The 57,671-nt window shown below is 37.2% G+C and carries 51 protein-coding genes and 1 tRNA gene (1 of these 52 running past the window's edge); 37 read left to right on the forward strand and 15 right to left on the reverse strand.

The genetic code is table 11. From position 1 onward, the window contains the following. The 7 genes from DCS32_RS10595 to DCS32_RS10625 form a co-directional block, all read left to right on the forward strand. Positions 1–313 carry the end of a polysaccharide lyase family 7 protein gene (locus DCS32_RS10595; RefSeq protein ID WP_108878233.1) on the forward strand. 602 nt of this gene lie to the left of the window's left edge, so only the last 313 of its 915 coding nucleotides appear in the window; its start codon lies off the left edge, out of view; it ends in the stop codon at positions 311–313. A gap of 112 nt (positions 314–425) precedes the next feature. Beyond that, the gene (locus DCS32_RS10600; RefSeq protein ID WP_108878234.1) at positions 426–1,130 is read left to right on the forward strand and encodes a FadR/GntR family transcriptional regulator; all 705 of its coding nucleotides are present in this window, start codon (positions 426–428) and stop codon (positions 1,128–1,130) included. Positions 1,131–1,260: 130 nt separating this feature from the next. Continuing rightward, complete coding sequence (locus DCS32_RS10605) at positions 1,261–2,562, forward strand: MFS transporter (protein WP_108878235.1); 1,302 nt, start codon at positions 1,261–1,263, stop codon at positions 2,560–2,562. 24 nt (positions 2,563–2,586) lie between these two features. Further along, positions 2,587–3,348 (forward strand): SDR family NAD(P)-dependent oxidoreductase, encoded by a 762-nt coding sequence (locus tag DCS32_RS10610; RefSeq protein WP_013749801.1) that lies wholly within the window; start codon positions 2,587–2,589, stop codon positions 3,346–3,348. Positions 3,349–3,367: 19 nt separating this feature from the next. Then, positions 3,368–4,390 (forward strand): sugar kinase, encoded by a 1,023-nt coding sequence (locus tag DCS32_RS10615; protein WP_108878236.1) that lies wholly within the window; start codon positions 3,368–3,370, stop codon positions 4,388–4,390. Between the two features lie 2 nt (positions 4,391–4,392). Then, a complete protein-coding gene (locus DCS32_RS10620; protein WP_108878237.1) occupies positions 4,393–5,064 on the forward strand; it encodes a bifunctional 4-hydroxy-2-oxoglutarate aldolase/2-dehydro-3-deoxy-phosphogluconate aldolase in 672 nt (223 codons plus the stop codon). Between the two features lie 330 nt (positions 5,065–5,394). After that, complete coding sequence (locus tag DCS32_RS10625) at positions 5,395–6,015, forward strand: MarC family protein (protein ID WP_108878238.1); 621 nt, start codon at positions 5,395–5,397, stop codon at positions 6,013–6,015. A 110-nt stretch (positions 6,016–6,125) separates the two neighbouring features. On the opposite strand, the gene DCS32_RS10630 is transcribed toward DCS32_RS10625, so the two are convergent. The 3 genes from DCS32_RS10630 to DCS32_RS10645 all read right to left on the reverse strand — a co-directional run bounded on the left by DCS32_RS10630 (position 6,126) and on the right by DCS32_RS10645 (position 8,992). Next, positions 6,126–7,004: an SdiA-regulated domain-containing protein gene (locus DCS32_RS10630; RefSeq protein ID WP_108878239.1), complete on the reverse strand. Its 879-nt coding sequence runs from the start codon at positions 7,002–7,004 to the stop codon at positions 6,126–6,128. Between the two features lie 69 nt (positions 7,005–7,073). Continuing rightward, on the reverse strand, positions 7,074–7,802 hold the full coding sequence (locus tag DCS32_RS10635) for a phosphatase PAP2 family protein (RefSeq protein WP_108878240.1): 729 nt from the start codon (positions 7,800–7,802) through the stop codon (positions 7,074–7,076). A gap of 140 nt (positions 7,803–7,942) precedes the next feature. After that, the gene (locus DCS32_RS10645; RefSeq protein ID WP_162533631.1) at positions 7,943–8,992 is read right to left on the reverse strand and encodes an aldose epimerase family protein; all 1,050 of its coding nucleotides are present in this window, start codon (positions 8,990–8,992) and stop codon (positions 7,943–7,945) included. A 668-nt stretch (positions 8,993–9,660) separates the two neighbouring features. Between DCS32_RS10645 and DCS32_RS10650 the strand changes: the two genes are divergently transcribed. From DCS32_RS10650 to DCS32_RS10690, 9 genes are all read left to right on the forward strand, one after another. After that, positions 9,661–11,148 carry a xylulokinase gene (locus DCS32_RS10650; protein ID WP_108878243.1) on the forward strand — a complete coding sequence of 496 codons (1,488 nt, stop codon included), beginning with the start codon at positions 9,661–9,663 and terminating at the stop codon, positions 11,146–11,148. After that, the gene (gene xylA, locus DCS32_RS10655) at positions 11,148–12,464 is read left to right on the forward strand and encodes a xylose isomerase (RefSeq protein ID WP_108878244.1); all 1,317 of its coding nucleotides are present in this window, start codon (positions 11,148–11,150) and stop codon (positions 12,462–12,464) included. Before DCS32_RS10650 ends, xylA begins: the two co-directional genes overlap by 1 nt. A gap of 10 nt (positions 12,465–12,474) precedes the next feature. Then, a complete protein-coding gene (xylE, locus tag DCS32_RS10660) occupies positions 12,475–13,896 on the forward strand; it encodes a D-xylose transporter XylE (RefSeq protein ID WP_108878245.1) in 1,422 nt (473 codons plus the stop codon). Positions 13,897–13,956: 60 nt separating this feature from the next. Beyond that, entirely contained in the window at positions 13,957–14,610 is a 654-nt protein-coding gene (fsa, locus tag DCS32_RS10665) for a fructose-6-phosphate aldolase (RefSeq protein WP_108878246.1), read from the forward strand. Positions 14,611–14,710: 100 nt separating this feature from the next. Further along, positions 14,711–14,830 carry a hypothetical protein gene (locus tag DCS32_RS16365; RefSeq protein WP_108879281.1) on the forward strand — a complete coding sequence of 40 codons (120 nt, stop codon included), beginning with the start codon at positions 14,711–14,713 and terminating at the stop codon, positions 14,828–14,830. A gap of 26 nt (positions 14,831–14,856) precedes the next feature. Next, a complete protein-coding gene (locus DCS32_RS16275) occupies positions 14,857–15,033 on the forward strand; it encodes a LacI family transcriptional regulator (RefSeq protein WP_162533632.1) in 177 nt (58 codons plus the stop codon). Positions 15,034–15,196: 163 nt separating this feature from the next. Next, positions 15,197–15,685 carry a substrate-binding domain-containing protein gene (locus DCS32_RS16280; protein ID WP_262497459.1) on the forward strand — a complete coding sequence of 163 codons (489 nt, stop codon included), beginning with the start codon at positions 15,197–15,199 and terminating at the stop codon, positions 15,683–15,685. A 318-nt stretch (positions 15,686–16,003) separates the two neighbouring features. After that, positions 16,004–20,095: a hybrid sensor histidine kinase/response regulator transcription factor gene (locus DCS32_RS10685; protein ID WP_239057519.1), complete on the forward strand. Its 4,092-nt coding sequence runs from the start codon at positions 16,004–16,006 to the stop codon at positions 20,093–20,095. A gap of 310 nt (positions 20,096–20,405) precedes the next feature. Beyond that, positions 20,406–23,033, forward strand: coding sequence for a glycoside hydrolase family 3 C-terminal domain-containing protein (locus DCS32_RS10690; protein ID WP_108878250.1), 2,628 nt, complete (start codon positions 20,406–20,408; stop codon positions 23,031–23,033). A 676-nt stretch (positions 23,034–23,709) separates the two neighbouring features. On the opposite strand, the gene DCS32_RS10695 is transcribed toward DCS32_RS10690, so the two are convergent. Continuing rightward, positions 23,710–23,783 (reverse strand) — tRNA-Met (locus DCS32_RS10695). Positions 23,784–23,967: 184 nt separating this feature from the next. On the opposite strand from DCS32_RS10695, the gene DCS32_RS10700 reads away from it, so the two are divergent. Both DCS32_RS10700 and DCS32_RS10705 read left to right on the forward strand, forming a co-directional pair. Next, positions 23,968–24,354, forward strand: coding sequence for an START-like domain-containing protein (locus DCS32_RS10700; protein WP_108878251.1), 387 nt, complete (start codon positions 23,968–23,970; stop codon positions 24,352–24,354). A 51-nt stretch (positions 24,355–24,405) separates the two neighbouring features. Then, positions 24,406–25,251, forward strand: coding sequence for an aminotransferase class IV (locus tag DCS32_RS10705; protein WP_108878252.1), 846 nt, complete (start codon positions 24,406–24,408; stop codon positions 25,249–25,251). On the opposite strand, the gene DCS32_RS10710 is transcribed toward DCS32_RS10705, so the two are convergent. Then, entirely contained in the window at positions 25,248–25,808 is a 561-nt protein-coding gene (locus tag DCS32_RS10710) for a YqgE/AlgH family protein (RefSeq protein ID WP_108878253.1), read from the reverse strand. The genes DCS32_RS10705 and DCS32_RS10710 overlap by 4 nt on opposite strands. A 285-nt stretch (positions 25,809–26,093) precedes the next feature. On the opposite strand from DCS32_RS10710, the gene menC reads away from it, so the two are divergent. The 6 genes from menC to DCS32_RS10740 all read left to right on the forward strand — a co-directional run bounded on the left by menC (position 26,094) and on the right by DCS32_RS10740 (position 32,036). Continuing rightward, entirely contained in the window at positions 26,094–27,128 is a 1,035-nt protein-coding gene (gene menC / locus DCS32_RS10715) for an o-succinylbenzoate synthase (protein ID WP_108879282.1), read from the forward strand. A 3-nt stretch (positions 27,129–27,131) separates the two neighbouring features. Continuing rightward, positions 27,132–28,070, forward strand: coding sequence for a CPBP family intramembrane glutamic endopeptidase (locus tag DCS32_RS10720; RefSeq protein ID WP_108878254.1), 939 nt, complete (start codon positions 27,132–27,134; stop codon positions 28,068–28,070). 71 nt (positions 28,071–28,141) lie between these two features. Then, positions 28,142–29,236, forward strand: a complete 1,095-nt coding sequence (locus DCS32_RS10725) for an AMP-binding protein (RefSeq protein ID WP_108878255.1) — start codon at positions 28,142–28,144, stop codon at positions 29,234–29,236. A 138-nt stretch (positions 29,237–29,374) separates the two neighbouring features. Continuing rightward, entirely contained in the window at positions 29,375–30,076 is a 702-nt protein-coding gene (locus DCS32_RS10730) for a hypothetical protein (RefSeq protein WP_108878256.1), read from the forward strand. 76 nt (positions 30,077–30,152) lie between these two features. Then, complete coding sequence (locus DCS32_RS10735) at positions 30,153–30,629, forward strand: hypothetical protein (RefSeq protein ID WP_108878257.1); 477 nt, start codon at positions 30,153–30,155, stop codon at positions 30,627–30,629. Positions 30,630–30,725: 96 nt separating this feature from the next. Beyond that, positions 30,726–32,036, forward strand: a complete 1,311-nt coding sequence (locus DCS32_RS10740) for a M24 family metallopeptidase (RefSeq protein WP_108878258.1) — start codon at positions 30,726–30,728, stop codon at positions 32,034–32,036. 36 nt (positions 32,037–32,072) lie between these two features. Here DCS32_RS10740 and xerD read toward each other — a convergent pair whose 3' ends face one another. Then, entirely contained in the window at positions 32,073–32,975 is a 903-nt protein-coding gene (xerD, locus tag DCS32_RS10745) for a site-specific tyrosine recombinase XerD (RefSeq protein WP_108878259.1), read from the reverse strand. Positions 32,976–33,091: 116 nt separating this feature from the next. Between xerD and DCS32_RS10750 the strand changes: the two genes are divergently transcribed. Together DCS32_RS10750 and aroQ are read left to right on the forward strand one after the other, a co-directional pair. Further along, positions 33,092–33,700 (forward strand): porin family protein, encoded by a 609-nt coding sequence (locus DCS32_RS10750; RefSeq protein WP_108878260.1) that lies wholly within the window; start codon positions 33,092–33,094, stop codon positions 33,698–33,700. 110 nt (positions 33,701–33,810) lie between these two features. Then, the gene (gene aroQ / locus DCS32_RS10755) at positions 33,811–34,233 is read left to right on the forward strand and encodes a type II 3-dehydroquinate dehydratase (protein WP_108878261.1); all 423 of its coding nucleotides are present in this window, start codon (positions 33,811–33,813) and stop codon (positions 34,231–34,233) included. Between the two features lie 29 nt (positions 34,234–34,262). Here the strand turns inward: aroQ and DCS32_RS16075 are convergent, their stop codons facing one another. From DCS32_RS16075 to msrB (DCS32_RS10775), 5 genes are all read right to left on the reverse strand, one after another. Further along, positions 34,263–34,430, reverse strand: coding sequence for a hypothetical protein (locus tag DCS32_RS16075; RefSeq protein ID WP_162533633.1), 168 nt, complete (start codon positions 34,428–34,430; stop codon positions 34,263–34,265). A gap of 107 nt (positions 34,431–34,537) precedes the next feature. Further along, a complete protein-coding gene (locus DCS32_RS10760) occupies positions 34,538–35,554 on the reverse strand; it encodes an ectonucleotide pyrophosphatase/phosphodiesterase (protein WP_108878262.1) in 1,017 nt (338 codons plus the stop codon). A gap of 110 nt (positions 35,555–35,664) precedes the next feature. After that, a complete protein-coding gene (lpdA, locus tag DCS32_RS10765) occupies positions 35,665–37,041 on the reverse strand; it encodes a dihydrolipoyl dehydrogenase (RefSeq protein WP_108878263.1) in 1,377 nt (458 codons plus the stop codon). Positions 37,042–37,172: 131 nt separating this feature from the next. After that, on the reverse strand, positions 37,173–37,562 hold the full coding sequence (gene msrB / locus DCS32_RS10770; protein ID WP_108878264.1) for a peptide-methionine (R)-S-oxide reductase MsrB: 390 nt from the start codon (positions 37,560–37,562) through the stop codon (positions 37,173–37,175). A 1-nt stretch (position 37,563) separates the two neighbouring features. After that, on the reverse strand, positions 37,564–38,043 hold the full coding sequence (msrB, locus tag DCS32_RS10775) for a peptide-methionine (R)-S-oxide reductase MsrB (RefSeq protein ID WP_108878265.1): 480 nt from the start codon (positions 38,041–38,043) through the stop codon (positions 37,564–37,566). 298 nt (positions 38,044–38,341) lie between these two features. Between msrB (DCS32_RS10775) and DCS32_RS10780 the strand changes: the two genes are divergently transcribed. From DCS32_RS10780 to DCS32_RS10820, 9 genes are all read left to right on the forward strand, one after another. Further along, positions 38,342–39,769, forward strand: a complete 1,428-nt coding sequence (locus DCS32_RS10780; RefSeq protein WP_108878266.1) for a glycogen synthase — start codon at positions 38,342–38,344, stop codon at positions 39,767–39,769. Positions 39,770–39,794: 25 nt separating this feature from the next. After that, positions 39,795–41,066, forward strand: a complete 1,272-nt coding sequence (locus tag DCS32_RS10785) for a glucose-1-phosphate adenylyltransferase (protein WP_041295587.1) — start codon at positions 39,795–39,797, stop codon at positions 41,064–41,066. Continuing rightward, on the forward strand, positions 41,066–42,979 hold the full coding sequence (gene glgB / locus DCS32_RS10790) for a 1,4-alpha-glucan branching protein GlgB (protein ID WP_108878267.1): 1,914 nt from the start codon (positions 41,066–41,068) through the stop codon (positions 42,977–42,979). The genes DCS32_RS10785 and glgB overlap by 1 nt, the downstream gene beginning before the upstream one ends. A 310-nt stretch (positions 42,980–43,289) precedes the next feature. Beyond that, complete coding sequence (locus tag DCS32_RS10795) at positions 43,290–45,692, forward strand: glycoside hydrolase family 31 protein (protein ID WP_108878268.1); 2,403 nt, start codon at positions 43,290–43,292, stop codon at positions 45,690–45,692. A 39-nt stretch (positions 45,693–45,731) separates the two neighbouring features. Then, a complete protein-coding gene (locus tag DCS32_RS10800) occupies positions 45,732–46,553 on the forward strand; it encodes a M48 family metallopeptidase (RefSeq protein ID WP_204161773.1) in 822 nt (273 codons plus the stop codon). 64 nt (positions 46,554–46,617) lie between these two features. Continuing rightward, positions 46,618–47,934, forward strand: coding sequence for an MFS transporter (locus DCS32_RS10805; protein ID WP_108878270.1), 1,317 nt, complete (start codon positions 46,618–46,620; stop codon positions 47,932–47,934). Positions 47,935–48,046: 112 nt separating this feature from the next. Beyond that, positions 48,047–48,481, forward strand: a complete 435-nt coding sequence (gene mscL, locus DCS32_RS10810; RefSeq protein ID WP_108878271.1) for a large-conductance mechanosensitive channel protein MscL — start codon at positions 48,047–48,049, stop codon at positions 48,479–48,481. Between the two features lie 66 nt (positions 48,482–48,547). Then, positions 48,548–49,606, forward strand: a complete 1,059-nt coding sequence (locus DCS32_RS10815) for a hypothetical protein (RefSeq protein WP_162533634.1) — start codon at positions 48,548–48,550, stop codon at positions 49,604–49,606. 97 nt (positions 49,607–49,703) lie between these two features. Beyond that, the gene (locus DCS32_RS10820; RefSeq protein WP_162533635.1) at positions 49,704–50,540 is read left to right on the forward strand and encodes a GIN domain-containing protein; all 837 of its coding nucleotides are present in this window, start codon (positions 49,704–49,706) and stop codon (positions 50,538–50,540) included. A gap of 82 nt (positions 50,541–50,622) precedes the next feature. Here the strand turns inward: DCS32_RS10820 and DCS32_RS10825 are convergent, their stop codons facing one another. The 4 genes from DCS32_RS10825 to DCS32_RS10840 are packed head-to-tail and all read right to left on the reverse strand — an operon-like array spanning position 50,623 to position 53,517. Beyond that, positions 50,623–51,348 (reverse strand): head GIN domain-containing protein, encoded by a 726-nt coding sequence (locus DCS32_RS10825; RefSeq protein ID WP_108878274.1) that lies wholly within the window; start codon positions 51,346–51,348, stop codon positions 50,623–50,625. Positions 51,349–51,370: 22 nt separating this feature from the next. Continuing rightward, positions 51,371–52,459 carry a hypothetical protein gene (locus DCS32_RS10830; RefSeq protein WP_108878275.1) on the reverse strand — a complete coding sequence of 363 codons (1,089 nt, stop codon included), beginning with the start codon at positions 52,457–52,459 and terminating at the stop codon, positions 51,371–51,373. A 19-nt stretch (positions 52,460–52,478) separates the two neighbouring features. After that, positions 52,479–53,039 (reverse strand): hypothetical protein, encoded by a 561-nt coding sequence (locus DCS32_RS10835; RefSeq protein ID WP_108878276.1) that lies wholly within the window; start codon positions 53,037–53,039, stop codon positions 52,479–52,481. Then, positions 53,008–53,517 (reverse strand): RNA polymerase sigma factor, encoded by a 510-nt coding sequence (locus tag DCS32_RS10840; RefSeq protein ID WP_410492548.1) that lies wholly within the window; start codon positions 53,515–53,517, stop codon positions 53,008–53,010. The genes DCS32_RS10835 and DCS32_RS10840 overlap by 32 nt, the downstream gene beginning before the upstream one ends. Before the next feature lie 383 nt (positions 53,518–53,900). Between DCS32_RS10840 and lon the strand changes: the two genes are divergently transcribed. Both lon and porQ read left to right on the forward strand, forming a co-directional pair. Then, entirely contained in the window at positions 53,901–56,354 is a 2,454-nt protein-coding gene (gene lon / locus DCS32_RS10845; protein WP_108878277.1) for an endopeptidase La, read from the forward strand. A gap of 157 nt (positions 56,355–56,511) precedes the next feature. Further along, positions 56,512–57,528: a type IX secretion system protein PorQ gene (gene porQ, locus DCS32_RS10850; protein WP_108878278.1), complete on the forward strand. Its 1,017-nt coding sequence runs from the start codon at positions 56,512–56,514 to the stop codon at positions 57,526–57,528. Positions 57,529–57,671: the final 143 nt, after the last annotated feature.

Genomic DNA, 57,671 nt, shown 5'->3' on the forward strand with positions numbered 1-57,671 from the left:
AGTAAAAACAAAGAAGTTAAGAACGCTTGACATTGGGCCTGTAGAAATTCTAAAAAAAGAATCGTGGGTTGATGATGAAGGGTTTAATTTTGAACAAAAGGTAGGTTTTAAAAAATTTACAATAGAGGTAGAAGTAGAAGAAGGTAAAATGGTGATTTCTCTTAATGGTCAAGAGTATAAAACCTATGAAGATGTACACATGCAACGATGGGGTGTTTTTGAAAACTACTTTAAGGTTGGAAACTATCTTCAAACAAGAGACGAGAATGCATTTGCAGATGTTAGAGTCTACAATATAGAGGTTGAGCATTAATTAAAATGATAAATCACATTGTTATCTATTATAAATCAATAACTTTCTATAGATTTTAAGTTACTGTTTTAAGAATTAAGAAGAATTATTTTAGGAATTAAATTGTTACGATATGAAACTGGAGACACGTACAAAGACGACAGAAAATAAGGATACAGGTTTAGAGATTATTGGACAAATTAGAGATATAATAAATCTCAAAAATTTGGAACCTGGTGATAAGTTACCTTCTGAGCGTATGCTCTCTGATCGTTTTGAAGTGACTCGCAGTAGTGTGAGAGAAGCTATTCAAAAATTAGAATTTTATGGTATTCTTAAATCGATTCCTCAGAGTGGAACTTTTGTGGCAAACATAGGTGTGATTGCTCTTAATGGGATGATAGATGATATTCTTAAACTTGAAGATCCAGACTTCAAATCGTTAGTCGAAACACGTATTCTATTAGAACTTAAAACTGCCAGACTGGCTGCAATAAGGCGTACAGATAGTGATCTTAAAAAAATGCGACAAGCGCTAGACGCTTACACAGAAAAAGTAATTAATGGTGAAGATGCGGTTCAAGAAGATTTACTCTTTCACCTTGCCATTGCAAAGGCATCTGGTAATAGTACAATGAACAATTTCATGCTGATTATCACTCCAGAAATTATTACAAATTTTGAAAAATATCATGTTTGTGATTCCGGAATGTCACAATCGGCTATAGAAGAGCATGAGAAAATCTACCTCGCAATTGAGCAACAAAAACCTCAAGAAGCAAAAGCAATGATGAAAAAACACTTCAAAGCTCTGTATCAATATTGCTATAATATTTAAGTGATAAAATACGCTTTCGCGAAAGCGTAAAACTCAAGAAAAGACTGAAAAAATTGAACGTCATCTACGCATGGCTAGGGTGATTTTTTGCCTTATTTAAAAGAATTAATTAGATATAAAATTATAGTTTATGAAACTTAAAGGACTAAGATGGTGGGTTGTAGGGCTTATAGCGCTGGCAACTGTTATTAATTATATAGACCGTCAAGCTTTAGTTGTTTTATGGCCTAGTATCGCAGAAGATTTATATCCAGATAAGACTACAACAGAGAGAAAAGAAATCTACGCTTTGATATCGGTAGTTTTTATGTTTTCATATGCTTTTGGACAATCCATTTTTGGGAAAATCTTTGATAAAGTAGGGACCCGATTTGGTTTTGTATTATCAATTGGATTTTGGTCTATCGCTACAGCACTACATGCGCTAGCAAATGGAGTATTGAGTTTCTCAATCTTCAGATCAATATTAGGAGTTTCTGAAGCCGGAAACTGGCCTGGAGCAGCCAAAGGAAATGCCGAATGGTTTCCAGCCACAGAGAGAGCGTTTGCACAAGGATTATTTAATTCTGGAGCGGCTATAGGCGGTATTGTTGCAATTCCCACGATTGCTTTTTTGACTGTTTATTTCAGTTGGCAAATGATATTTGTAATCATAGGACTTATAGGATTGTTATGGTTAATTCCTTGGTTAATATTAGTCAAAGCCCCACCTAAGAGTCACCCGTGGTTAACAGAATTAGAAAAGCAACATATTTTAAAGGGGCAAAAGATAAAAGAAGAGACAGAGGAGGATGAAAAACTAAGGGAGTATAACCCTCCTGTAGGAGAGTTGCTATCTAAAAAGCAAAGTTGGGGAGTTATTATTGCCTCTGCGGCGATAGATCCAATATGGTGGCTATTTGTTTTTTGGATCCCTATATACCTTTCAGAAGTGTATGGTATGGATGTAAAAGCGATAGGTATCTATGGTTGGGTTCCTTATGTAGGAGCGATGTTTGGAGCTTGGTTTGGTGGTTTATTGGCGCAAAATAGATTAAAATCAGGGTGGAATATTAACAAGACTCGTAAGATGGTAATAACACTAGGTTGTGTCATTATGCTTCCTGCGCTTCTTGCCTTATCAAATCCAGGATCACCTATAGCAGCTGTTTTAATAATGGCAGTAGTGCTATTTGGATTTCAAACAGCAATAGGAAATGTACAAACACTACCAAGTGATTTGTACGGTAAAAAGACAGTAGGTACACTTTCAGGCTTTGCAGGAACAGCGGCAAAACTTACAGGAGCAGGACTCGTTGCGCTAGTACCTAAATTAACAGTAGGTGGTAATTATACACCAGCCTTTGTAATAGGCGCAGCATTAGCATTTATAGTAATAGCAAGTGTATGGATATTGATTCCTAAAATTGAACTTCTTAAATCAAATAGATAATAATAAAAAGTAAAAATTAATATTATGAGTAATAAAGGAAAAGTAGCTATCATAACTGGAGCCACAGGAGGAATAGGATTTGCAGTAGCAAAACGATTAGGCCACGATGGATATACCGTTGTAATTAACGGAATTCAAGATGAAGATGGTGCAAAAAGACTTGAGGAGCTTAAGGCAGAAGGTATTACTGCCGAGTATTATGGCTTTGACGTTACTAATGATGAAGCGGTAACAGAAAATATCAAGAAAATAGGGGAGAAGTACGGTAAGATAGATGTACTTGTGAACAACGCTGGAGGACTAGGTGGTCGTTCAAGATTTGAAGAGATGACTACAGAGTTTTACAGATTTGTAATGGCGCTTAACTTAGACTCAGTATTCTTTGCTTCTAGAGCAGCAATACCATTCCTTAAGAAAGGAGATCACCCTACAATCATTAACTATACTTCTAACGCTGGGTGGAATGCTGGCGGACCAGGAGCTGGGATTTATGGTACTTCAAAAGCTGGTGTTCATACAATCACGAGAGCACTAGCAAAGGATCTAGCTGAGTATGGTATCCGTGTGAATGCAGTATCACCAGGAACTATTGATACACCTTTCCACAAGCAAATTAAAGAGACTAAACCAGAAGTGTTTGCTTCATGGGCAAATAACATTATGTTAGGTCGTCTTGGTCAGCCAGATGATGTAGCGGGTGTAGTATCATTCCTTGCGAGTAAAGATGCAGCCTTCTTAACTGCCGAAACAATTCAAGTAGGTGGTGGTCAAGCATTAGGTATTTAATAAAATATATTCTTAGAATATGAGTAAAGTAGTCACTTTTGGTGAGATTATGTTACGGCTCTCTACAGAGCGATTCTTGAGATTTTCTCAAGCCAAAACATTTGGGGTAACCTATGGTGGAGGCGAGTTTAATGTAGCAGTCTCACTTAATAATCTAGGCGTCTCTGCAGATTTTGTTACTAGGCTTCCTAGTAACGAGATAGGCGATACAGCTCTTCAAGAAATTAAGAAAATTGGAGTAGGCGATAAGTATATTAAAAGAGGAGGTGATAGACTAGGGATTTACTTTCTAGAAACAGGAGCCGGAACAAGAGCTAGCAACGTGGTATATGATCGCGCTGGTAGCTCTATGGCTACTATTACAAAAGGATGTTTTGACTGGGAAAAAATATTTGATGGTGCAACTTGGTTTCACTGGAGTGGTATTACTCCAGCAATATCAGAAGCAGCTGCGCTAGAGTGTCTAGAGGCTGTAAAAGTCGCAAGTAAGATGGGACTCACTATATCTACAGATTTAAATTACCGTTCAAAACTTTGGAAATGGGGTAAGGAGCCTAAGGAGGTAATGCCAGAACTTCTTAAGTATAGTAATTTAATACTAGGAGATATAGACACTGCTTTTTTTATGCTAGGTGAGGACAAAGTAGGACCTAACTACCAAGATGAAAAATCACTTCCCGTTTTATATGACAAGCTTTTTAAATTATGTCCTAACCTCAAGCAAGTTGCGACCACATTAAGATACTCCGTAAGTGCATCTCACCAGCGCATAGGAGGATTATTATATGACGGAGAGCAAGTATATAGAGCACATATTCAAGAGGTAACTCCGGTTGTAGACCGTGTAGGGAGTGGAGATGCCTTTATGGGCGGTCTAGCTTTTGGACTCATAGATGACCCTATAAACAAGCAGCGTGCAGTAGATATTGCTGTAGCGTCTTGTTGTTTAAAACACACTATTTATGGTGATTACAACTTGGTCTCTTTACAAGACATAGAACGATTTATGGATGGAGATCAATCAGGAAAAGTTTCAAGATAATTATGGCAAGATTTACAAGATTAGAAGTAGCACAAGCAATGAAAGACACGGGAATTGTTCCTTTGTTTTATAATGAATCTGTTGAGGTAGGCAAGCAATTATTACAAGCTTGTTACAGCGGTGGTGCTCGAGTAATAGAGTTTACCAGCCGTGGTGATAATGCACATAAGGTGTTTGATGAGCTGTGCGCTTTCGCGAAAGCGGAATTACCTGAGTTAATACTTGGCGTAGGTAGTGTTACAGACGCAGCAGCAGCATCTCTTTATTTGCAGTTAGGAGCAAACTTTGTAGTAACTCCTGTATTGCGTGAAGATATCGCCTTGGTCTGTAATAGAAGAAAAGTGCTATGGTCACCAGGCTGCGGATCACTAACAGAAATTGCTCGCGCCGAAGAACTAGGATGTGAGATTGTAAAACTATTTCCAGGAGGTATTTATGGAGCCCAGTTTGTAAAAGCTATAAAAGGACCATGTCCTTGGACGTCAGTGATGCCTACAGGCGGTGTTTCTCCTACTAAAGAAAGCCTAGAAGAATGGTTTAATGCAGGAGTAACCTGCGTAGGCCTAGGTTCAAAACTCATTGCTCTAGATGAGAATGGAGCATGGGATTATAAAAAAATAGAAGAAAAGACAGCGCTGGCTATCGATTTAATAAAAGTTATAAGAAGCAAATAAGAGCATCATAAGGCTCACAATTATTTGAATTAGTTTGTTTATTTACATTTAGTTTGTATTTCAAAGGGTATCGAGAGATACCCTTTGTTTTTTGTGACTTATTTAAATCTTGTAATAAATTGTTGAAATGTGATTATCTGTTTGTTGAAATATAGTTGGAGACACATAGAATAATGATGTTTTGAGTTATTTACTCATCATATTTTCTTCTAACAAAAATTCATATATTCATCATGCTTTAAAAACAATTTTTAAATATACATCTTTGTTGTGATGAAATATTACGGGAAATCGTAATCTATATTAGAACCAGACATAACCCCACCATTTATGGATAACTTAATTACGTTTGCAGTTACTGTATTTACAGGCTTTTTTGCTATAACAAATCCTATCTCAAACATGACTATCTTTTTGTCACTCACAGAGGGAGCAGATAAAAAGACAAAGCAAAATATCAATAAAAGAGCGAATATAGTTGCGTTTATTATTGTTGCTGGTTTTGTGCTGTTAGGTAAGTTTATCTTTGAGTTATTCCAAATAACAATACCTGCTTTTAAGATATTTGGTGGTATTCTAGTGTTTCTTATTGGTTTTGATATGTTACAGTCTAAAAAAGTTAATGTAAAGCACTTAAAAGAAGTAGACATAGATGAAAATATTGCAATCTCGCCCTTAGCTATCCCAATTATTGCAGGTCCAGGTACAATTGTAACTGCAATGAACTCCGTATCAGATGCAACTTACATGGAGATAGGGGTAGTGATTTTGATTTTTGCCATCATGTGTATGTTGATGTACATAACATTCAGCGCCAGCAATCTTATTGTTAAGGTTTTAGGTAACAATGTAATCTCTGTAATAGGTAAAATTATGGGTTTAATAATAGGTATTATAGGTACAGGGATGATTATAGAAGGAGTGAAAATTTCCTTTGATTTGATGCCATAAGTTGTAAAGGCAGTGTCAAGGAACGATATATAAATGCTTTGACTATAAATTTATGGTGAGTATATCATACTTCTTTTAAGAGTGTATTGTTTTAATTACCAAGAGTTTTTTTAATTAAAATCAACTTCTACAATAGTCGCTTCATCTTTTCTAGCTTCATTAGAGATAAAAAGCCTCCCGTCAGGACTAAAAGTAATTCCCTCTGGCTGAGCAAAGTTGTCTTTATCTAGTTTGTATACTTTTTTAATTGTACCATCGCTATCTAGTATCGCTATCTTTGGGTTTTTACCCTCAAGCACATAATAATCGCCAGTTGCAGGGTGTATTGCCACGTCAGACGGGTTAAAAGTATGATACACTTTCTTCTTTTGATAATCTTTAAAAGCCTTATCATCCATGTTTATGCGTATAGCGGGTTTTGCATCCATAGTCTTAGAATCTAGCGGAATGTAATACAGCCCTTTAAAGCCATCCTTACGATCACGATCTTTTGGCGTTATAACGAGGCTATTTCTTTTAGCATCTAGTGTGAGTGTTTCTATGTTATTACTAGCGGTAAATGCTGTTTGAAAAGTAGTTGTTTTAGGTTCGCTTTCGCGAAAGCGTAATATTTCATAAATCAATCCATCACTTCGCATTACATAAGCATCATTACCGTTAACAGTAACGCCTTCATAGTCTCCACTTCCAGCAAACGTTATTTCTTGAATGACTTTTTCTTTTTTAAGATCATATATAAAAATAATGCCATCCTCATCTTCTACACAAGCTATGGTGTTCTCAGAAATCCACGAGATACCACTTACCTCATTTAGAATTTTTGGCATTTTCCAGGTTTTAACAATTGTATAATCCTCCTCAGATTTTTTTTGAATCGTGGTTTTGTCTTTTTCATCGCTCTGATTGTTATAACTATTTGCACAACTTATAGTGAGAATGATTGCGAGAGTGACAATAAATAGGTGAGGTATATATTTTCTAGAGTTCATTAGATTTCTTTTTAAAGATACTGTGAGTGTGTTTCTTTTTAAGCTTTCGCGAAAGCTTAAAACATATATTTAAGTAGCTGGGTCACGTTTAAAAATCTGAATTAAATCAAAAACAATCACACAAAATACTACCCAGACAAAGCCTGCAATAAAGCCACCTGCAATATCTGAGGGGTAATGCACGCCTAAGTATATACGACTGAGACCGATACTTAAAATCAAGATTAAGCATATAGTGATAAATAGGATTTTATAAAACCTCTTAATTGGAAACTTGCTAATTAAGAATAATAGTGTCCCGTAAAATGCCATGGCCATCATGGCGTGCCCGCTTGGGTAACTCAGAGTTTCTACCGTAACGAGGTGCTCTACATCTGGTCGGGCTCTATTGATTATTTGTTTTAAGAGGAGATTAGAGCTTAATGCAAGCACCATCACAAATGCTAGCTGAGCTACATATCTCCATTTTTTAAACGTAAAGTAAAATATAATCGTACATAATATGAATGTAATTACATAGCCTAGTGCGTCACCTAAATCTGTCACAAAAACAAAATAGCTTGTAAGATAAGGCGTCCTGAAGCTAGCTACATAATTAGAGATTGCCGTATCAGAATCAGCCAGATAGGTGCTTTTTAAAGTTTCTGTAAGTGATATAAATAATTTGATACCGCCTATAAACAGTGCTAAGGCTATAGTTGTTGTGATAATATAAGCCCACCTACCATCATATTTTTGAAATACCTTGATTAATAAACTTTTAATCCAATAAATAAGTGATGCTAGTTTTTGTTTCATGCTTTACAATTACCATTCTCTACAAATTTAAGTATCAAATATTAGTAAAGTCTAAAGAAGAATATAATGTTATGTGCAAAGTTTCATTTCAAAATATATTATTTGAGACAGAAAATACTGCTATAAAGCACTTAGATTTTTTAAACGATACCAAAAGCATATATACACTTTGATGAGTAAACAGAGCCAGCCTCTAAAATACTAGATGGAAAATCAGCTCTATTGGGGCTATCTGGAAAGTGCTGAGTCTCAAGACAAAAACCACCTCTGTCAATGTAGGTTTCATTATATTTTCCAACAGGAGTAGAGGATATGTGATTACCACTATAAAACTGCAATCCAGGCTCATCTGTAGTAACTGTCATCGTAATCCCTGAGGATGGACTGCTCACTTCTGCAACAACTCTCATTTCTTCCCCATCAAGAATAAAATTGTGATCATAGCCACCAGCTAGTGCCACTTGTAGATGTGTAGCATTAATGTCTTGTCCTATTTTTTTAAAATTTCTAAAGTCGAACGGAGTATTAGAAACCGCTTCTATATGGTCTGTAGGGATACATTCTTTGTCTATAGGGAGGTATGACCTTCCGTGTATTTGGAGCAAGTGATTGTCTATAGGCTCAGTTTTATCTAAGTTAAGATTAAAGTAAGAGTGATGAGTGAGGTTAACGTGGGTTGTGGCATCTGTCATTGCCTTATAAGATATATCTAAAGCATTATCCTCTGTGATTTTAAATATAACAGAAACAGTTAGATTTCCTGGGAATCCACCTTCAAGATGTGGTGATAGGTATGATAGCGTTAGTGTGTTTGTAGTATGTGCAACAAGATCCCATATTACAGCATGAAATGCATCACTTCCAGCATGTAGATTATGATGGCCATCATTTTTTTCTAATTTAAAAACCTTATTGTCAATGGTGAATTGACTATTTGAGATGCGATTTCCATAACGACCAATAGTTCTTCCAAAATACGGATTTGTCATTTTACGATAATCAGATAATCGCTCATATCCTAAAACCACATCGTTTTCTTTGCCCAAAGCATTCTTTACCCACAAACTAACGAGTGTTGCTCCATAATTTGTAATCTGGGCGGTCATCCCGTTTGAGTTCTGTATCGTAAATAAGCTTGACTTTTTTGACCCAAATGATTCTTCAAAATTTGTAGCTGAAAATAACTGCATAGTTGTCTTTAAAATTTTAATAAACATAAGAAATCCTGCGGTCTATTGTGGCTATAAATACACAGATACAACATTTGTAATAGGATATGTTTTTTTTAAAGCAGTATCAAAATAGACAATTACATGATTTGTGGTTAGGATATAGCATTTCTTACTATAATCAATATAAATAATTTATCATCTTAGACTCTAGTTTAAAGTTTACTTTTCAATAAGAAATCTCATTATGATTTATCTAAGTCACTCATTGTTGTAACAATTTTGATGGTCGTAAAGTGCTAGTTCATTACAATATGGTAAGGGGTTACTAGAAATCAAAATATCTTAATTAAGGCTTGATTATAGAGCTGTGAATTGTTGTTTTTACTGCTATTCGCATCATTTGTTCTATAAGATGCTCGATTTGTTCTAAGCTCAATTTAGGTCTAAGACTATTTTTAGCTTCTTGTTAAACATACATTATCCATGCATTTCTTATTGTAGCAAAAATGCAATTGAGTATGACCACATTTAGCATTTTAGAATACATAAAAAGTAGCTACAACTCTTCTTTAATATGATGAGGTAACTGGTGAGTTTGAGTATGCATTCATAAAAAATCGTGCGTATGATATCCTTACTGATGATAGGACATAGATAAAATTTATTAAAATTTAAAATAACATATATTGTATACTATAGGATATGACATCGGGAGTTCGTCGGTAAAAGTTGCCATAGTTGAGGCTGTGACGGGCAAAAAACTGGCTTCATTGCATGAGCCACCAGGCGAAATGGAAATTATCGCCATACAAAGAGATTGGGCAGAACAAGATCCAGAACAATGGTGGGATTATATTTGTAAAGCGACAAAACGTATTCTTCAGGAAGCAAATATAGATGCCACTAAAATTACTGCCATCGGTATTTCATACCAGATGCACGGTTTAGTACTAGTAGATAAAGAGGGTAATAGCCTTCGCAATTCTATCATATGGTGTGATAGTAGAGCTGTAGCAATAGGAGACAAGGCATATCAAGATTTAGGTCATGAGTTTTGCGCCACAGAGTTACTTAATGCACCGGGAAATTTTACTGCATCTAAGTTAAAATGGGTTAAAGATAACCAGCCACATATTTATGAACAGATTCATAAATATATGTTGCCAGGAGACTACATAGCCTATAAACTAACAGGAGAACTAGTAACCACAAAAAATGGTTTAGCCGAAGGTACTCTATGGAATTATAAAACAAATAAAGTCGCTACAGAGCTTCTAGATTATTACGGTATTGATCACAGTCTTACTCCAGATGTTGTAGATAATTTTACAGATCAAGGTAAAGTGCACACTGCTGCGGCTAAGGCTACAGGTTTACCTAAGGGAATCTCTGTGACCTACAGATCTGGTGACCAACCTAACAATGCATTGTCACTTAACATTTTTAGACCTGGAGAAGTTGCCGCTACCGGCGGAACTTCAGGGGTGATTTATGCAGTAACAGATCAAAGTGATTTTAAAGAAATACGTAAAGTAAATCATTTTGCTCACGTAAATTATACAAAAGAGCATCCCACTGTAGGGAGATTACTCAATATTAATGGTGCGGGTATCCAGTATCGCTGGTTACGCAATAATAGTGTTGAGAATTCATACGAGAACATGAATCGTAAGGCTTCAAAATTACCTATAGGGTCAGATGGAGTTCTTGTGATCCCTTTTGGTAACGGTGCAGAACGTATGCTGGATAATAAAAATGTGGGTACGCACTTTTGTAATCTCAATCTGAACCAGCATAGCAATGCTCATTTATATAGGGCTGCACTGGAGGGTATTGCTTTCTCGTTTGTTTATGGGATGGATATACTTAAGAAAGATCAAACCGAAATCAACGTTATAAGAGCAGGAAATGATAACCTATTCCGTTCTGAAATATTTGCAAATACGGTAGCAACTCTAATAGGTCAAGAAATAGAGATTTATAATACTACGGGTGCCGTAGGTGCAGCAAGAGCCGCCGGACTTACAGATGGTGATTTTGATCGTTTTGGAGAAAGTATTACAAAGAATGATCACGTGATGACCTATATCCCTATTAAAAATAAAGAGCCCTACAAAGCGGCATATAATAACTGGAAAACAGAATTAGAATTCACAGTACAAAAACATAACTAATGGGAACAAAAACTTATTTTAACAACATAGAAAAAATCAAATTTGAAGGCAAAGATTCAGATAATCCGCTTGCGTTTAAATATTACAACCCAGATCAAGTAGTGGCAGGTAAAACTATGCGTGAGCATTTTAGATTTTCAATTGCTTACTGGCATACCTTCTGTGGGCAAGGCGCAGATCCTTTTGGTCCTGGAACACAAAACTTCCCTTGGGATGCACCAAAAGATCCTATGGATGCCGCTTTCGCGAAAGCGGATGCAGCATTTGAATTTATTACAAAAATGGGATTTGACTATTTCTGTTTTCATGATTTTGATCTTGTAGCAGAGGGAGCAACCTTTGCCGAAAGTGAAAAAAGAATTCACGGTATTACAGACTATATCAAACAGAAGCAAGCAGATACTGGTATCAAATTATTATGGGGAACGGCAAACTGCTTTTCTAACCCTAGATATATGAATGGCGCTGTGAGTAATCCAGATTTTAATGTCCTTGCAAGAGCAGGTGGACAGATAAAACTAGCACTAGATGCTACCATGAAATTAGACGGAGAGAACTATGTGTTCTGGGGTGGTCGTGAAGGATATATGTCCTTGCTCAACACAGATTTAAAACGTGAGCAAGATCATCTAGGTCGTTTCTTTGGAATGGCTAGAGATTATGCACGTAGCCAAGGTTTTAAAGGAAATTTCTTTATCGAGCCAAAGCCTATGGAACCTATGAAGCATCAGTATGACTTTGACGCTGCTACTGCAATAGGCTTTTTACATGAGTACGGTCTTGAGAAAGATTTTAAAATGAATATAGAGGTGAACCACGCTACACTTGCGCAACACACCTTCCAGCACGAGCTTGCGGTATCTGCAAAAGCGGGAATGCTAGGTAGTATTGATGCAAACCGTGGTGATTATCAAAATGGATGGGATACAGACCAGTTTCCTAATAATATTCAAGAAACTACAGAAGCGATGCTTGTATTCTTACAATCTGGCGGAATGCAAGGCGGTGGTGTAAACTTTGATGCAAAAGTGCGCAGAAACTCTACAGATATGGAAGATGTTTTTCACGCACACATAGGTGGTGCAGATACGTTTGCCCGTGCTTTAATCACAGCAGATAAAATTCTTACGTCTTCACCTTATAAAAAGATGGTTGCAGACAGATATAGCTCATTTGATGGAGGTAAAGGGAAGGATTTTGAAAACGGAAAGCTAGACCTTACTGATTTATACAAAATAGCTCAAGAAAACGGAGAGTTACCATTAATTAGTGGTAAGCAAGAGCTTTTTGAGAACATCATTAATCAATACATATAACCTTAATTAGATGTCAAACGATCAAAAATCAGGCTATTTACTCAGACTTACTGTAGTTGCAACGCTAGGAGGACTCCTTTTTGGGTATGATACAGGTGTTATTTCTGGAACCGTAGGTTCTCTAGATAGCTTCTTTGTAATACCTAAAGGGCTTAGTGAGACAGCGGCAAGTGCCTTCAAAGGATTTATAGTGTCCAGTGCCCTTATAGGCTGTATTATAGGTGGAGTCTTGAGTGGTTTTGTAAGCCGCTGGCTAGGAAGAAGGAATGGATTAATTCTTGCCGCTATACTTTTCTTGATATCTGCCATAGGCTCGGCGATGCCAGAGTTGTTTTTTGAGAGTATAGGTCAAGGTGATCATACATTTAGTACTGTTTTTATTGTTTACAGAATTATTGGTGGTATGGGAGTTGGACTTGCGTCTATGATGTCACCATTATACATTGCAGAGATTGCGCCTGCAAATATTAGAGGGAAGCTTGTTTCTTACAATCAGCTGGCTATTGTTGCTGGATTTATGGTAGTTTATTTTGTAAACTACTTTATCTCAAAAACTGGAGGGTCTGACGAGTGGCTTAATACGGTAGGATGGCGTTATATGTTTGCTAGTGAAATTATACCTGCAGGGCTCTTTTTTATATTTTTATTAGGAGTTCCAGATACACCACGCTCATTAATGCTACGTAACAAGCCCCAAGAGGCACTTAACGTACTTGAAAAAGTGAATGGGAAAGTGGCTGGGCAGCATATTTTAGATCAGATCAAAGGGTCGCTCACGCAGCACTCAGGTAAATTACTTTCCTTTGGATGGCTAGTGATTATCGTGGGGGTCTTACTTTCCATATTCCAGCAATTTGTAGGGATTAATGTGGTTTTATATTATGCTCCCGAAATATTTAAAAAGATAGATCCTAATACAGACGGTGCGCTCTTACTCACGATTATCGTAGGTATTGTAAACTTCTTATTTACCATCGTTGCCGTAAAAACGGTAGATAAATATGGGCGTAAACCTTTAATGATAATTGGTGCGTTAGGAATGGCTGTTGCTATGTTCTCATTAGGTTTTGTCTTTTTTACCGGCGCTACTGGCTATCTCGCACTTGCATGTATGATGGTTTATGTAGCGAGTTTTGCCGTGAGTTGGGGTCCTGTTACATGGGTGTTGCTCTCAGAAATTTTTCCTAATAAAATTAGAGGTCGTGCAATGTCTATCGCTGTAGCGGCACAATGGATAGCAAACTACCTAGTATCGCTTACCTTTCCTATGATGGATGATAACACCTACCTCACAGAACAGTTTAATCATGGTTTTGCGTATTGGGTTTACGGAGGTATGAGCATACTAGCTATGCTTTTTGTTTGGAAATTTATACCAGAGACCAAAGGAAAAACGCTCGAAGAGATGGAAGACGTTTGGATTAAGAAGTAATTGAGATAGGTTACGCTTTCGCGAAAGCAATACACACATAAATATTAAAGAAAATAGAAAATGAAATTTTTTATAGATACTGCAAACCTTGATCAGATAAAAGAAGCTCAAGCACTGGGTGTGCTTGATGGGGTAACTACAAATCCGTCACTTATGGCTAAGGAAAACATACGTGGAAAGGAGAATATACTACAACATTACAGAGATATTTGTGAGCTAGTAGATGGTGACGTAAGTGCCGAAGTTATTGCGACAGATTTTGAAAATATGGTAAAGGAGGGAGAGGAACTCGCTGCGTTACATCCTCAGATAGTTGTAAAATTACCCATGATAGCAAGCGGTGTAAAGGCTTGTAAATATTTTAGTGATAAGGGAATTAGAACTAATGTAACCTTGGTGTTTTCGGCAGGGCAGGCATTACTTGCCGCAAAGGCAGGCGCTACTTATGTATCACCATTTATAGGACGTTTGGATGACATTGCTACAGATGGACTCAATTTGATTTCAGAAATCAAATTGATTTACGATAATTATGGGTTTGAGACAGAAATTCTAGCCGCATCAGTAAGACATACAATGCACGTTATTAATTGTGCAAAACTAGGTGCAGATGTGATGACAGGACCTTTAAGTGCCATTGAAGGATTGCTTAATCACCCACTTACTACATCTGGACTCGAGAAATTTCTTGCAGATTACAACAAGGGGAATTAATTCTTGTAAGCCAGATTAAGTGAACTAACATTGATAGAATTAGACAGGAAATGGCACAAAGAATTACACTAAAAATGATTGCTGAAAATCTGGTGTATCCATAAGTACTGTTTCTAAAGCTTTAAATAATAGCGTAGAGATAAGTAAGGACACAAAAATTGAGATTCAAAAGTATGCGAGTTTTGTAAGTATAAGCCAAATAGTATTGCGAGAAGTTTAAGGAACAGTCAGACCAAAACAATAGGTGTGGTTGTCCCTATTATTCAAAATAATTTTTTTTCTAAAGCTTTTGCGGGTATTGAGGAAGTGTGTAGTGCAAACGACTACACACTTATTTCTTGTATATCTGACGATTCTTATGAAAAAGAAGTGAAGACTATTGAGTTGCTTAAAAATGGAGCTTTAGATGGTATTATCTTGTAAATAGCAGAGGAGACAGAAGTTAGAAAGGACTATAGGCATTTAAAAAATGTTGCAGACGAGGAGATACCGCTCGTATTATTTGATCGAGTGGTAGATAATGTGTCTTGTGATAAAATAAATTGTAGATGACTTTGATGCAGCTTATAATGCCACTAGAAAACTAATACAACCTGGATGTAAACATGTTGCCGTAGTATCAAAACTAGATGCGTTATCTGTAGGTAAATTGAGGGCGGCTGGATATAAAAGTACTATTAAAGATTATAATCCGGATCAACCCGAAATGATTTTTAGTATCGGTAAAAGTGAAGACATTACAGAATGCCTTATAGAGGTGCTTAGTACGCATCGTATCGATGCGCTTTTATGCTTAGAAGAAACAGCAACTCTCAATGCAGTACAGCTTTTAAAAACATTAGGAAAAAGAATTCCTGAAGATGTTCCTGTCATAAGCTTTACAAATAATGACTTGCAGAAATTTCTAACACCTGCGGTCACAACAGTGAGTCAGCATGCAAAAAAAATAGGAATGAGAGCAGCGACGATGCTTATAAAAAGACTAGAAAAGAAACACTTTGGAAATCACCAAACAAAAGTGATTTGCACCTCCCTCATTGAGAGAGATTCTACGCGTGCTTTTAAGTCGTTTTAAAATAGAAAACCTATGAACCTGAGTTATATTTTTTTCTGTTTATTTCTGGGAGTACGCTTGTAGTAGTTCTTTTATAAGAACATATTACTGCTGCAATCACATCAAATTACCCATAACGCGCATCTAGGATGATCAAGTTTTTAGATAAGAAAAACTGGAAATCATAATCACCCTTCTTCACTGCGACAGGTAGAGGTGCTTGAGATTAATTTATTCTTAGAAAAGACAGTACCTTTAGGACACAATAATTTTTAATTATTTATGATTTTCAGAAAATTACTTTCACTGATTACGATATTTTTTTGTCTTCAGTCATTGTTGCCTCAAGCACAGAATGGTACAAAATCTTTAAATTTTGTAAGTATAAAGGATGGAATATCTAAAGTAGGAATCTCGTCTATTATACAAGACGATTACGGTTTTATCTGGATAGGAACTAGCGGCAGCGGATTATATAAATTTGATGGTGTAACATATACTTCATATAAATATGAAGTGAATGCCCCAGCCTCTTTATCTAGTAATCTTATTTATAGCATGTATCTAGATACTGCAAATATATTATGGGTAGGTACAGAAGATGGTCTTAATCGCTATAATAGATCTTTAGATAGATTTGAGAAAGTCTCTCTAGGTAGTGAAGTGCTAGAGAGTATATCTATATTGAGTATAGGAAACTCTAAAGACAATGAGCTGTTGTTAGGAACAGAGGCGGGGCTGGTAGTACTCAAAACAAAAACTTTAGAAAGCAAATATATAAATGGTTATAATGGCAGTAATACTATTATACAATCTAGTCTTAAACCACAAAGTGAATCACATCACACATTTTTAGGAACCTTAAAAGGATTACGTGTTTATAATGAACATACTAATCAAGTGTTATTGCCTTCTAGTGAATTAGAAAATACTGAGGTTTTTCAAAGTCAAATTCAGACGCTTGTCTTTGACAATGAAGATAATTTATGGTTAGGGACTATATCTAAAGGAATTTATAAACTTACGTTGAAAAATGGAACGACAGTAAGTAAGGTGGAGCATTTCCCGCTTTCGCGAAAGCGTATACTTTCTGCAATCACTTTACCAGACAATTCTTTATTGTTTGGTACTGAGAACGATGGTTTATTTCATTTGAGAAGTGACGGAACGCTCATTAAACATTATCTATCTGATCGTATGGATGATAATAGTATTTTATCAAACTCCATATGGTCACTTTTTCTGGATGATAATGATAGAGTATGGATGGGATATTACAATAATGGCGTAGCTGTAAGTGATAGCTTATATGATAAGTTTGATAATATTGAGAGCCTGTCTAATAATAACAATTCGCTTACTGTAGGCTCTGTCACTGGTATTGCAAAAGGTGTTCAAGGTAATATCTGGGTAGTTATGGATGGCGGTGGTCTTGATATCTATGATCCCAGTTCGAATAAAGTTACGCACGTAAACGGACAAAACACAAATCTGTATGCAGGATTAGATAGTGACTATCTCCAAACAATTTTTATAGATAGCAAAGAGAATGTGTGGATAGGGAGCTGGGATAATGGTATCTACTTCTTAAAGAAAGGTTCTCAAATATTTGAAAATTTTAATAGAGTAACTACGGATGGAGCCCTTATCTCTGATGCTATTTTGAGCTTTGCCGAAGATAAAAATGGAACAATCTTTATAGGTACTTTTTATGGAGGGTTGCATACTCTTGATCCAGTCACTAAGACAATTGTACATCAAGATGATGAAGCTTTTAAAAGTTTGGGCATTGAGATTAGTGATGTGCGTAAGGTGCTAGTAGACCGTGATTCTGCGATATGGTTGGGATCTACAGATGGGCTCTTTAAAATTGACCAAACTGTAAACGAAGAGTGGCGTGCGATTTCATTAGTAGACCGAATGGAAAAGCTAGGCGAAAATAGAAAGAGTGCGCGCCATATATTATCCCTATATCAAAGCTCAAATGGTGATATGTGGATAGGAACTAGAGGTGCTGGGGTGTGTCATTATAGCATAAGTGATGATTCTTTTAGATGGCTAAACACTAACAGCGGATTGAGTAATGATAACGTAGTAAGTATTATTGAGGGTGATGACGGCAGTATGTGGTTTGCAGGTAATTCTGGAATTACAAAATATAATGTATTAAAAAACACGTTTATAGAGTACACCAGTAGTGATGGTTTACTCTCTGACGATTTTAATTTTAATGCAGTCTTAAAGGATGGTGATGGTACATTATATTTTGGTAATTATAGGGGAGTTGACTTTTTTAACCCAGCCGAAATTGTAATAAATAACAACGTTCCTTCTTTATATTTTACAGGATTAAAAATCTATAATGAAGAGGTAGATCCTTCACAAGAAGATGCCCCTATTAAAAAATCAATCGCCGAGACTAGTGAAATTATATTTAATCACAAGCAATCTGTATTTACTATTGAGTATGCTGGAGTAAGTTTTACACGTCCTGAAAAAAATCAATATGCCTATTATCTTGAGGGGCTAGAAACAACTTGGAATTATGTAGGAAATGCAAGAAGTGCTACTTATACCAATCTAGATAATGGCGATTATACTTTTAAAGTAAAGGTTGCTAACAATGACGGTGTTTGGAATGAAAATATTCTAGAGTTAAAAATTAAAATTCTTCCTCCCTGGTGGAAGACTAATCTAGCGATTGTATGTTATGTCTTGTTATTCTTACTAGGCCTTTACATTATAAGTAAGATTTCAAAGCAACGCTTACGCGAAAAAGAGGCAATCTCAAACGAGCGTGCTCAACGTGAACAAGAAGACATATTACACGAGAAAAAGCTACAGTTTTTTACAAACATCTCACATGAGTTTAGAACTCCACTTACTTTAATGATTAGTCCGCTGAAGGATATTCTCAATGACACAACACTCAATTTACCACAACGTATAAAGGAAAAGCATCATATCATTTATAAAAATACCGATCGATTATTTAGGCTTATTAATGAATTAATGGACCTGCGTAAGCTCGAATTGAACAAATTACGAATACGAGCAAAGAAGATTAATGCACTTAGTTTTACCCAAGATATTATCTCATATTTTAAAGAGGAAGCATTTAATCGTAATATATATCTTTCGGTGGACGCCGCAATCCCAGATGTGAAGTTATATGCAGATGAAGGCATGCTCGAAAAAGTTATTTTCAATATCATGTCAAATGCTATAAAAGTAACCCCAGACGGCGGAGCAATAAATGTAGAGGTAAAATTAAACGAGGCTGGTGAGATAATGCCGTTAATTAATCCCGATAAAAAAAGTGCAGTAGTCGAAATCATCATTAGCGATACTGGACCAGGACTTAAAAAGAAACAACTCAAACGTATATTTAATCGTTTTTACCAAGTAGAAAATCTTAATAAAACTTATTATGGTGGGACAGGTATAGGTCTCGAGGTTGTAAAGGACTTGGTGCAGCTCCATCGAGGTGAAATTAGGGTAGATAGTAAGTATGGGGAAGGAACAACTTTTAGAATATTATTGCCCTCTGGTAAAAAGCATTTTAAAAAGAAAGAATTAATATCAATAGAAACAGATCTCGAGATACAAAAAGAAAAAACTCCACAAACATTCATAACAAATATCCCAGAAGAAATTGATGTTGTACCTACACATAGATCGCACACCCTATTGATAGTGGAGGACAACGCAGAGCTTAGGAAATACTTGCGTAGCGAACTTAAAGGAACATATAAGATTTTACAGGCGGCTAACGGGGTTGAAGGACTTAATGTTGCAAAAGAAGCGAATCCAGATATTATTATTACTGATGTGATAATGCCAGAAATGGATGGTTTTGAATTCTGTAAGCAAATTAAAAATGACATACGCACAAGCCACATTCCCTTGTTAATGCTCACTGCCAAAGCTCGCATAGACGATCGTATAGAGGGAATAGGGTATGGCGCAGATGCTTATATGGTAAAGCCTTTTGATTTTAGACTACTCAAATTACGTTTAGAGCAGCTTATAAAGAGTAGACAATTGATATTTGATAAATATTTTGGAGCCATAAGTGGATCAGATGAGAATGCTAGTGCAACATCTATTGATAAAGTTTTTATACAGAAGGTGCTAACTTATGTAAATAATAACATGAGTGATTCTAATTTAAGTGTCGAGTCATTAGCATCAGAACTTAGCCTTAGCCGGAGTCAGCTCTACCGTAAGGTTAAATCACTCACGGGGCAAACAGTTAATGAATTTGTGCGTAAGCTTAGATTAGAGCGAGCTAAACAGATATTGCTAACTGAAAATGCAAACGTAAGTGAAGTCTGTTATAAAGTTGGCTTTTCCTCACCTTCATACTTTACGAAGTGTTTTAAAGCGCATTTTGGAATTTTACCTACGGAGGCTCAGCCTAGAGATTGATTAACATATAATCTTCTACTTGCATTAAGAAATACTTTATAATAGCATTTGTTAAAATATTCTTTACAATCAAATCTCTTCGCTAGATACATTTCTCCCTTAACAATTGGCTAGTTTCGGTCATGTAAGAGAAATGAAGCAAGATATAGTTCAAATGTTGCATTTGAGGCATATAAGTACTTAATCGCAACATAAATGGCATGTACTGCTTTATGTCTTCTAACCAGTGTGCTGATAAAGAGATTAAATTTGGGAGTGTTGAGAATAAAATTCTTGCATTAATAAATAGTTTAATTTTTACAGTAGCCGAATGAATAGAATACTTACTATATCAATTTTAGCAATATGTATTGCATTGCTCTCGAGTTGTGAAGAAAAGGCAATCTCTTATGAGTTTGCATTTCAAAACCAGAAACTTCCACGAGAAGATCGTGTCAAAGATTTGATTAGTCAAATGACTTTAGAAGAGAAAGTTTCTCAAATGCGTTATGATGCTCCGGCTATCGAGAGACTAGGAGTGCCTGAATATAACTGGTGGAATGAATGCTTGCACGGTGTTGCGAGAGCTGGACTAGCAACAGTATTTCCACAAGGAATTGGAATGGGTGCTACTTGGGATTCGGACTTAATTCACGACATGGGTGTTGCTGTATCTGATGAAGCTCGAGCAAAACACCATCAGTTTGTAAATGAAGGTAAAAGAGGTATTTATCAAGGATTAACTTTCTGGACTCCTAACATTAATATATTTAGAGATCCTCGATGGGGGCGTGGTCAAGAAACTTATGGAGAAGATCCTTATTTAACTAGTCGTATGGGTGTAAATTATATTACGGGACTACAAGGTGATGATCCAGATTACTTAAAAGTGGTTGCCACAGCAAAGCATTTTGCGGTACATAGTGGTCCAGAGAAATCTAGGCATGAGGATAATTATCACACTTCAGATAAGGATTTATACGAAACTTATTTACCTGCCTTTGAGGCAGCAGTTAAAGAAGCAAAGGTTCACTCAGTGATGTGTGCTTATAATAGGTATCGAGATGAAGCTTGTTGCGGTAGTAATTTACTACTTAATAGAATTTTACGAGACGATTGGGGATTTAAAGGATATGTCGTTTCAGATTGTTGGGCAATCAATGATTTCTGGGAACCTGGCAAACACGGTCTGGCAGAAACTCCAGCCGCCGCAGGAGCACTAGCAGTAGATAGAGGTACAGATCTAAATTGTGGGAGCGTATATGATCCTTCTCTTACGGAGGCTGTTCTCAAAAAGATGATAGATGAATCTAAGTTAGATGTTGCACTAACAAGATTGTTTTCTGCGCGTTTTAAATTGGGAATGTTTGATGATAATGTTAAGTGGGCAGATATACCTTACGACGTAGTGGCAAGTGAAGCTCATTATGAATTGTCTAAAAAGGTTGCCAGAGAGTCAATGGTTTTACTCAAAAATGAAAACAACCTCTTGCCACTGAGTAAGGATATAAAATCTATTGCCGTTATAGGTCCTAACGCAAATTCAAAGCAAGCATTACTTGGTAATTACCACGGTACACCTGCAAACTATTATACACCGCTAAAATCTATACAAGAAAAGCTCCCAAATGCTCAAATAAATTACTCACTAGGAAGCGATGTAGCAGAGGGATGGCCTATTCTTGATATAATTCCAGCTTCTGCATTATCACATTCTGGTAAACCTGGTTTAAAGGGAGAATATTTTGCTAATCGTTCATGGAAAGGTGAACCTACATTTACTAGAGTAGACAAAAATGTCAATTTCATTTGGATGCCAGAAAAGCCAATTGATAGTTTAGGTACTGATACCTTTTCGGTACGCTGGTCTGGTGAGCTTACAGCTCCAGAGAGTGGTAACTATAGAATTGGAGTAAAAGCGAGTAGCGCTGCCAAATTATATGTAAATGACTCTCTACAGTTTGAGTTTATGGATGACCACGAGCCTAAAACTAAATATTTTGATGTAGCACTTGATAAAGGAGAAGTAAGCAAAGTACGTATTGAATATTTCAATTATCATGCAGATCCTCAAGCTCATTTTGTATGGGCAAAAATGAATCAGGATCTAATTACTCCAGCCTTAGAGGCAGCAAGAAAGTCTGAAGTTGTTATTCTATGTTTAGGTCTCTCACCAGATATTGAGGGAGAAGAGATGCCGGTATTACTAGAAGGATTCGATAAGGGTGACCGTTCAGAAATTACACTCCCTAAAACACAAATAGAACTTATGAAAAAAGTTCAAGCACTTGGTAAACCAACCGTTGTTGTTTTGATGAATGGAAGTGCTCTTGCAGTTAATTGGGCTGCAGATAAAGTGCCTGCTATACTTGAAGCTTGGTATCCAGGTGAGTTTGGTGGCCAAGCCATTGCAGATGTTTTATTTGGGGATTATAACCCTGGAGGTAAATTACCTGTTACTTTTTATAAGAGTGTTAATGATTTGCCAGATTTTAAGTCTTATGACATGGAGGGGAGAACTTATAAGTATTTTAAAGGAGAGCCACTATTCCCTTTTGGTCACGGACTAAGCTACACAACTTTCAAATATGACAACTTTACTCTAAATGAACAAATAGGAGTAAAAGCACCATTCAAATTTTCTGTTGATGTTCATAATACAGGAGATTTAGATGGAGATGAAGTTGTTCAAGTATATGTTAAACACCTAGGAGTGGAAGGGATGAATCCTAATCGTAGTCTTGTTGCTTTTAAGCGTATTTCATTAGCAGCAGGATCGTCTAAAACGGTTTCATTTGAAGTCGCTCCTGAGACCTATGCACGAATAAACGATGATGGCCAGAAAGTTTTTGAGCCACAAGATATAGTTGTTGAGGTAGGTGGAAAGCAACCGGGATTTGAGGGAAATGCAAATGCGCCTACCACAGAGGTTTTGGTGAAGAATATATCGATTAAGTAATATTTGATTGCTTTAAATTTTTATAAAAAAGCATTTTTAGATATCATACATATGCAGTAGGCTCTTTAAGTGTACGTTAGTTTCACTCTAAGTAAAGCTCAAATTAATGTTGCCAAGATGTTATATTCTTACTGACGCATAGTCATAGTGCACGTAACCACCTAGAACGATTTTAATCTTTCAAGATTTTAAAAATTGTATTAGGTGGTTACGTGTATTATAAAAATTAGCTTGATGTAATAAGTTAGCTCTACCTCAATTAGCGGTAATTGCGTCCCGGCTTTTGGTTCTTATTTATTATTACTTTTCAAGCATCCAATAGACTATAGATAATACGATATATAGAAAAGCGCAACTGAAACTGAAAGTATAATTTTTAGTAAAATTAGGTAAAAACGTTACCAAGAACTCGATTAGAGATAAACTATTAATTAAAAGTCATTGAACTTCATTTTTATTTACACAGAAATATAATGTGAGTTTTTGAGTCTTAACAGTGACGATTGCTAATGGTAGAAGTACTAATTCAGCTCATAAGTTATTTACAGCGTTAATCTACTTAGAATAGAGTGGTGAGCCTTATGTCAAGCTGTTTTTTCTGTTGGGTTTGTATTGCTGTATTTTAGAAACAAATAAAAAAAAGGCTTTACATTTCTGTAAAGCCTTTATAATTATGTAGCGAGAGGGGGGCACGATCCCCCGACCTCCGAGTTATGAATCCGACGCTCTAACCAGCTGAGCTACCTCGCCATAATTTAAAATTGCTATTAATGATAAAAGCAATTCTGTATGCCCGCATAAGCAATGTGCCTAAGCGGGTGCAAATATAAAATATATTTGTGGTTGTGCAAACCTCTTTCTTAAATAAAATCAATTTAATTACTTTGTTCTACTAATTACTTTCAATATATTGTCGTTCTATTAATACCTTTCTATGAGCGATAAAATAAAATATGAGATTGAGTTTGTTGTAAGAGCTTCTCCTTCTTTATTATACCAATATATAGCTACTCCATCAGGAATGAGTGAGTGGTTTGCAGATAATGTAAATTTAAGAGGTGACCACTATACTTTTATTTGGGACGGAAGTGAGGAAAAAGCAAAGCTTCTTACTAAAAAGAACGGTGACCGTATAAAATTCCAGTGGGAGGCAGACGAGGGAGAGGAGTATTATTTTGAATTACGCCTTCAAGTAGACGAGATCACAAAAGATGTATCTATCATGGTAACAGATTTTGCAGAGGAAGATGAGATTGATGAGGGTAAAATGTTTTGGGAAAACCAAATTTCAGAGTTGAAACAAGTAATAGGCTCATCATAACTAAAGCCTAATTAATATCTTTGCACCGCCTCCCTAAGAGGCGGTTTTTTTATGGTAAATCACAACGGAACATTATTCTCACCAGAGGATGCGCAACTCAATCCATTTAATAGAGGTCTGCTTTATGGCGATGGACTTTTCGAAACAATTAAAGCAGTAAATGGGAAGCTCCTTTTCTGGGAAGACCACTACTTTAGACTTATGGCTTCTATGCGTATACTTCGCATGGAAATCCCAATGGAGTTTACACCAGAATTTCTTGAGGAAGAACTCTTAAAGACATTGACGGCGTCAGGTTTAATTGATCAAACAGCTCGTATTCGTATTACAGTGTATAGATCTGGCGGTGGCACCTACTTGCCAGAGGAGCGCGGTGTGGGTTATTACGCTTTCGCGAAAGCGCACCCTAATCCTTTTTATCTCCTCAACGAAGAACCTTACGAGGTGGAGTTGTATAAAGATCATTATATAAATGCAGATTTAATATCTACACTTAAAACAACTAATAAGATTGTGCACGTTACAGGAAGTATCTATGCTCAAGAGAATGGATATGATAATTGTCTGCTTGTCAATAATGAGAAAAATATAGCCGAAGCATTGCAAGGTAATTTATTCCTTGTAAAAGGAACTCACATAAAAACGCCACCACTGGCTGATGGTTGCTTGCGTGGAGTTATAAGAAAACAACTCATTAGTATTATAGGGTTGATGGATGAATATACTTTTGAGGAAGCTTCTATATCACCGTTTGAGTTGCAAAAGGCAGATGAGCTTTTTATCACAAACACCATTATGGGAATACAGCCTATAACAAAATATAGAAAAAAGGAATTTACAATAGAGACTGCCGCAGCATTACTTAAAAAGCTTAATGTAAAAGTACGTCTAGGTTAATTATATTGAGGATTTTCTGGAGCATTAGACCATAAGGCATAATCACCGCCTATCTCAATAATTTTATCTCTCCATAGGGCTGTGTGATTATCTTTGAGTAGCTCGTCGTGTTGATCATTTTCAAGAATAACCCAGCTGTTTTGAATAATCTCTTGGTTGAGCTGGTTGCTCTCCCAGCCGCTATAGCCTAGAAAAAATTTAATTTTCTCACAGCATATCTCTTTATTCATGATTAGGTCTAGCGCTCTCTCAAAATTACCACCCCAGTAAATACCTGATGCTATCTCTAGGCTGCCTTCTATGAGGTCTGGAGCAGTGTGTATGAAATAGAGATTCTCTTGTTCTACAGGACCGCCATTATATATAGGCATCTCACATTCTTCTATTCCTTCAATTAAATCTGATAGTGTGACATCCAGCGGTTTATTGAGAATAAACCCTACAGAGCCTTCATCATTATGATCTGCAAGAAGTATTACAGACCTAGTGAATGATGTATCACCTAGAATAGATGGTTCGGCTACTAATAAATGTCCCTTTGTAGGATATGCAATCATAATAGTGACGTTTATATATATAAAATTAGGTTTTTTTTATATCACAAAAAATAAATTTCGAATATTTTTCACTAGTAAAAATTTAACTTAAGTATCTGTAAATAAGAGGCTTATTAATTTTGTGGTTTAGCATCTATGTAAAAAAACATAGATGTAAGGCAATAAATAGAGGATGAAGCGCTTACTTTTTGAGGAAAATACGGGAAACTTGAGATCTTTAGAATATCTTTCTGTTAGTAAAGTATGCATATGATTAAGTACTTTTACGAGACTAATACAATCCTATTGAAAGCACATTATAAAAAACATATATTAGAGTTTAAGAGGCCTAGTGGTACTTCTAGAGGTGTCTTGCGCACTAAAGAGACATGGTATATCATTATTCAAGATGCTGGTAAAACGGGCATAGGTGAATGTGGTATTCTTAGGGGACTTAGTTATGATGATGTGCCAGACTATGAGCAAAAATTGCAGTGGGTATGCGCTCACATTTCAAAAGGGCTTCAGGTGCTTTGGGATGAGCTAATGGAATATCCAAGTATACAGGCAGGTGTCGAGATGGCATTTTTATCGCTTGCATCTAGCGATCCCTTTGTTCTATTTCCATCTTCTTTTACAAAAGGAACATCTGCTATAGATATTAACGGACTGGTGTGGATGGGTGATGAGGAATTTATGAGAACCCAAGTAGCCGAGAAACTTGAGCAAGGTTTTGATTGTATAAAAATGAAAATAGGTGCTATTGACTTTAAAGACGAAATGGCGATTCTTTCCTCTATAAGAAAGAATTACAACAAAGAGCAACTCACCTTGCGGGTAGATGCAAATGGTGGTTTTGCTTTCGCGAAAGCTAAAGAAGTCCTAGCTCAACTAGCCGAACTAGATATTCACTCGATAGAACAACCCATTGCTACAAAACAGTGGGAGGAAATGGCATCATTATGTGCCAGTACACCTACACCAATTGCGCTAGATGAAGAACTTATAGGATTGACGGATCTCGCTTCAAAACGTGAGCTACTAGAAACTATAAAACCGCAATATATTATTTTAAAGCCTAGTTTTATAGGAGGTTTTAAAGGAAGCCAAGAGTGGATTGACGTAGCAGATTCATTAGGAATCGCATGGTGGGTTACCTCTGCATTAGAAAGTAATGTTGGTCTTAATGCTATCGCACAATGGACGTATAAAATAGAAGCAAAAGGACCTCAAGGACTAGGTACGGGGAGCCTTTTTACAAATAACATACCTTCGCCACTAGAAGTAGTGAATGGAACTTTAAGAACGGATAATAATAAGCACTGGGATTTTAAATTATAACATATGTATATAGAGCAGGCGTACAAGAGTTTACATGAAGGATGGAGATATATAATAGGTTTCTTGATTATATTTATTTTAGGCTGGCAAATTTTAGGACTAATTCCCTTAATGGTAGGCTCATGGATGAGGGCTGGTGATATAAATATTTTTCTAGAAGCAGGAGAAGCAAATTTCTTTCCGCTTTTTGAGGGAGAAAGTAATCTCTATTTAATACTTGCACTTTGTACTTTTTTAGGAGGTTTACTTGGTCTCGTTGTTGTGGTGAAATATATCCACAAACAGCTATTTACGAAGTTAGTAACCGCTAGAAAAAAAATAGATTGGTCTCGTTTTTTCTTTGCCTTTGCTATTTGGGGTGTTTTTTCTGTAGTATCCACACTAGTAGCATACTATTTTGCTCCAGAAGACCTTGTGTGGAATTTTAATCTCATGCCTTTTCTCGGGCTTCTAGCCATCACATTAATTTTATTGCCCTTACAAACTTCTTTTGAGGAATTTCTTTTTAGAGGATATTTAATGCAGGGAATAGGAGTCGCTGCTGGTAATAAGCTTGTACCTCTTATTATTACATCACTCATTTTTGGACTCATGCACGCGCTTAATCCTGAAATAGAGAAGCTAGGATATAGCATACTATCGGTCTATATAGGTTTAGGTTTCTTTCTAGGGATTATAACGCTTATGGATGATGGAATGGAACTTGCTCTAGGGTTTCATGCGGCAAATAATATGTTTATTGCACTGCTCGTAACTTCAGACTGGAGTGCTTTACAAACTAATTCTATCTTTAGAGATGTTGCAGAGCCATCGGCTATAGGACAGATTGTTCCTATCTTTATAATACTGCCTATTCTCATGTTTATTTTTGCTAGAAAATATAAATGGTCCAATTGGAAAGAGAAACTCACAGGAAGTGTAAAGCCCCCTGCTGCCGCTTAAATAGTCGAACAGACTTACATTTTACATTTGCTTAATATTAATCTTACAAGGAACCCGTATATTTAAATGATATGACGGAGCTTGCTGAAAAATATACGCGCTTACACCCTAAATTTAAACTTAACGGTGCTTCATTTACCATTGCTTCATTAAAGGAGCAAGCGCATACCTTTATTAAAGAAGGAGAACCTTATGAGGAATCTGTAGGTGAGTTTATTATAGAGTGGCTAGATGCTAAGAAGTATGTGACGGTACGTACCTCTGGATCTACGGGAACACCTAAGCTTATTAAGATAAAGAAGGAACATATGATCAATAGTGCAAAAGCAACTGCAAAGCACTTTGATGTATTTGAAAAAACAACAGCATTGCTTTGTCTTCCTGCGCATTACATTGCTGGGAAAATGATGCTTGTAAGAGCCATGACATTGGGATGGCGTATTGATATGGCGCAGCCAAAATCCAATCCGCTGGATGCTGTTTACAGAACGTATGACTTTTGTGCAATGACGCCTTTTCAGCTTGATAATTCGTTATCGCGATTACACTTACTTTCTAAACTCATTGTAGGAGGAGGAGCAATATCACCAGCACTTTCATTAAGATTACAAGGACTTAAAACTAAGGTTTATGAAACCTATGGAATGACAGAAACTGTCACTCACATTGCAGCGAGAAGAGTAAACCCTAAAAAAAACAAAGTAGGAATTATCCCTTTTAAAGTACTGGATAAAGTTACAGTGGATACAGATAGCAGGGACTGTCTTGTAATAAAAGCTCCTAAGGTGAGCACGGATCCCGTGATTACAAATGATCTTGTAGAGCTCATAACATATAAGAAATTCATCTGGCTAGGTCGCATTGATAATGTAATAAATAGTGGTGGAGTAAAGTTATTTCCAGAACAGATAGAGGCAAAGTTGGCGCCATTTATTCATGTTCCATATTTTGTAGCCGGAGTTCCAGATGAACTGCTTGGCGAGCAATTAACGTTATTTGTAGAGCAAGAAGAACCTCTTTTTATAAAGGAACATATTACAGATATATCAGCTTTTGGGTCTTTTGAGCTACCTAAACTTGCGGTATCATTAACTTCCTTTCAGCGTACAGCGACAGGTAAAATACAGCGAGGACAAACCTTAAAAGAGTATTTAAATAGTTTATAGAGTTAAGGTTACGCTTTCGCGAAAGCGTAATAAATACATTATGTTACTTCACTCATTGGTACTAGGCTTTTGCTCATTCTAACTGGAAATGAAATCATATAGGCTATAAGTTTACAACTCATTGAAAACGTATGACCTATGAAAAGTATCTTCACACTAGTCCTATTATTTATTGCATTCCAACTATCTAGTCAAAATGAAAGTGAGACCAAATCTGCAGTAATAAAAGCAGAACATCTCATCACCTATGCTGCCGAAAACTTCCCAAGCGAAGATGCCCAGCAACTTTATATACTTGTAGAGACGGGAAAGGCAGGAATCTCTCCCGAAGATAAGTTTTACATAGAGCAAGGAATAAAGCTACTCATCAAACGGCTAGATGATAATGATATGATAGCGATAGGAACCTATGGAGCGATAAGTGCAAATATTCTTCCCTTTACAGAAGTAAGTAAAGCGGCAGTATTGCAAGAGTCGGTAGAGAGTTTGTTTAAGGGTGAGTTTGTGGCGATGACTTCCTCAGGAATTTCTATAGCGTATGATATGATGGAAGCACATTATGATGAGGAAAGAGTGAGTAGTGTGATTATGATAAGAGGTGTGGGAATTGATGTTATTGAAGATGCGCAAGAGCTAATGGCCAGCGCCAACGATGTTAAAAGTGAAGCTAGTAGCACGTCATTATATCAGGGAACAGAAGTTTCTAGTCGTGATAAAAGAAAGCAAGAAAGAGAACAGCGCAAACAATCAAGAGCTGCAGATCATAAAAATCTAGGCGGAGCTATTGCTTTAACGGCTCTCACTTTATTGCCAGAAATACTTGATGTAATTAAGGATTAAAGATTTGGGCATCATTATTGAATGTGAGTATTCACAAAATAATTATGCATATTTGCAAAAATAGAAAGTCTAGTTTATGAGATATTTTATAGTGATAGTAATGATGTTGTCTTTAGTGAGTGTAGAAGCTCAGGGATATGGTAACCCTTATGGGAACTCAGGAAGAAGAAGGAGCTCAGTGCCTGCACCTCCGCAAACAAATCAAGGAAGCCCAGAAAAGCCAGACCCTAATATATTGAGTTTAGAGCGATCAAGCGTATATCAAGAAATGTTTGAACTAGACGTTTTTGGTAAAGAGGTACTTAGAAGTTATTTAAAAGATTACTATACTGTCTTATTGGTAATCCAAGATGATAAGGATATGGTTATTGATGATAAGCGTAAAAAAGCCGAACTAGAAAAAAAGAAATTTGAATCTCAGTTAAGAGATATCCTTACCGAAGAGCAAGTAGTAAAAATTATAGCAGAGGAGGAGTCGGGAAGAACTGGTAAAAAGGTTGCTAAAGAAAAGAAAAAAGAACGCAAGAAAAAGCGTAGAAATAAAGGTGACTAATTAAATAGTCTTACATCAATTAATAGTATAAGAAAAGAGTATTCACATGAATACTCTTTTTTGTTTTTAGTATTTTTAAGGACTAGCAACTTAACTATGAAAACATTACTATTACTTTTACTACTTCCGTTTGCATGCATTAACGGTCAGATCTTAACAGAACGCGATAGAGCAGACGTAATCGATGAGGTCTTGGCAGATAGATTTAATAATTTACTACCTACATTAATGGATCGCACAGATATAGATATGTGGGTTGTGATATCTAGAGAGTACAACGAAGACCCAGTTATAAAAACCATGCTTCCTTCTACGTGGCTTAATGCGAGAAGGAGAACTATATTAGTTTTTTATAGGAATAAAGAAGAAAATACGATTGAAAAGCTAGCAGTTGCTAGATATAACGTAGGAAAGAATATCATCTCTGCGTGGGATAAAGAAAAACAACCAGATCAATGGGCACGTCTTTTAGAGATTATAGAGGAGCGAAATCCTGCGAAAATTGGTCTTAATTATTCTGATGATTTTGGACTTGCAGATGGGATTGTAAAAACAGATTATGAGGCTTTTATATCAAAACTATCACCTGCTCAACAAGCAAAAGTAGTCTCAGCACAAGATCTTGCAGTGGGATGGCTAGAAACACGCACGGCACTTGAAATGAAATATTTTGAACAGCTAGTAGATGTAACGCATGATATTATTAAGGATGCCTTTAGCTATAAAGTGATTGTCCCGGGTGTTACAACTACAGATGATGTGGTGTGGTATTTACGCCAGCTAGTTACAGATATGGGATTAGAAACATGGTTTCACCCTACGGTTGATATTCAACGATCTGAAGAAAAGCTAGAAAGTCATATTGTTTCATTTTCAAACAGGCCAGAAGGTAAAGTAATTCAAAAGGGGGACTTATTACACTGTGATTTTGGAATTACTTACTTACGTCTCAATACAGATTGCCAGCAACACGCATATGTTTTAAAGGATGGCGAGAAAGAACTGCCAGCATTCTTGAGTAAAGCATTTGCAGATGGTAATCGCGTGCAAGATGTGCTTGCTTCAAATTTTAAGACAGGTAAAACAGGAAATGAAATTCTTTTAAAATCATTAAAAGAGGCTAAGGCAGAAGGTCTTGTGCCTTCTATCTATACGCACCCACTTGGTTTATACGGTCATGCCGCTGGCCCTACGATTGGGATGTGGGATTCTCAAGGTGGTGTGCCAGGAACAGGAGACTACAAGCTTTATGAGAACACAGCATACGCTATCGAACTCAATACTACCGTAACCATTCCAGAGTGGAATAAGGACATTAGAATTATGCTTGAGGAAGCAGGATTTTGGGGTGAAGATGGCTTTAGATATGTTTCAGGAAGGCAAGAAGAAATACTTATTGTTAAGTAATATAAATACGCTTTCGCGAAAAATTGAAACAAAATCCTAAGAGTCCTTTCTAGGGTGATATTGCTCCATCACGCGAGCGAGATCACTGCGATCTACGTGCATATAGATTTCGGTAGTTGTAATGCTCTCGTGGCCTAGCATTTGCTGGATACTTCTCAAATCGGCGCCATTTTGTAAAAGGTGTGTGGCAAAGCTGTGACGAAACGTATGCGGACTAATACTTTTCTTAATTCCAGCTTTTACAGCGAGATCTTTTATGATTGTAAAAATCATCGCGCGTGTGAGTTGGCGACCTCTTCTATTTAAAAATAAAATATCTACATACTCTGGTTTGACGTCTATATGCGTTCGTATTTCATTGCGGTAAATGTCGATGTACTTCTGAGTATGCTCACTTATAGGGACAAAGCGCTGTTTGTCTCCCTTACCTATCACATTTATAAATCCCTCTTCAAAATATAAGTCAGAAAGTTTTAGGCTTATTAATTCTGTTACACGCAGACCGCAAGAATAGAGTGTCTCTAGCATAGCGCGATTGCGTTCTCCCTGAGGAGTAGAGAGGTCAATGGCAGTGATAAGAGCGTCTATTTCCTCTTCAGCTAGTGTGTCTGGAAGTTTACGACCTAATCTAGGAGATTCTATAAGATCTAATGGATTATCTTTTCTATAATCTTCAAATATCAGATAATTAAAAAAGCCTTTAAGCCCAGAGATAATACGAGCCTGTGATCTGGCTTGTACTTCCTTTGCTATGGTATATATAAAATCTTGAATGTCATCTTTAGATATAGTAATAGGGTCTGGGGCACTATCTAATTGCTCCAGATGACGCGTTAGTTTTTTTAAGTCGCGAGCATAGTTGTCTATAGTGTTCTCAGAGAGACCACGTTCTATACGTAAGTAACTTTTGTAGTTTGATATGCCTGTTTCCCATTTCACGAAAGTGAAAATACAATTATTAAAGGATTCTCAATTAACAAGAGTTTAGAAAGTGCCTAACATGCATTTAACACGATGATGGATAGCTTTGAATATCATTTAAAACAAACACAAACATGAAAAAAATAGTAGTAGTAGCAATCGCAGCTTTATTTGGAACTGTAGCAGTTCAAGCACAAGATGAGGTGTCTTTTGGAGCAAAAGGAGGAGTTAACTTTGCAACCGTAGGAGGAGACGATTTTGATGATCCAGATGCGAGAACAAGCTTCCATTTTGGAGGATTTGTAGAAGTGCCTATCACAGAGAAATTCTCAATACAGCCAGAGGTTTATTATTCGGGGCAAGGGTATGACATTCAGAGTGTTAATAACGGAGATGATGTCGAGTTTCAGCTAGATTATATTAACGTGCCAGTACTTGCAAAATATTACTTTGTAGATGGGTTTTATGGAGAAGTAGGGCCGCAAATAGGATTTAATGTAAATAGCGAGATTGATTCTAATCCTGATGGAAATTCTGGAGATATCAATTTTAATAACGACGCTATAAACACGATAGACTTTGCTGTTGTAGGTGGACTAGGATATAAACTTAACAATGGTTTATTCTTTAACGCGCGTTATAACTTAGGACTTTCTGACGTTTTTAGTAGTGAAGACCTGGGAGGTTTTGACCTTGATGCTCGTAATAGAGTATTTATGTTAGGAGCTGGATTTGCATTTTAATAGTTAATTAATAAGAATTGTGAAGAGCGCCTTGTTATAGGCGCTTTTTTTACGCCTTGTAAATCTGTATTTTTATGCTTTCGCGAAAGCGTACTCAACAACTATAACCTATGAAATTACTTATAATAAATGGCCCGAATTTAAATATGCTAGGTAAGCGTGAACCAGAAATTTACGGGACTGAAACATTTGAGGATTACTTTACAAAACTTCAGTTTGCATATAAAGATACAGAGCTTAGCTATTTTCAAAGTAATATAGAAGGAGAGCTCATTTCAAAATTGCACGAAGCAAACGATACCTTTGACGGAGTGATTTTAAACGGAGCAGCTTATTCACATACCTCTGTAGGACTAGGAGACGCTGTAGCTTCCATCAGTACGCCAGTTATAGAAGTCCATATTTCCAATACATTTGCGAGAGAAGAGTTTAGACATCATTCGTACCTTTCTAAATATGTAAAAGGTGTAATAGTAGGCTTTGGTTTAAAAAGTTATAATCTTGCTATTGAGAATTTCTTGATGAAGGATTAAAAGAGATTTTAAGCCTCTTCTTTAAGAGGTTATTCTTGTAGCATGCCTTTTAAGTATGATAATTTACCATCTACGTTAGTCGGCACAGGTAGCCCTAGAATTTCACATATCATAGGGTAGACGTGAATGTTTTTTACAGAAGGTAAACTTCCTCCCACATTAATTGCAGGGCCTTTTGCATAAAGAATGCCGTGCATATCTTTTAAAGCGGGAGTAAATCCATGTACACCAAATACTTCCTGATTTCCAGCCTTTCTTCTTTCGATACTCTTATTTGAGCTAAAGTAATACCCGTCATCAGGGATTACTTGTATGGGTCCCCAGTTCTTATTTTTGGAACATATTCAAAATGTGGTGCGTCTTTGGTTTTATAAACCGTGAATTTGTTTTCTAGTTTCTTTAATTGGTTGAAAATGTTGTTAGTCTCCTCACTATTATGAGGATGTATATTGAGAATGACACCATTGTCGATCAGGTTGTAAAGAGCATCATTTACTAATGTATCTGTGGTAATAAGTTTTTCAATAGATTGCTCTGCCATACCATGGTCTGATACAATGACAATATTTACAGGTAAACCTGTGCTGTCAACGCGGTCAAATAAATCTCCTAACGTGCTATCTAGTTTTAATAGTGCCTCTTTAATTTTCTCTTTATTGTTAGGGCCGTAACGACGTCCAGTATCATCCATATCAGAAAAATATAGAGTAATGAGATGTGGTCTTGTCTCTTCGGGCATATCTAGCCATTTTATAGCTTGATCTACGCGTTCTTGATTGGTTACTTTTCCATCGTAATTATAATAGTAAGTAGGGTGTACACCTTGAATATCTGCTTCTGTGCCAACAAAAAAGTAACTAGCTGTTACCATCCCTGTACTATTTGCGTTTACCCATAAGGGAGTGCCTTTGTAGAAGGATCCGTCTGTTACAGTCTCACGATTACCTATACTGTACGTTTTTTTCTTTTTATAATCGTAATATGAGTTTGCAAGCAGACCATGATGATCAGGATACATTCCTGTTGCAATCGTGTAATGGTTAGGGAATGTTTTTGTGGGGAAAGACGGTATTAATGAAGCGGCTTGAGATCCTTCGTTAATAAATGAACTTAGATGAGGGGGATTGTAGGTACGTACATAATCGTGTCTAAAACCATCGAGAGATATTAATATAACATATGGTTTCTCTATAGACTCAGCAGTGTTTACTGTGGTAAGTGGTGCAAAACGATTTGCATTTAAAGCAGGCCCGCACGACACTAATATGAAGGAAATTACAAGGAGATATAATAATTTAAAGAGACCAAGATGTTTCATCATACAGCTATTAATTACTAATAGTAAAGCTAACTATTTTGAGAGGTTATAAAATAGAAAATCCTGCCAAAGGCAGGATTTTCTAAAAACTTTATATGTATAAAGTGTAGCTCTTATAAGTGAATTACTTCTCCATAAGCATCTGCCACTGCTTCCATTACAGCCTCACTCATTGTAGGGTGTGGGTGGATGGTTTTTAATACTTCGTGACCTGTAGTTTCTAGTTTACGTCCTAGAACTGCTTCTGCAATCATATCTGTAACTCCTGCACCTATCATGTGACAACCTAGCCACTCACCGTATTTTGCATCAAAGATTACTTTTACAAAACCATCTTTTGCTCCAGAAGCACTTGCTTTACCAGATGCAGAAAAAGGGAATTTACCCACTTTTAATTCATATCCAGCTTCTTTTGCTTGCTTTTCTGTCATTCCTACAGATGCAATCTCTGGAGTTGCATAGGTACATCCAGGGATGTTGCCGTAGTCTATTTTTTCTACGTTCATACCCGCAATTTTCTCTACACAAGTAATTCCTTCTGCAGATGCTACGTGAGCAAGTGCAGGACCAGGAGTTACATCTCCTATTGCATAGTAACCTGGCATGTTAGTTTGGTAAAAATCATTAACGATAATTTTATCTTTATCTGTAACGATACCTACATCCTCAAGGCCTATGTTTTCAATATTAGTTTTGATTCCTACTGCACTTAGTACGATATCTGCTTCAAGGATTTCTTCTCCTTTTTTAGTTTTTACCGTAGCTTTTACACCAGTTTTTGTTTTTTCTACCTTTTCTACAGAAGAGTTTGTCATTACCTTAATTCCAGCCTTCTTCATAGAACGCTCAAATTGCTTTGATACATCTTCATCCTCTACAGGGACAACGTTTGGTAAGTACTCTACAATAGTTACATCTGTACCCATTGTGTTATAAAAACTAGCAAACTCAACACCTATTGCTCCAGATCCTACTACAATCATAGATTTAGGTTGCTTTTCAAGTGTCATCGCTTTACGGTATCCTATTACTGTCTCACCGTCTTGCTTAAGATTAGGTAGCTCACGTGAGCGAGCACCCGTTGCAATAATAATATGGTTTGCGCTATATTCTTTACCGTCTACCTCTACCTTTTTACCAGGCTTGATTTTTCCGTAGCCGTTTATAACGTCTATTTTATTTTTCTTCATTAGGAATTGAACACCTTTGCTCATTCCTTCAGCAACACCACGGCTACGCTTTACAACTGCAGTAAAGTCTTTTTCTACTCCTGTTGCTTTAAGACCATAGTCTTCTGCGTGATTTAAGTATTCAAATACTTGAGCACTTTTAAGAAGGGCTTTTGTAGGGATACAACCCCAGTTCAAACACACACCTCCTAGGCTTTCTTTTTCAATAACCGCAGTTTTTAAGCCTAACTGGCTTGCGCGTATTGCTGTTACATATCCGCCTGGACCACTTCCTAAAACGATTACATCATATTTGCTCATATCTAGATTTTTTTAAGTCTAATTATTGTAGTTCAAAAATACGGATTATCCCGTCATATATAAAACAGAAAAACCGAAGTGTTTGCTTCGGTTTTTATTGGTGTTTTTACGCTTTCGCGAAAGCGTGATTCTTATTTTTCAAAGTCTATACTGAGCGAATTTACACAGTATCGTTGTCCGCTTGCGGTAGGGCCATCGTCAAAAACATGTCCTAAGTGTGATCCACAATTAGAACAAAGAATTTCTGTTCTTATCATCCCTAGCGTTTTGTCACGTACATACTCCACCGTTCCCGGTATGGACTTGTCAAAACTAGGCCACCCACAACCACTGTCAAATTTTGACGCGCTTTCAAAAAGCTTTTGATCACAAGCGCCGCAATGGTAAGCGCCTTCTTCATTGTGTAGATTATAGGTTCCAGTAAATGGACGTTCTGTTCCTTTTTCTCTAAGTATGCGGTAACGATCTGGGCCTAGCTCCTTGAGCCACTCAGCCTCCGTTTTTTCTATTGGGTAGCTCATATTATTTTGAATCTGGCACAAATACAAGTGCGTCTCCGTTAATACAATGTCTCTTTCCAGTAGTTTTTTTAGGGCCGTCGTTAAAAACGTGTCCTAGATGTCCACCACAAGTAGCACAGTGCTCTTCGGTTCTAGTATAACCAAGTTTACGATCAGAGCTATAGGCTATATTGCCTTCTATACCTTTGTCAAAACTAGGCCATCCAGTACCACTGTCAAATTTATCTTTTGTCTTAAAAAGTGGCGTATCACAAGCAGCACAGTGAAAAGTTCCTGCTTCTTTTACATTATTGAGCGGGCTAGAATTAGGTCGCTCTGTACCTTCTAAACGCAACACATAATATTGCTCTTCTGTGAGTTGAGCTTTCCACTCGGCATCTGTTTTTGTAATCTCAAAACTTTCTTTTTTGCTCTCTTGAGCAGACCCTTTGCAACTAGCAAAAATGCTCAATAAAGCAACTACTCCTATTATTCTTCTCATAACTATTTCCTTTTTAAGTAAAGTTAATTCATTACTGTAGACTTGGTCGTTAAAGCATTGTGAAAATGACATATCATATGCAATTATCAGTTTGCATTTATTGGGATAAAATAGACTTCTGTTCATCATGTATTGTTATGGTATTATTAAAAAATTATGATATCACTTGATTTTGTATCTTATAAATGTGAATAAATCATGCTTAGTTATTTATGATTTAACCTATATTTAATAGCTCATAAAGAGTCGTACTCTTAATAACCGTTACATTTAAGATATTATCTAATTACCTGAAACTATGAATATTCTTCATGTAAGTGCCGAGTGTTATCCTGTCGCAAAAGTGGGCGGGCTAGCAGATGTGGTAGGTGCTCTTCCTAAATATCAAAATCGCATAGGTCATACAGCGGCAGTTATTATGCCATATTATAAGAATAGCTGGGTGGAGCGTGCAACTGGTTCTATCGTGTTTTTTTATAACCTAGTAATAGAGGGTAAAACTTATTTTAGCGAAGTTATAGATGTAGATAATGAGCTTGGTTTTCCATTGTTTGTAGTAAGAATTACAGAACTCACAGATAGGAAAAACGTGTATGGATATGATGATGATCCTTTGCGCTTTGTCGCTTTTCAGCGAGTAGTGTTGCAATGGGTGCTCAGTTTAAAGAGAAAACTAGATATTATACATTGCCATGACCATCATACTGGATTTATACCCTTTATGATGCAGCATTGCCTAGAATTTGATAGCCTTATGAAAGTGCCTACGTTGCTTTCTATTCACAATGCACAGTATCAAGGTAATTTTTCTCATGAAATGGTAGGGATGTTACCACGCTTTCGCGAAAGCGATCTAGGACTACTAGATTGGTATGGAGAGATAAACCCACTTGCTGCTGCTATAAAATGCGCATGGCGCGTGAATACAGTGTCTCCATCATATATGGTAGAATTACAAGAAAAAGCAAACGGACTAGAAGGTTTACTTCGAGATGAGAAATCAAAGTGCGTAGGGATTCTAAATGGTATTGATGCCGAAACATGGAATCCTGCTACAGATGATTACCTAATTAAAAATTTTACAACAAGAACGAGAGCTAAAGGCCGCGAGGCTAATAAAAAGGCTATTTGTGAAGAATTTGGACTAGACGCTTCAAAACCACTCTTCGGGTTTATAGGAAGACTTGTTTGGGAGAAAGGAGCAGATTTACTACCAGAGATTATCGATACTGCTTTAAAAAAGCACGATATCAATATTATTTTATTAGGAAGCGGCTCGCCAGAAGTGGAGCGCCAACTAGAAGAACTTAAAACCAACTTTAAAGGACGATATAATGCTCATATAGGTTACGAAGAAAGAATGTCACACCAAGTATATGCTGGAGCAGATTTTCTTTTAATGCCTAGTAGAGTGGAGCCTTGTGGTTTAAATCAATTGTATAGCTTGAGATATGGTTGTATGCCAATTGTACGCCGTACGGGAGGTTTAAAAGATACAGTAGTAGACATAGGTGATGGCGGTAATGGTATTTGTCATGATCAAACTTCTGTATGGGACGTTGTATACAGTATAGAGCGCGCTTCTCTTTTTTATAAGGATAAGAAAGCCTTTAGTGCAAATCAAAAACAAATGATGGAGATAGACCATAGCTGGGAAAATGCAGCCGGTACTTACGCCTCATTATACAAAGAAATGATACCAAAAAAAGTGAATATCAAAAAATAAAATTACCAAACTCTAAAAGCAATAAATAATGAATAAGGAAGTACTAGCGATTATATTAGGAGGAGGTCAAGGCTCAAGATTATATCCACTCACAGCACAACGATCAAAACCCGCTGTTCCTATTGCAGGTAAATATAGACTGGTAGATATTCCTATTTCAAATTGTTTGAATTCAAATATTAAAAGGATGTTCGTGTTAACTCAGTTTAACTCGGCTTCACTTAACAAGCATATTAAGCATACCTACCAATTTTCATATTTTTCTGACGCTTTTGTAGATATTCTTGCTGCAGAGCAAACTCCAGAAAATAAAGGTTGGTTTCAAGGTACTGCAGATGCTGTAAGACAGTGCTTACACCACTTTAAAGGTTATGAGTCTGATTATATTATGATACTCTCTGGAGATCAATTGTATCAGATGGATTTTAATGAAATGCTAGATGCTCACAAAGCTTCGGGAGCAGAGATAAGTATTGCATCACTGCCTGTAAATGCAAAAGATGCTACGTCTTTTGGTATACTTAAAACAAAAGAGGATAATATGATTGACTCTTTTATAGAAAAACCAGCCGCCGAACTTCTTCCAGAATGGGAATCTGAAGTTTCACCAGCGATGAAGAGCGAGGGTAAACATTACCTAGCATCTATGGGGATTTATATTTTTAATAAAGATTTATTGATTAATCTCCTAGAGGGGACGGATACCATGGATTTTGGAAAAGAAATTATTCCGCAATCTATTGAGAATCATAAAGTACTTAGTTATGCCTATGAAGGGTACTGGACAGACATAGGAAATATTGATTCATTTTTTGAGGCAAATATTGACCTGACGTCAGATATGCCTAAGTTTAATTTATTTAATAAAGGGCAAACTATACTTACAAGACCACGTGTATTGCCACCTACAAAGATTTCAGGAACAACACTTGAGAAATCTATAGTAGCAGAAGGGAGTATCATACACGGTAGTCGTATTGCAAATTCTGTGATAGGAATACGATCACGTATAGGTAAAGGAACGGTTATAGAAAACTGCTATGTAATGGGGAGCAATCGCTTCTTAGATCTTGAAGAGATTAATGCGGCTCGTGATAAAGGCATCCCACACGTAGGTATAGGAGATCGCTGTTTTATAACCAACTGTATTATAGATAAAAATGCAAAAATAGGAGACGATGTTCGTATTACTGGAGGAAAGCATCTAGACGATGTAGAAACAGATACTTATGTAGTGCGAGATGGCATCGTGGTTGTAAAGAATGGAGCTACTATAGTGTCAGGAACTACTATTTAATGGCAGAAGTAATAGCACATAGCTTATTTACAGCATTTGACATTGACCTTTTTAAGGGAGGAAAACACTATCGTCTTCATGATAAAATGGGTAGTCACCCCATAACTGTAGATGGTGTAGATGGAACTTATTTCTCTGTATGGGCACCAAGTGCAAAACGAGTATCTGTAATAGGTGATTTCAACTACTGGAATGACCAAGAGCATATTCTCAACGTACGATGGGATGGAAGCGGAATTTGGGAAGGTTTTATCCCGAATGTAACTCATGGCGAGGTATACAAATATAAAATTCATTCCAATCACAACGACGTTGTCACAGAAAAGGCAGATCCGTACGCGAGACGAGCAGAGCATCCACCTCAAACAGCTTCTGTAGTATATAAAACAAATCACAAGTGGAAGGATGCAGCATGGATGAAAAAACGCCACAAGCACAACAGTCTTAATGCGCCGTATTCTGTGTATGAAATGCATCTTGCGAGCTGGAGAAGAAAGCAAGATGAAGGAAACCGCAGCCTTAGCTATACAGAACTAGCCAGCGAACTCGTGGCTTATGTTAAGGAATTAAACTTTACACATGTGGAGTTTATGCCGGTAATGGAGCATCCTTATGATCCAAGTTGGGGATATCAAATCACAGGATATTTTGCGCCTACCTCTCGTTTTGGATATCCTGAGGAGTTAATGACTTTGATAGACGCGTTACATCAAAATGATATTGGCGTGATTTTAGACTGGGTACCTTCACATTTTCCAGAAGATGCGCACGGTCTTGGTAACTTTGATGGAACAGCATGCTATGAACATCCAGACAGAAAAAAAGGATGGCATCCCGACTGGAAATCACTTATTTTTAATTACGAACGTAATGAAGTGAGAAGCTTCTTGATTAGTAATGCGTTATTCTGGTTAGAGCAATATCATGTAGATGGCTTGAGAGTAGATGCGGTTGCTTCTATGCTATATCTCGATTATAGTAGGGAAGAAGGCGAGTGGGAACCTAATGATCAAGGAGGAAGAGAAAACCTCGCCGTAATTTCGTTTCTAAAGGAACTTAATGCAGAGGTGTATGCTAGTTTTCCAGACGTTCAAGCCATTGCAGAGGAGTCTACTAATTTTCCAGCAGTGAGTAGGCCAGTATTTTCTGGTGGTCTAGGTTTTGGTCAAAAGTGGATGATGGGATGGATGCATGATACACTTGCTTATTTCAAGAGAGATACTATCTATAGAAATCATCACCACAATGAGATAAGCTTCTCAATGACCTATGGTTTTACAGAAAACTTTATGCTGCCATTATCTCATGATGAGGTGGTCTATGGTAAAAAATCTATTATAGGTAGAATGCCTGGAGATGAGTGGCAACGCTTTGCAAATCTCAGGCTTTTGTATACGTATATGTATACGCATCCTGGAAGTAAGTTACTCTTTATGGGAAGCGAATTTGGTCAAGGTACAGAGTGGAATTTTCAAGATCAGCTAGATTGGTACGTGCTTGAATATGATATTCACAAAGCAGCACTAAGTGCTTTTAAAGATATTAATGGCCTGTATACATCGACACCTGCTTTGTACGAGAAGCAGTTTGAACCAGAAGGATTTGAATGGATTGCACATGATGATAATACAAATGCCATACTAAGTTACATTAGAAGAGGAAAAGATGCGAGTAGCGTAGTAGTATGTGTATTTAATATGACACCTACACCGCAGTCTCAATATCGCATAGGGTTACCTTTTAAAGGAAGCTTACGCGAAATATATAACAGCGACGCAAGCAAGTATGCTGGAACAGGTGATTATCACAACAAAAAACTCGATGTTACCGAAACCTCTTGGAATGGGAAAGACCATTCGGCAGAGGTGAAAATAGGGCCTTTGGCGGGAGTGATTTTTGAGCTGAAAAAGTAGTGGGCATACTACATTTCAATTCGGGAAACTGATAGAATAATTAGGCTTATATAAGTGCACACTTGCGGGACTCTATAACCCCGATTGCAATGAAAATCCCGCAAGAGTAGACAAAGTCGCGATGAGGAATTGTAATGGAAAGCGGGATGAACATCTGGCAAAAAAAAACATGATTGTGCGTTCCAAATGCTCTAAAGGTGATATTAATACCTTTTCTGAGCTTACGAAAACGTTAGCGTTAATAACTAATTACGAATTAACTTCATTTTTACACGATATAGTGTTTATTTGAAAGGAAATAACAATTACTATGATTGTAAATACAGAATTAGAGCAAAAAGGGAATCAATTTCCTAAAAACGTGGTGGATGTCAAGCAAGAGACAGACATATTATATTTTACTACTTCAAACGAGGTAATTTTAGAACTTACTGTATTGCGAGATAGTGTGATACGTTTTCGCTTTGCAACAGGTGGGGTTTTTGAGCCAGACTTTTCTTATGCGATAGATGAAGATGCACCTCGTGGCTACAATCATCTGGAACTTACAGATGATGATAAATATTACCATGTCAATACCGCAAAGCTCCATATACGTATTGAGAAAGAGAGTTTACAGACCAGTATTTATGATACAGAAGGTAATCTCATTAATGAAGACGAATTAGGTTTTCATTACGAGGAGAGCTTCCAGTATGGAGGGAATATTGTAAAAATGAGTAAAAAAGCACAGCATGCCGAGTCTTATTATGGGCTAGGTGATAAGCCTATGCATTCTAACTTACGAGGTAAGCGAGTGCATAACTGGGCTACAGATCAATATGCATTTGCAAAGGATCAAGATCCGATATATAAAGCAGTTCCTTTTTACATAGGGCTACATCAAAAGAAGGCGTACGGTGTGTTTTTTGACAATACGTTTAAAACGTATTTTGATTTTGCTCATGAGCGTATGGGAGTTACAAGCTTCTGGGCACAAGGAGGTGAGATGAATTACTACTTTATCTATGGTCCAGATATGTCTGAGGTTGTAGCAAGTTATACGAATCTTACAGGTGTTCCTGAGCTTCCGCCATTATGGGCGCTGGGATATCACCAGTGTAAATGGAGTTACTTTCCAGAAAGTAATGTAAAGGAGATTGCAAGTAAATTTCGCGAACTCAAAATACCTTGTGATGGGATTTATCTAGACATTGATTACATGGATGGCTGGAGATGTTTTACTTGGAATAAAGATCATTTTCCTGATCCTAAACGAATGGTAAAGGAACTGGCAGATGATGGTTTTAAAACCATTGTTATTATAGATCCAGGGATTAAAATTGATAAGGATTATTGGGTTTATAATGAAGGAGTAGAAAATGACTACTTCTGTAAGCGCGCAGATGGTCCTGCTATGAAAGGTAAAGTGTGGCCGGGAGAATGTAATTTTCCAGATTATACAAACCCTAAAGTGCGTGACTGGTGGGCAGGATTATTTAAAGAGCTTATACAAGATGTAGGTGTAAAAGGAGTGTGGAATGATATGAATGAGCCTGCAGTAATGGAGGTCCCAGGAAAAACATTTCCTCCAGATGTGCGTCATAATTATGATGGGCATCCTTGTAGTCACTTAAAAGCACATAATATTTATGGTACTCAAATGGCTCGCGCAACCTATGAAGGTGTAAAGAAATTTGCATATCCTAAGCGACCGTTTGTTATCACAAGGTCTGCATATTCTGGTGCGCAGCGTTACACAAGTTCATGGACGGGTGATAACGTAGCTAGCTGGGAGCATTTATGGGTAGCAAATATCCAAGTGCAACGTATGTGTATTTCTGGGATGAGTTTTACGGGTACAGATATTGGTGGGTTTGCAGAGCAACCTACGGGAGAACTTTATGCAAGATGGATACAGCTAGGAGTATTTCACCCTTTCTGCCGTACGCACTCTTCTGGTCACCATGGAGATCAAGAGCCGTGGACTTTTGACGAAGGTGTGACAGATATTGCTCGTAAGTTTATCAACTTGCGTTATAGATTATTACCTTATTTATATACTATGTTTTATGAGTATATCAAGAAGGGTACGCCATTATTAAAGCCGCTTGTTTATTTTGATCAAGATGATGCGCAAACGCATTACCGTACAGATGAGTTTATCTTTGGACATCATATTCTAGTATGTCCAGTACTTGAACCTAATGCTAAAGGACGTCGCATGTACGTTCCTAGAGGACAATGGTACAACTACTGGACTAAGCAAATTGTACAAGGAGGTAAAGAGCAATGGGTAGATGCAGATATCGATGAGATGCCATTGTTTGTAAAAGAGGGAACCATCCTTCCTAAATATCCATTACAGCAGTATGTAGGCGAACTTACCATTGAGCAGGTAGAGCTTGAAGTGTATTATGGTTTAGGTAAAAATGCTTCCAAATTGTATGAAGATGCTCAAGATGGATATGATTACAAGAAAGATCGTTATAGTTACCGTACTTTTAAGATGGTAGGTCGTGAGAAAGACTGGATTATACAACAACATAAACGCGGTGATTTTATTACTACGTACGATACATTCAGAATTCACTTGATTGGACTTCCTTTTGAAATTAAGGATATAGAATTAGACAATCAGAAAGTAACTCTAGAAGATGTGCAGTTTGACCCGATAACATGTGCTTTAATCATTAACAAAGATTTCACGGAGCTTCATCTGAGCGGTATTTAACATTTGCGTATTTTTATATTCTGATTTAAAACCATCATTATGAAACTTAAAAATACATTTGTTCTTATCATGACCGTACTTTTGGTATGTGCATGTAAGACGAGCCCATTTACAGGGAAAAAGACTCTTAACTTTGTAAGTAACGATCAGTTATTTCCAATGGCATTCCAACAGTATGACGCATTCCTATCGGAAAATAATGTGATTAGTGGAACGGCAGATGCTAATATGGTAAAGCGCGTAGGTGAAAAAATAGCCGTGGCAGCAGAGCGTTACCTTACAGCACTAGGAGAGCCTGGATACTTACAAGATTACCGCTGGGAGTACAATCTAGTTAAAGATGAAGCAGTAAACGCTTGGTGTATGCCAGGAGGGAAGATTGTAGTGTACACTGGAATTTTACCAATTACTCAATCTGAAACTGGACTTGCCATGGTAATGGGGCATGAGCTTGCTCACGCACTTGCAGATCACGGAGCACAACGTATGAGTGCTGCGCAATTACAACAATATGGTGGCGTTGCCACTGCTATTGCAGTAGGAGGTCAAGATCAAGCAAAGCAACAACAAATTATGCAACTCTATGGTATAGGTACACAAGTAGGAGGAATGCTCCCTTTCTCACGTAGCCATGAGACACAAGCAGACGAAATAGGAATCGTAATTGCAGCAATAGCAGGATACAATCCAGACGAAGCTGCAGAGTTATGGAAACGCATGAAAGCTGCAAGCGGAGGTCAAGCACCACCACAAATCTTAAGTACGCACCCATCTTCAGATAGTCGTATTGCAAATCTTACTGCCAAAGCGCCAATGGCAAGAGCAGAAGCTGCAAAATTTGGAGTGACTTCTTTTAAATAGAACTTTACACGAAATATATAGTAAGAAAAGCTGTGCAATCGCACAGCTTTTCTATTTTAGTACTATGAAAGAACAACTCAAAAAAGGTGACAAAAAATTATTAAATGCATGGGCGTTTTATGATTGGGCAAACTCCACTTACAGTCTTGTCATTGCATCTGCTATTTTTCCATTGTTTTACGGTGCTCTTTTTAGAGGAGCCGGCATAGAAGAGATTGAAGTTTTTGGGATGATGTTACGTCGCAGTCCGCTTATATTTTACACTACTGCTGTGGCTTTTTTAGTCGTTGCCATTATTTCCCCCATTCTATCTGGAGTGGCAGATTATCTAGGTAATAAAAAATACTTTCTTAAGTTTTTCTGTTACATGGGAGCGCTGGCGACCATAGGACTTTACTGGTTTAGCTTAGAGCATATTTATTTGAGTTTACTACTTTATGCTTTAGGACTTATAGGTTTCTGGGGGAGTTTAGTTTTTTACAATTCATATTTGCCAGACATTGCCTTCCCGGAGCAGCATGATGCCATAAGTGCCAAAGGATATTCTTGGGGATATATAGGGAGTGTAATACTATTGGGTTGGTGTTTATTTATGATTCTGGGGTATGAGATTTTTGGCTTTGAAGATGAAGGTTTTCCTACGAGGCTTTCTTTTGTGCTCACTGGAGTATGGTGGATAGGTTTTAGCCAGTACACGTATAGGTATCTTCCTAAGGGTAATAAGGCAGATGGTAAACTTACTGGAGCTGTGCTCTTAAATGGTTTTAATGAGTTGAGAGCTATCTGGAGATCCATGCAGTCACAGCTACGACTCAAGAAATATCTTATAGCATTCTTTGTATATAGTATGGCAGTGCAAACGGTAATGCTTGCAGCAGCATACTTTGGAGAGCAAGAACTAGAATGGGGAAGCGACAGCGAGCGCACCACAGGACTTATAGGTAGTATTTTATTAATTCAACTAGTCGCAGTTGCTGGAGCTTACTTGACCTCAAAACTATCGGCGAGAATAGGGAATCTTAAGGCGCTTATTATAATAAATATTGTGTGGATTTTTATCTGTGCTTGGGCTTATTTCGTTTATACTCCTGGTCAATTTTACATTACTGCAGCATTTGTAGGTTTAGTAATGGGAGGAATTCAGTCGCTATCACGATCTACATATGCTAAGTTTTTACCAGAAACAGAGGACACTACTTCATACTTCAGCTTTTATGATGTAGCTGAGAAAATAGGAATCATCATCGGTATGTTTTTATATGGTTTCATAGAGGAGCTTACGGGTAGCATGCGCTACTCGATTGTATTTTTAATTTTATTTTTTGCAGCTGGTGTCGTGTTATTACTTCGTGTGCCTAAAGACAGAACGGTAATCACGTAGGTTACGCTTTCGCGAAAGCGTAAATACCCCAATTCCCAACCTTATCATAAGAGAGGGCTTTCTAAAGTTTATTATTCAATAATTAAGTTGCTACGGCATATAAGAGATAGTTATGGCTGGATTTATTCAAGAATTTAAAAATTTTGCGATCAAAGGTAATATGATCGACATGGCAGTAGGTATTATTATAGGTACTGCTTTTAATAATGTGGTAAATACTATTGTAAAAAAAGTCGTGATGCCACCGTTATCACTACTCACAGATGGTATTAATCTTGCAGATAGAAAGTACCTTTTGCGCGCCGCCGAAGGTGAAGAAAAGGAAATAGCAATAGGTTATGGAGAACTTATTGAAGTTTCAATAGACTTCCTAGTGATTGCAATTACCATTTTTGTTGTTATTAAAGGGATTAATAGATTTAAGGATAAAGCAGAAGATCCTAAAAATACAGAAGAAAAAACTCCAAAAAATATTGAGCTCCTTGCAAACATTGAGCATCTTATGCAAGAGCAGAACAACCTGTTAAAGGCTCGCAAGGACTCATAGTCTAAGAGCAAAACAGTGCAATAAATTGATTATGTTTGTGTTTCAGATTTAGAAATTCCTACTACAATGAAAAAACTACACGTTTTATTTTTATTTATAATGATGGTTGCAGTGACGGTTGTCTCTTGTGATGATGAACCACTCGAAGGCGTCTTTAGCGTAACAGGTGACGGTTCTGATCCAAGTGAGCCAGATCCAGATAGTGAAACTTGCCAATTAGCTTTTGATACTTTCGTAGCAGCACAGGCAGCTTTTAGTAGTGCAACGGAGGCAAATTACTCACAAGCTTGTGGTGCATATGCAACTGCAATTCAAGCAACAATTCAACTTTGTGGTGATGCATCTGGAACATTACAAGCTACTCTTACAAGCCTAGGAGACTGCTCTACGCCAGATCCTTGTTTTCAAGCGGAGATTAATGCAAATGCAGCCTTGGGAGCTTTAAATAATGCTTCTAGTGATAACGAAGAACAATTATGCCTTGCTTATAGCGCCGCTTTAGAAGCTCAAATAGAAGCTTGTGGTGATGCAAGCGGAAATATACAGGCTACCATTGACGCATTGAATTGTGGTGGTGATTGTGCTGCAGCACAGGTAGCTACATCAGAAGCTAGAGAAATATTTAATGCTGTAGACCCTCTTGATGAAGATGCATATACTGCGGCTTGTGCAGACTACTCAATGGCTTTACAGACGCAAATAGCTGCTTGTGGAGATGCAGACGGAAGTCTTAATGCTATCGTACTAGATCTAGGAGATTGCTCTCCACCAGAGCAAGATGGACCGGTGCAAGTAACCATAGGAGATGTATTTACAAACTTTAATACAGCTACTGTTTCCATAAGCGGATCTTTACTGAGCGTGATTGCAACTGATATAGATACAGGGGATACGTTTACCTTTGATATCGTATTACAACAAACAGGAGATAATGTGATGCAAAATACGACTCTAACAGTAGGAGGTGTTGTGCACACAGCATCTATAGAAGCAACGACCCCATTTGTAAATAATATTACTGCAAACGATGATACTACAATCGTAGGAACTTTTTCTGGAACATTTACAAATCCAGATAACGAAGAAGTACTAACAGCAGGCGGAGTGATTAATATTGTCTATTAATATCCATAAACGACATATTTTAAAAGAGCATCTGTAACCAGATGCTTTTTTTATGCCAATTATAAAAGGATGGCTCATTTATTGTACATTTAATTCTATGAAAAAACTATATATGAAAAGTATAGCTATTGCTGTGCTTATGTTTGTGACTACGGCTGTAAGCGCTCAAAGAGAGCGAGTAAAAGGGAGTAGAAATGTGAAAGATGTATCGGAGGTATTACGTCCATTTACAGATATAAAAGTAACCGATGGTCTAGAAGTAACACTTATTGCAGATTCTCAACCAAGTTATGATCTTGAGATGGATGATAACCTTATTGAATTGATAAGCTTTGATGTGCGTGATAGTGTATTGCTAGTTTCTGCGAGAAAAGATATCAGAAGTGCAAAACGTCTTAATATTACGGTGCGTTTTGTTACGCTCAATTCTGTGAGCTTAGATGCAAAGAGTAAGGTAAAAGCACAATCTGTTCTCAAATCAGAATTCTTTAGAGGAAGTTTTCTAGATGACAGTCAGTTTGAAGGAGAGGTAAAAGCAACACAAGCTACCATAACTGCAAATTCAAATTCAAAAATTGAGATGGATTATATGGGAGATGATTTGACCATGAATGTTACAGATAACGCTTTCGCGAAAGCGGATATCAATACAAAAAAATTCACGCTCTCTGCATCTGAAAGATCAGACCTAGAATTAATAGGAAATGCTCAGACCGTAACGCTGGATTTAAAAGACAATGCTGAGTGCAAAGCTCAAACATTTAATGCAGATGTGATCAACGTAGTTGGAGCAGGAAATTCGACAACTATTGTAACTGCAGATCAGGAGATTGTTGTAGATCTTGCAGATAAAGCGCAACTTCATGTGTATGGCGAACCTAAACTAACGATAGAACGTTTTACAGGAACTTCAAAAATCTTAAAGAAGGAGTAAAAATCACAAGGTGTAAGTCAATAATAAAAAATGCCCTCACATGAGGGCATTTTTTATGGTTATAAAGAAGAGTTTTTGAGGATTATCCTCTAGTAATATCTCCAGAACCAGACACCTTAGTATCTTGTTTTGTTGGGTTTCCCACATATTCTATATCACCAGAACCAGTTACACGGGCTTTAATGCTTCTTTCACAAGCTACGCGTATGTCACCAGAACCTGTAACTTGAGCATCTACCGTTTCTGCTTTAAAACGTCCCGCTTCTATATCACCAGAGCCAGTAACCTTAACAGTGTGGTCTTTTGTATAACCTTTAAGAATAAGATCACCAGATCCTGTAACTCTGCTCTCGGTACGATTTGCTTCTACAATAAGCGCAACATCACCAGAACCAGAGACAGAAACCTCAAAAGTATTTGCTTTTATCACATCATCACTCATGATCTCTCCAGAGCCTGATAATGACACTCGATCTAAGTCTCTAAAAGGAATTTTGATTTTAATATCCTTTCCATAGCTCGTCTTTAGATTTTGCTTGTTTTGAACTTTGATGGTGAGTCTATCGCCGCTTACTTCCGTTTCAACATAATCTAGTAGGTTGCTTTCTCCTTGTAATGTGATTTCTCCTTCCTCTCCGGCCACTAGCGTTACGTCAAAGAATCCAGCGATGCTAATCTCATCATATTCTCCTACGTTGCGTGTTTCTGTTTCTACTTGACCATTACCTTTTACTCCTTTTCCCCACCATTGCGCATGGATTTGTGTACTTGCTAAAAGAATAATACTGAGTGTGATTAATTTTTTCATGATTGTTGTTTTTTGATGATTGTTAGTTTTTAAATAAAGTGACACCACCGTATTCTGAGTTGATGTTCACATGATTATTAGTATTAGAGTTTCCTCTATATCCTTCGTAGTATTTGTCTGAAGATTCTATGCGCTCCTTATTAAAAGTAAGATCCTCTTTACCGCTTAATCCAGCATATTCCAACTTTATAGCAAACGTAAAGTTGTATTGAGGATTATAACCCACTTTAATACCGGTGTAGTCACTTTGTATAGATACGTCTCCAGCATCGCTCGCTAGCTCCTCTATACGTATGCTTCCATAATCTGCATTGATGTTAAGATCACCGTGAACCACACCAATCTTGGTAGAGATGTAATCTCCTCGACCTATAATGTCTTTAGTGTCTCCCGTGACTACAGATCCGTAGTCACAGTTATAGTTTAGATTATCTATACGTCCAAATTCAGACTTACTATAATCTGCATTAAGCTCAATATCACCTCCTCTTTCTAAGAAAAAGCTTGAATAATCAGCGTTAATACGTCCGCTCTTCATATAGCCGATGGTGCTATTCTTAGTGTAGTCAAAGTTGAGGTAGTTATTTTCTGCTAGCAGTTCGCCTATCGTGATTTTCCCATAGTCACAATTTATTTTTGCATTACCCTCTAAGCGGTCTATGTTAATACCTCCATAATCATTGCTTACATCTATCATACTAGTTGCTGGAAGTTTAATAGTATAGTTGATTTCCATATTTACATTACTGTTTTTCCAGCTGTTCCACCATGATCTACTGCTGCTTTTTTCGAAGTTTGTTTTTGCGCTCACATAGCTACTTGACCCTTCAAAATTGACATCTATTTCGTTTAGTTTTTCTTTTACACGCTCCTCGTCGTTACCATTAGTTTTTACTAGAACTTCAATGACGATTCTGTTTTCATTCCAGCTCACCATATTGACATTTCCGTAGCTATTGTCAATCACCAGTTTTACATCAGGATTTACAGTATATTCATTTTTGATTCTCTTTTCCTTAGTGTATTTTCCCTGAGGGTCTACAGTTGCGGCCATCACCATAGAAGGGATTATGAGCGCTATAAGTAAGAGTTGCGTTATTTTCTTTTTCATAAGATTATTATTTAGGTAACTAGAGCGTTACGGCTTTTTCAATAGCGTTTAATTCTTTGATGGCATCCATTTGTTCTACTACGTGCTTTAGGAGGTCAATTCTATTCTGGAAGTTGTCTATCATTGCGTAGATCACACGCTTATCTTCTCCACTTTCAGAAAGGTCTTTCTTTAAACTGTCATAATCTTTCTCTAAGATTTCAAGTTGTTTTATGGCATCCATTACCATGGCTTGGTTCTCAGGATTCATGTTCTCTTTAATATCAAAGAGTTCACGTTCTATGGTTTTTGTAAAGAAATCTTGCGTGTTTTCCATCTCTGGAGAAACATCTGCAAGTTCTTTAGCACTGGGCGTATTGATAAACTGTGTGAGCATTAATCCTGCAATAAGAATAACACTCGCTGCAATAAACAGTGGTCGCATCCACTGTATGGTTTTAGTTTCTTTTTTAGCTACTTCTGGAGTAGCTTGCGCCTGTAGTTTTGCTAGAAAATTAGCTTTGTGATCTGCACTAGGTGCAGCTGTATCGAGACGTCCTTCCAGACGTTTAAATACTTGATCTATAGGTTCCTTTTTCATTGTTATTTAATAGTTTTCGTAAGCTATCTTTTGCTCTTGACACCATCGTTCTACAGTTTGCATAGCTTACATTCATAATCTCACTCATTTCCTCGTAGTCGTAGCCTTCTATAAGATGTAATGACAATGATTGTCTATAATTATCTTTAAGCATACTCATAGCTTTTACTACTTCTTGTGCTCTCACACTAGTGAGGTCTACCTCACTCACACCTTCTGCATCATCTTCTATCTTATATAAATGATTTTCTAGTGGTGTTTCATCTAGTTTCTTTCCTTTGTTATAAGCATTAAGGCTATTATTTACCACAATACGTTTTAACCAACTCCCAAAAGATGCCTCACCCTTATAACTATCCAGCTTTGTAAAAGCACTTAAGAAGGACTCTTGCATAATATCTTCTGCCTCTGCTTCGTGTTTCACAATGCGTAACGAAGTATTGTACATCGCTTTATAGTAGCGGTTATACACCTCCATTTGAGCACCCTGATTACCTTGCTGGCACAGTGTTATTAATTCGGTTATTTGATGGTTGGTAAAATTCACTTTTGGTTCATTCTATAGTAAAGATGCGTGTTTTATTTCTTTGTTACACTTTCGTGAAAATTTGACAACATTATTTTGAATCTGTTGATGGTAAGGAGGTATTTACTTCATAGATAAAGAACGCGTATTTGTGTTGGTTCTTCAAATTTTCGCGAAAGCAAAATACTCCCTTGGCACAACAATTGAATTAAAGCGTACAGAGAGGGTATCCATTATCTTATGATAGGCTAAACTCACTAGATTTAAAGAGAATACTAATAGTTACACATCCACAAGGCGGGTAGCAGTACACGACATTGTGGCACACATTATATATGGCAAAACCAAAATTTACAACATTAGACAGATTGTCACTGCAAGAGATAGATGGAGATGCAGAATTAATCCCCTTAATGACTCCAGAAGACGAGGAGGCAATTAATAACGAGGAGCTTCCAGAGAGCTTGCCTATTTTACCTTTGCGCAACACCGTGCTTTTTCCAGGAGTAGTCATTCCTATTTCGGCAGGAAGAGATACTTCTATAAAGCTTATAGATGAGGCAAATAAAGGTGGGAAAGTAGTAGGAGTAGTTGCTCAAAAAGATGAAGAGGTAGAAAACCCAGGTGAAGATGACATTCATAAAGTAGGTGTAGTAGCACGTATTTTACGTGTTCTTAAAATGCCAGATGGTAACGTAACGGTTATCATTCAAGGTAAAAAACGCTTTGAGGTAGATCAAGTAACACAGGTAGAGCCTTACATGAAGGCTACGATTAAGGAGTATGTAGAAGTACGTCCAGAGGTGGGTGATCAAGGTTTTAAAGCAGTAATCGATTCTATAAAGGAATTATCGCTTAAGATTATTCAAGACTCGCCAAATATCCCTTCGGAGGCTTCATTTGCAATTAAGAATATCCAGAGCGACTCTTTCCTAATCAACTTTGTGAGTTCAAACATGAACCTCTCTGTTGCAGAGAAGCAAGAGCTACTCAATATAGATGACTTACATAAACGCGCGCTAGAAACGCTCAAGTTTATGGATATGGAGCGCCAGAAGTTGGAGCTCAAAAATGATATTCAGAACAAGGTTCAAAATGACATGAGCCAGCAGCAGCGTGAGTATTTCTTACACCAGCAGATGAAGACTATCCAAGAAGAACTGGGTGGAGCTAGCTCTGAGGATGATCTAGAAGAAATGCGTGTACGTGCAAAGAAAAAGAAGTGGGATGCAAAAGTAGAGAAGCACTTTAATAAGGAGCTTTCAAAAATGCAACGCATGAATCCTCAGGTAGCTGAGTATAGCATACAGCGCAATTACCTTGATTTGTTTTTAGACCTTCCTTGGAATGAGTTTTCTAAAGATAAATTTGATTTAAAACGTGCCATGAAGATTCTAGACCGCGATCATTACGGTCTTGATGATGTGAAGAAGCGTATTATAGAATACCTAGCGGTATTGAAATTACGTAACGACATGAAGTCGCCTATTCTATGTTTATACGGACCTCCAGGAGTTGGAAAAACTTCACTAGGTAAATCTGTAGCAGAAGCGTTAGGTCGTGAGTATGTACGAGTAAGTCTAGGCGGAATGCGTGACGAATCTGAGATACGCGGGCATAGAAAAACATACATAGGAGCAATGCCTGGACGTATTATCCAGAGCTTGCGCAAGGCAGGAACTAGTAATCCAGTTTTTGTACTTGATGAGATAGATAAATTAAGTACAGGAAGTCAGGGAGACCCGTCTTCTGCATTATTAGAAGTGCTAGATCCAGAGCAGAATAGTGAGTTTCACGATAACTTCCTTGAGATGGGTTACGACCTTTCTAAAGTAATGTTTATCGCAACTTCAAATAGTTTAAATACCATACAGCCAGCGCTGCTAGATCGTATGGAGATTATAAACGTTACTGGATACACGATAGAGGAGAAGACAGAGATTGCAAAGCGTCACTTATTACCAAAGCAGCTTAAAGAGCATGGTATGACAGATGACCAGCTTAAAATAGCAAAGCCACAACTAGAAAAAATTGTAGAAGGGTATACAAGAGAATCTGGAGTGCGTGGACTAGAAAAACAAGTTGCAAAAATGGTGCGTTACGGGGCAAAAAACCTCGCGATGGAAGAGGAGTATAATGTAAAAATATCTAATGAAGATGTTATCGAGATACTAGGCTCTCCAAAGATGGAACGTAACAAGTATGAGAATAACGACGTTGCCGGAGTTGTTACGGGTCTTGCATGGACACGAGTAGGAGGAGATATCTTATTTATAGAATCTGCTTTATCAAAAGGTAAAGGAACACTATCTATCACAGGGAACCTAGGTAAAGTGATGAAGGAGAGTGCTACCATAGCCATGGAGTACATTAAAGCAAATGCAGAAATATTAGGTCTTGACCCAACTATATTTGATAAGTATAATGTACACATACACGTACCAGAAGGAGCAACTCCTAAAGATGGTCCTAGTGCAGGTATTACCATGCTTACATCTCTAGTTTCTTTATTTACACAACGTAAAGTGAAGAAAAATCTAGCGATGACGGGTGAGATTACCCTAAGAGGAAAGGTACTACCAGTAGGAGGAATTAAAGAAAAGATTCTTGCTGCCAAGCGTGCTAAAATTAAGGAAATACTCTTATGTGAGCAAAACCGTCGCGACATAGAAGAGATCAAGCAAGACTACTTAAAAGGCTTAACATTCCACTATGTGAGTGACATGAGCGAAGTGCTAGAACTAGCACTTACTAAGCAAAAAGTAAAAAATGCTAAAACACTAGCTTAAGGTTAGTTTATCAAATTTTGGCGAAAGCGTAAAATTATACAAGGGAAACTCAACAAGAGTTTCCCTTTTTCTTTATCCTATAGTTCTAATTATTTCCCATCCCTCTCAAAATATACTATCATTGCAATCGTTAAGTATCATGATGCAGTACTGATTAATGAAAAAGAGTCTCTTTTTATTCTTGTTTGCGTGTTCACTAACGGCCTTTGGTCAGTTAGGGGGACGTGCTACCTATCAGTTTCTCAACTTAATGTCATCACCTAGGCAAGCTGCTTTAGGAGGTAAAATCATTACAAACTACGACTACGACCCAGACTCTGCGCTCTATAATCCAGCCAATATTAACTATAGGATGGATAATCAACTTTCTATAAATTATGTAAACTACCTGGCAGATATCAATTATGGGACGGCGTCTTATGCCTATTTATGGGATAGACGCACACAGGTCTTGCATGCGGGAATCACTTATGTAAATTACGGAACCTTTGATGGAAGAGATGAGAATGGGAACTCGACTGGAGAATTTGGCGGTAGTGAGGCGTCGCTTTCACTAGGCTATGCACTTAATATTCCGTACACAGATTTTCACGTGGGGGCAAATGTAAAATTAATCACCTCTACACTAGCCGAGTATTCATCGGCGGGAGGAGCGATAGATCTTGGGCTTACTTATAATTATGAAGATTGGGATCTCAACGCAGCATTAGTGGTACGTAATATAGGAACCCAATTTACACCTTATGTAGATACTTTTGAGAAGCTTCCGCTAGAGATAGACGCTGGTATTTCTCAGATTTTGCCTAATGTCCCTATACGCTGGCACGTGACGCTAGAAAACCTTCAATTATGGAATATCGCCTTTGAGAATGAAGCTAGAGGTACTACAGATCTTGACGGAAATACCACCACAGAAAAAATAGGAATTCTCGATAACGTAATACGTCACGCGATTGTGGGTGTAGAGTTGTTTCCTAAAGGTGGATTTAACGTGCGACTGGGCTATAACTTCCGTAGGAGTGAGGAGCTGCGTATAATCAATCAGCGTAGTTTTGCAGGTATCAGTGCAGGCTTTGGGATTAAGATTAACAAGATGCGTTTCAATTATGCATATGCTCGATATAACAGCGCTGCGGCAAGCAGTTTCTTTGGTCTAGGTATCGATTTACAATAATTCTTTTCAGTTTTAGGAGCAGCACATTTTAGGTGTATTTGCAAGGTGGTTTCCCGCTTTTCATTACAATTCCTCGTTGCGCTATCGCTACACTGCGGGATTTTCATTGCAATCGGGGCTAGGGAGTCAAGAAGCTGTCTTTT

Source organism: Dokdonia sp. Dokd-P16, assembly GCF_003095655.1.
GTDB lineage: Bacteria > Bacteroidota > Bacteroidia > Flavobacteriales > Flavobacteriaceae > Dokdonia.

Bases quoted from the DNA above. Each gene is read 5' to 3' on its own strand.
- lpdA (WP_108878263.1), bottom strand. From the start codon at position 37,041: ATGAGCAAATATGATGTAATCGTTTTAGGAAGTGGTCCAGGCGGATAT.
- DCS32_RS10820 (WP_162533635.1), top strand. From the start codon at position 49,704: ATGAAAAAACTATATATGAAAAGTATAGCTATTGCTGTGCTTATGTTT.
- lon (WP_108878277.1), top strand. From the start codon at position 53,901: ATGGCAAAACCAAAATTTACAACATTAGACAGATTGTCACTGCAAGAG.
- DCS32_RS10700 (WP_108878251.1), top strand. From the start codon at position 23,968: ATGAGCGATAAAATAAAATATGAGATTGAGTTTGTTGTAAGAGCTTCT.
- mscL (WP_108878271.1), top strand. From the start codon at position 48,047: ATGGCTGGATTTATTCAAGAATTTAAAAATTTTGCGATCAAAGGTAAT.
- fsa (WP_108878246.1), top strand. From the start codon at position 13,957: ATGAAATTTTTTATAGATACTGCAAACCTTGATCAGATAAAAGAAGCT.
- DCS32_RS10710 (WP_108878253.1), bottom strand. From the start codon at position 25,808: ATGATTGCATATCCTACAAAGGGACATTTATTAGTAGCCGAACCATCT.
- xylE (WP_108878245.1), top strand. From the start codon at position 12,475: ATGTCAAACGATCAAAAATCAGGCTATTTACTCAGACTTACTGTAGTT.
- porQ (WP_108878278.1), top strand. From the start codon at position 56,512: ATGAAAAAGAGTCTCTTTTTATTCTTGTTTGCGTGTTCACTAACGGCC.
- DCS32_RS10720 (WP_108878254.1), top strand. From the start codon at position 27,132: ATGTATATAGAGCAGGCGTACAAGAGTTTACATGAAGGATGGAGATAT.
- DCS32_RS10835 (WP_108878276.1), bottom strand. From the start codon at position 53,039: ATGAAAAAGGAACCTATAGATCAAGTATTTAAACGTCTGGAAGGACGT.
- DCS32_RS10610 (WP_013749801.1), top strand. From the start codon at position 2,587: ATGAGTAATAAAGGAAAAGTAGCTATCATAACTGGAGCCACAGGAGGA.
- DCS32_RS10805 (WP_108878270.1), top strand. From the start codon at position 46,618: ATGAAAGAACAACTCAAAAAAGGTGACAAAAAATTATTAAATGCATGG.
- DCS32_RS10740 (WP_108878258.1), top strand. From the start codon at position 30,726: ATGAAAACATTACTATTACTTTTACTACTTCCGTTTGCATGCATTAAC.
- msrB (WP_108878265.1), bottom strand. From the start codon at position 38,043: ATGAGAAGAATAATAGGAGTAGTTGCTTTATTGAGCATTTTTGCTAGT.
- DCS32_RS16075 (WP_162533633.1), bottom strand. From the start codon at position 34,430: ATGCACGGCATTCTTTATGCAAAAGGCCCTGCAATTAATGTGGGAGGA.
- DCS32_RS10620 (WP_108878237.1), top strand. From the start codon at position 4,393: ATGGCAAGATTTACAAGATTAGAAGTAGCACAAGCAATGAAAGACACG.
- DCS32_RS10815 (WP_162533634.1), top strand. From the start codon at position 48,548: ATGAAAAAACTACACGTTTTATTTTTATTTATAATGATGGTTGCAGTG.
- DCS32_RS10760 (WP_108878262.1), bottom strand. From the start codon at position 35,554: ATGATGAAACATCTTGGTCTCTTTAAATTATTATATCTCCTTGTAATT.
- DCS32_RS10750 (WP_108878260.1), top strand. From the start codon at position 33,092: ATGAAAAAAATAGTAGTAGTAGCAATCGCAGCTTTATTTGGAACTGTA.
- DCS32_RS10615 (WP_108878236.1), top strand. From the start codon at position 3,368: ATGAGTAAAGTAGTCACTTTTGGTGAGATTATGTTACGGCTCTCTACA.
- DCS32_RS10690 (WP_108878250.1), top strand. From the start codon at position 20,406: ATGAATAGAATACTTACTATATCAATTTTAGCAATATGTATTGCATTG.
- DCS32_RS10795 (WP_108878268.1), top strand. From the start codon at position 43,290: ATGATTGTAAATACAGAATTAGAGCAAAAAGGGAATCAATTTCCTAAA.
- glgB (WP_108878267.1), top strand. From the start codon at position 41,066: ATGGCAGAAGTAATAGCACATAGCTTATTTACAGCATTTGACATTGAC.
- DCS32_RS10725 (WP_108878255.1), top strand. From the start codon at position 28,142: ATGACGGAGCTTGCTGAAAAATATACGCGCTTACACCCTAAATTTAAA.
- DCS32_RS10730 (WP_108878256.1), top strand. From the start codon at position 29,375: ATGAAAAGTATCTTCACACTAGTCCTATTATTTATTGCATTCCAACTA.
- DCS32_RS10825 (WP_108878274.1), bottom strand. From the start codon at position 51,348: ATGAAAAAATTAATCACACTCAGTATTATTCTTTTAGCAAGTACACAA.
- DCS32_RS10830 (WP_108878275.1), bottom strand. From the start codon at position 52,459: ATGAAAAAGAAAATAACGCAACTCTTACTTATAGCGCTCATAATCCCT.
- msrB (WP_108878264.1), bottom strand. From the start codon at position 37,562: ATGAGCTACCCAATAGAAAAAACGGAGGCTGAGTGGCTCAAGGAGCTA.
- DCS32_RS10840 (WP_410492548.1), bottom strand. From the start codon at position 53,517: ATGGAGGTGTATAACCGCTACTATAAAGCGATGTACAATACTTCGTTA.
- DCS32_RS10635 (WP_108878240.1), bottom strand. From the start codon at position 7,802: ATGAAACAAAAACTAGCATCACTTATTTATTGGATTAAAAGTTTATTA.
- DCS32_RS10780 (WP_108878266.1), top strand. From the start codon at position 38,342: ATGAATATTCTTCATGTAAGTGCCGAGTGTTATCCTGTCGCAAAAGTG.
- DCS32_RS10800 (WP_204161773.1), top strand. From the start codon at position 45,732: ATGAAACTTAAAAATACATTTGTTCTTATCATGACCGTACTTTTGGTA.
- DCS32_RS10630 (WP_108878239.1), bottom strand. From the start codon at position 7,004: ATGAACTCTAGAAAATATATACCTCACCTATTTATTGTCACTCTCGCA.
- DCS32_RS10625 (WP_108878238.1), top strand. From the start codon at position 5,395: ATGGATAACTTAATTACGTTTGCAGTTACTGTATTTACAGGCTTTTTT.
- DCS32_RS10705 (WP_108878252.1), top strand. From the start codon at position 24,406: ATGGTAAATCACAACGGAACATTATTCTCACCAGAGGATGCGCAACTC.
- aroQ (WP_108878261.1), top strand. From the start codon at position 33,811: ATGAAATTACTTATAATAAATGGCCCGAATTTAAATATGCTAGGTAAG.
- DCS32_RS10600 (WP_108878234.1), top strand. From the start codon at position 426: ATGAAACTGGAGACACGTACAAAGACGACAGAAAATAAGGATACAGGT.
- DCS32_RS10735 (WP_108878257.1), top strand. From the start codon at position 30,153: ATGAGATATTTTATAGTGATAGTAATGATGTTGTCTTTAGTGAGTGTA.
- DCS32_RS10645 (WP_162533631.1), bottom strand. From the start codon at position 8,992: ATGCAGTTATTTTCAGCTACAAATTTTGAAGAATCATTTGGGTCAAAA.
- DCS32_RS10605 (WP_108878235.1), top strand. From the start codon at position 1,261: ATGAAACTTAAAGGACTAAGATGGTGGGTTGTAGGGCTTATAGCGCTG.
- xylA (WP_108878244.1), top strand. From the start codon at position 11,148: ATGGGAACAAAAACTTATTTTAACAACATAGAAAAAATCAAATTTGAA.